Origin of the sequence: Mesorhizobium sp. B2-3-11, from assembly GCF_006442215.1 — a bacterium.
Classification (GTDB): Bacteria; Pseudomonadota; Alphaproteobacteria; order Rhizobiales; family Rhizobiaceae; genus Mesorhizobium; species Mesorhizobium salmacidum.
The window spans coordinates 54,186-109,460 of sequence record NZ_VFVS01000010.1; the positions used below are offsets into that span (position 1 = coordinate 54,186).

The following is a 55,275-nucleotide window of genomic DNA, read 5'->3' on the forward strand; positions in this document are numbered from 1 at the left end:
CGGCTCAACATGCGCGAGCAGCTGATCAAGGAAGTCGAGATCATCCCGCTCGAAGTGGTGGTGCGCAATGTCGCCGCCGGTTCGCTGTCCAAGCGCCTCGGCATCGAGGAAGGCACCGTTTTGCCGCGCTCGATCATCGAATTCTACTACAAGGCCGACGCGCTCGACGATCCGATGGTTTCGGAAGAGCACATCACGGCGTTCGGCTGGGCAAGCCCACAGGAGATCGACGACGTCATGGCGCTCGCCATCCGCGTCAACGATTTCCTCTCCGGCCTGTTCATGGGCGTCGGCATCCAGCTGGTCGACTTCAAGATCGAGTGCGGCCGCCTGTTCGAGGGCGACATGATGCGCATCGTCGTGGCCGACGAGATTTCGCCGGACTCCTGCCGCCTGTGGGACGTGGCAACGCAGGACAAGCTCGACAAGGACCGTTTCCGCCGCGACATGGGCGGCCTCGTGGAGGCTTATCAGGAAGTCGCCCGCCGCCTCGGCATCATGAACGAGAACGAGCCGCCGCGTCCGACCGGCCCGGTGCTTGTAGCCTCGACCGACGGCCTCAAAGGCAAGCCGCACTGATAGCGGCTTGCGCCCCAACATTCAGAACAGGAGCATGTCCAGCGTGATCAAGGCCCGCATTACCGTCACCCTCAAGAACGGCGTTCTGGACCCGCAAGGCAAGGCAATCGAACACGCACTGTCAGGGCTGGGCTTCGATGGCGTCGGCGCGGTGCGGCAAGGCAAGGTGTTCGACGTCGAACTGGCGGAAAGCGACAAGGCCAAGGCCGAAGCCGACCTCAAGGCCATGTGCGACAAGCTGCTGGCGAATACGGTGATCGAGAATTATAGTGTGACGCTTACCTGAGGTTGTGTCGGAGGCAATTTGCCGGAAGTGAATGAGTTGATGTTCGAGCTGCTGAAATGCGTGCATCACGAAATTGGTGAACTTCGTCAGGATGTTCCGAGACGAAACGGGAATTGAGTGTTATGCGGGGTCATGTGGTGGCAACGCAAAGTGACATCTATGGCATTCTCGCCCGCCAGGATGATCGATTTGAACGCATAGAACGCCGTCTCGACCCGCGCGAACTTGCCGAAGCTCAGAGGCCTTACGAACCAAAATGAAATCAGCTGTCGTCCTCCTGCCTGGCCTCAATCGCGACCGCGACATGATTGCGGCGCTGACCAAGATTTCCGGACAGGCGCCGGCAACCGTCTGGCAGACCGACACAGAAATCCCCGATGTCGACCTGATCGCCATCCCCGGCGGCTTCTCCTTCGGCGACTATCTGCGCTGCGGCGCCATCGCCGCGCGCATGCCGGTGATGCGGGCGGTCGCCGAAAAGGCCGCCAAGGGCGTCATGGTCATCGGCGTCTGCAACGGTTTCCAGATCCTGGTCGAGGCGGGACTGCTGCCCGGTGCGCTGATGCGCAACACCTCGCTGAAATTCGTCTGCCGGCAAGTCAAGCTCGAGATCGCCAACGCCAACACCATGTTCACCCGCCGCTACCAGCCGGGCCAGATCATCCGCTCGCCGGTTGCGCATCATGACGGCAATTACTTTGCCGACGCCGACACGCTTGCCCGTCTCGAAGGCGAAGGCCAGGTGGTGTTCCGCTATGCCGAAGGCACCAATCCGAACGGCTCGATCAACGACATTGCCGGCATCGTCAATGAACAAGGCAATGTGCTTGGCCTGATGCCGCATCCCGAGAACCTGATAGAAGCAGCGCATGGCGGCAATGACGGAAGGGCGCTGTTCGAAGGCGCCCTGGGCATTGCCGCTTGAAGTTTGCAACCGCAACCTTAAGAATTGCGGTAATTCAAAATCATAGCGTGAGGGAGAGACGGTCATGAAACTCTATTCGCGGCCGTTGTCGCCCTACTCTTCGATTGTGCGGGCACTGGCCTATATCAAGGACGTGCCGCTCAAGATCATCGCGCCGCCCCCGGGTTTTCCGATCCCCGAAGAGTTTCGCGCCATCTCGCCGATGAACCGGATTCCGGTTCTGATCACCGGCTCGGGCGAAACGATCGTCGAATCGGTGGTCATCGCCGAATATCTTGAGGAGCGGTTTCCCGAACCGGCGCTGTTACCGCCCGATTCGAAGGACCGCGCGCTGGTGCGCATGTTCGCCCGCATCACCGATCTCGATGTGCTGACGCCGACGATGAAGCTTTTCGAGCTGCATTTCGTGCCGAAGCGCAACACTGCCGAGATCGACGCCCAATTCGCCCGTCTCCACCATGGGCTGGCGGCCATCGAGGCACGCATGGCGCAAGGCCCCTTCGCGCTCGGTAGCGACATCAGTTTCGCCGATGCTTGGCTGACGCCGACGCGGTTCATCCTCAACAATTTCCGCGCCATGACAGGCCACCACGACTTGCTCGACGCCTATCCCAAATTCGATGCCTATGAGCAGATCGCCTCGCAGCACCCCGCATTGTCCAGGGTGTGGGGCGAGATGATCGACGGCCTCAAGACGTCTCTATCCGAACTTGAAATGGGTGCCGCTTGATCAAGACGAGGACGATTGCCATCGTCGCCGCGGCGGGGTTTGCGTTGGCATCGTGCCAGTCGAGCCCCAAGAGCACGCCTTTGCCGTCGGGCAAAAGTGCCGCGCTGCTGGCGATGGAACAAGTGGCGATATCGGCCCACAAATGCTGGATCGCCAGCAAGGACCCTGCTTTCAAGCAGTATCAGATGGCCAATGAGTTGAACTCGTTCAGCGGCCAGCCGCGCTTCCTTCTGGTGCCGGCCAAGCACTATGGCGGCAAACCGCTGCTGGTCGTGCAGGCGCAGGGGAATTCAAGCCATGTCGACGTCTTCGGACCGTTGATGAACGACCCGCTTGGCGCGCGCATCAGCTCGGATGTCGCGCGCTGGCAGGCGGGCAATCCGGCCTGCGCAGCCACCGCCTGAGCCAGCCATGGGCCGGTTCCTGCAGACCGCAGGGTTGGTAGTTGGCCTGATAGCGCTTGCCCTGCAGTTCTCGATCACCATTCCAGCGTCGATGGAAGCGGGCCGCGGCCTGTTTGGCTCGATCGTGTTCTATTTCAGCTTCTTCACCATCCTGACCAACATTGGCGCCGTGCTGGTTCACACCTCGCTGTTGTCATCCAACGGCCATGCGTGGCTGCCGGCCTTTGCCGGACCACGGATGCGCGCGGGCGTCGCGGTTTCGATCACCCTGGTCTTCATTGTCTATGCCACCCTGCTGGCGCGGCTCTGGCAGCCACAGGGCCTGTTCCTGCTCTGCGACGTCCTGCTGCACTACGTGACGCCGGTGCTGTTCGTGCTTTGGTGGCTGACGTCAGGCGCCGACGGCAAAACGAGATGGAGCGATATTTCCTGGTGGGTTGTCTATCCCATCGCCTATCTGGCCTATGCGCTGGCGCGGGCGCCGCTAGCGGGCGAGGTGCCCTACCCCTTCCTCGATATCGCCAGGAATGGCGTTGAGAGCGTCACTATAGCGGCGCTCGCCATCACCGCGCTGTTCGTGGCGATATGCGTCGTCGCCATTTTCGTCGATCACGGCGTCGGACGCCTCAGGAGCAAAGGCATCCGATAGACCGGTCCCTATTCCCAGAGCGGCTTGATGCCTTCGCGGTGAGCGTCGCAGCGCGAGATGCCGATATCCTTGAGTTGATCGTCGGTCATCTCCAGCAGTGCCAGCCGGCCGCGCCGGCGCTCCAGCAGATGGTCGATCCATTTCGCCAGCGACCTGATCACTTGCACCAGTCGGCCGGCGAAGCGGCGCTGCCCGGACGGGCGTGCAGGCTGGCCGAGCAATTCGGTTCTGGAGTGGCGGAATGTTCCGATTGTATCCATTTTCTTTCTGCCAAATATCAATTGCACCCTTTTTAGCGCGCTATTGATATGTATTGACTCCCGAAACGGTGCAATATAGAAAATTGTCACCATGACAAATTGGGTTCCAGATCTCACGGGTTCAGGTCCGCTGTATCAGCGCCTCGCAGACGCCATTGAAGCGGATATCGACCGGGGTGTGATCGGGGCCGGGGCAAAGCTGCCGCCACAGCGCGATCTCGCCTACGACATCGGCGCCACGGTCGGCACGGTCGGCCGGGCCTACCAATTGCTGCGTGAGCGCGGTCTTGTCAGTGGCGAGGTCGGACGGGGGACCTATGTGCTGGGAGAGAACGTTGGCGTTACAGAGCCAGAGGAGCCCGACACCAGTGTCGAAGGCACGCGTTATGCCGATGCCCCCAAGGGCAAGCTGCGTTTCGACAGCACGGCGGCCCCTGACATGGGCCAGGGCGCCATTGTTGCCGACGTCCTCTCGCGCGCCGCGCAGGACCATCCGCATGAGATTTCGAGCTACACGCGCGATTTCCCGGATCGCTGGTACGAAGCCGGCGCCCGGTGGCTGTCACGGAACGCCTTCCGGCCAGCGGTCGACACAATCGTCCCCACTCTCGGCACTCATGCCGCGGTGATGGCCGCGATCGCGGCCCTCACCACGCCCGGCGACTATGTCGCCTTCGAGCACCTCACCTACTCGCAGATTTCCCGCAGCGCCGGCCTGATAGGCCGGCGCACCGCGCTGGTGGCATCGGATGATGAAGGCCTTGATCCAGCGGATTTCGAACGCGTCTGCGCGCAAAAGCATCCCAAGATGATATTTCTGATGCCAACGGCGCAGAATCCGACCTTGGTGACCTTGTCGTCGGCGCGCCGTGAGGCGATCGCGCGTGTCGCCCGTGAATACAATGTCATCCTGATCGAGGATGACCTCTACGGCCATCTGACCGACGACCCGACACCACTGCTTGCCGAATTTGCGCCTGAACGCACCATCATTGCCGGTGGCTTGTCGAAATCGGTCGCGGCCGGCCTGCGTGGCGGCTGGCTCTCCTGCCCGCCTGCCTATCGCCACCGCATCCGGGTCGCCCACAAGATGATGACCGGCGGCATGCCATTCCTGTTGGCGGAGGTGAATTCCCGGCTGGTGCTTTCCGGTCAGGCCAGCGAAATCCGCAGACGCAGCATCGCGGAGATCAGCGCCCGCATGGCCATAGTGCGCGAACGCTTGACAGGCTTCTCATTCAAATCGCACGACAAAGTGCCGTTCGTCTGGCTCACCCTGCCCGATCCCTGGCTTTCCGGCACGTTCAAGAATGCCTGCCTGGAGCATGGCGTGCTGATCGACGATGAGGATGAGTTCAAGGCGGGGCGCTCGGAGCGGGTTTTTCATGGGGTGCGGTTCGGCGTCTCGCAGCCGAAGCGGCGCGAGGATATTGCCGGCGGCGTCACGGTGATCAGGCGGCTGCTGGACGAGGGCCGCGCAGGCTACGACAGTTTTTCCTAGCCATTCGCGGCCACCCGCCCTGCTAGCCTCGAGACGCCGCCTTCGCGAAACCGAGACTTGTCAGAACCGGATCGGATCAGCCTTCGGCCTTGAAGTTCTTGGCTTCCTTCTCGGCCTTGTCCTTGCCGTGCTTTTCAGCCAATTCCTTGGCTTGCCGGGGTGAAACATCGGTGGTCTCCGCGATATGGAGAGCCTCCTTGTCCGAGAGGCGATTGTCGTTCTTGCCTTGCTTGGTAGCCATCGTGCTGTCTCCTGAGTGATAGGAATCTAACGGCTGGGACACCATGGCGTTCCCCATTTGGCTATGTGGGAGCTTCAATCGCTGGCCTGGCGCCTCTCATTGCTCACGAGAGAGCCTGCCGCGATCCATCGTGGTCATCACCCTGTTCCTTTCTGCCTTTTTCCTCAGCCGACGGGTGTATCGACCGCAAAGCTTGCGATAAGAGGAGACTCAAAATCCCTGCTCCATGGACATAAATCGCCGCCCATGACCATTTCCAATTCCATGCCGATCACATCAGAGCTCATCGCCGCGCATGGGCTGAAGCCCGATGAGTATCAGCGCATCCTCGACCTCGTCGGACGCGAACCGAGCTTTACCGAACTCGGGATCTTCTCGGCAATGTGGAACGAGCACTGCTCCTACAAATCCTCGAAGAAATGGCTGCGCACCTTGCCGACCACCGGTCCGCAGGTCATCCAGGGCCCGGGCGAGAATGCCGGCGTGGTCGACATCGGTGATGGCGACTGCGTCGTCTTCAAGATGGAAAGCCACAACCACCCCTCCTTCATCGAGCCTTATCAGGGTGCGGCGACCGGCGTCGGCGGCATCTTGCGCGACGTCTTCACCATGGGCGCGCGGCCGATCGCGGCCATGAACGCGCTGCGCTTCGGTGCTCCCGACCATCCCAAGACCAGGCATCTCGTCGCCGGAGTGGTTTCCGGTGTCGGCGGCTACGGCAATGCCTTCGGCGTGCCGACGGTCGGCGGCGAGGTCAATTTCGACGCTCGCTACAACGGCAACATCCTGGTCAATGCCTTTGCCGCGGGCCTTGCCAAGACGGACGCCATCTTCCTGTCAGAGGCAAAGGGGGTCGGCCTGCCGGTCGTCTATCTCGGTGCCAAGACCGGCCGCGACGGTGTCGGCGGCGCCACCATGGCCTCGGCCGAGTTCGACGACAAGATCGACGAGAAGCGCCCGACCGTGCAGGTCGGCGATCCCTTCACCGAAAAATGCCTGCTCGAGGCCTCTCTCGAACTGATGGCCTCGGGCGCGGTCATCGCCATCCAAGACATGGGTGCGGCCGGCCTTACCTGTTCGGCGGTCGAGATGGGCGCCAAGGGCGACCTCGGGATCGAGCTCGACCTCGACAAGGTGCCGGTGCGCGAAGAGCGCATGAGCGCCTACGAGATGATGCTGTCGGAAAGCCAGGAGCGCATGCTGATGGTGCTGCGCCCCGAAAAGGAAAAGGAAGCCGAGGCGATCTTCCACAAATGGGGCCTCGACTTTGCCATCGTCGGCAAGACCACGGACGATCTGCGCTTCCGCGTGCGGCACCAGGGCGACGAGGTCGCCAACCTGCCGATCAAGGACCTTGGCGACAAGGCACCGGAATACGATCGCCCGTGGGTCGAGCCGAAGAAGCCTGCGCCGCTTGCCGCCAACGATATCCCGCAAGCCGACCTCGCCGATGCGCTGCTGAAGCTGCTTGGCGGACCGGACCTGTCTTCGCGTCGCTGGGTGTGGGAACAATACGACACGCTCATCCAGGGCAATTCGCTGCAGCTTCCGGGCGGCGATGCCGGCGTGGTGCGCGTCGAGGGACATCCGACCAAGGCGCTGGCCTTCTCCTCCGACGTGACGCCGCGCTACTGCGAAGCCGATCCCTATGAGGGCGGCAAGCAGGCCGTCGCCGAATGCTGGCGCAACCTGACCGCCACGGGCGCGCTGCCGCTCGCCGCCACCGACAATCTCAATTTCGGCAATCCCGAACGGCCAGAAATCATGGGCCAGCTGGTCGGCGCGGTGAAAGGCATTGGCGATGCCTGCCGGGCGCTGGGTTTCCCGATCGTATCGGGCAACGTCTCGCTCTACAACGAGACCAACGGCCAGGGCATCCTGCCGACACCGACCATCGGCGGCGTCGGCCTGATATCGGACTGGTCGAAGATGGCGCGGATCGGTTTCGCCGCGGAAGGCCAGATGATCCTGCTGGTGGGCGCGCCGGCTTCCTGGGGAACGCATCTTGGCCAGTCGGCGTATATGCGCGATATCCACGGCCGCAGCGATGGCCCGCCTCCGCCGGTCGATCTCGAGCACGAGAAGCGCGTCGGCGACCATGTGCGCTCGTTGATCGCGTCCGGCGTCGTCACGGCGGCGCATGACGTCTCCGACGGCGGCATCGTGGTGGCGCTGGCCGAAATGGCGATGGCATCCGGCATTGGCGCGACCGTTCCCGGACTGGTCGGTACCGATCCGATCCCGGTCTGGTTTGGCGAAGACCAGGGCCGCTATCTCCTGACGCTGTCGATCGATCCCCACGGCGATGAATGGGACGCTATTCGCAAGCAGCAGGGCGAACTCGGCATCTTCGCGCCGTGGATCGGCTCGACGGGCGGCAACGCGCTGAAGCTCGGCGATGCCAGGGCAATCCCGGTCAGCGATCTGACCGCCGCCCATGAAGGCTGGTTCCCGCGCTTCATGGACCAGACCAGCTGACGAGAGCATGATCCCGAAAAGTGAAAACCGGTTTTCTCGGACAAACGGAAAGCCGTTTTGTCCAGAGATCCTGCTCAATCATAAGAAACTGGCCCTACGGGCGCTGCTTGCGGTCGTCTTCTGGCCGTCGCTGTTCTTTTTCTGGTGCCTCGGGCCGTTCGTCTTCTTCCTGCTGTCGACGACCTCGAGCGAGGTTTGCCCCAGGCTGGAAACACGCGCCGAGTTTCTCGCCGCGGCCAACGATACGCTTCCGATGCTGGTCCTGCAGAACCTCATCTATGCGGTTCCGGTTGTCTGCCTGGTGCTTTGGAACTGGCTCATGCCGGACCAGGCGCGGACAAGACACGTCGTCACCTGCATCAAGCTTTTCGCCGTCTCGGCCGTTTTGGGGGCCTTGTGGGAGTATGGCTCTTCGCTTGTCTGCGATGGCTACGGCCAGCCGTTCTTCTCGCCCGCCTGGCGGGTGACCAGCTATCTGCCGATCGCCAACCTGGCGGTCAACACTCCGCTCTACGTGCTGGTTTTCAGTCTGGGCCGCGCCTTCTCGATGCGCGAGGACGAGCCGGCGCAGGGGCCGGGTGAAACCATCTCCTGAACACCAACAGAACGAACTCCGGACGGAACCGCTTCAATCCGGATTGGAAAGGCTTTAGGCTCGCCCGACTCTCATCGCATGGGCCGCCGCGCCGCCGCCCTCCCGGAACAGGAATTTCTGCAATGGCAATGGACGCCCACGATATCGAAAAACTGATCAAGGACGGCATACCGGACGCCCGCGTGACGATCCGCGATCTCGCCGGCGATGGCGACCACTACGCGGCCGAAGTCGTGGCCGAGAGCTTTCGGGGAAAGAGCCGCGTTCAGCAGCACCAGATGGTCTATGACGCGCTGAAGGGCAATATGGGCGGCGTGCTGCACGCGCTGGCGCTGCAGACCAGCGTTCCCGACTGAGGCATTTCCACCCGACAAGCTTGGCCCAAAACAGCCCATTCTTTGCGCCATTCGGGTGATGGCATGGCTAAAGTCTTGTTTCGGGCAACCTATGGGTTTATTTGAAAGACATGCTTCGAGCCTGACTCCCACAGGCGTGAAAGGATATTCCATGAGCGGTATCAACGACTACATCGACAACGAAGTGAAGGGCAACGACGTCGTCCTTTTCATGAAGGGCACGCCCGGCTTTCCGCAATGCGGGTTTTCCGGCCAGGTCGTCCAGATCCTCGACTATATCGGCGCCGACTACAAAGGCGTGAACGTCCTGGACTCCGCCGAACTGCGCCAGGGCATCAAGGATTATTCCAACTGGCCGACGATCCCGCAGCTCTATGTCAAGGGCGAATTCGTCGGCGGCTGCGATATCATTCGCGAAATGTTCCAGGCCGGCGAGTTGCAGACCTTCCTGGTCGAGAAGGGCGTCAGCGTCAAAGGCGCCGCCTAATTCAGCCAAGGCATGTCGACACCGACATGCCTTGGGCACCGGGGCAGCCCACCTCGGTAATTTTACATCCCGGCTCCCGGGACTAGGACGAGGCAATGCGCCGGCCCGCCGGCGCGTTTTCGTTTGAGAGATCGGACTTGCCGTGGACCAGCAGAAATCAGCGCCGCAGGGGGCAAGCGCCTTGCCCGGAGTGAGCAAATTGCCCATTCCGCGCTGGGAGTTCATCGCGCTCTGCGCGGCGCTGATGGCGCTCAATTCGCTGGCCATCGACATCATGCTGCCCGCGCTGCAGCAGATTGGCGCCTCGCTCGGCGTCGAGAATGAAAACCACCGGCAATATGTGATCACCGCCTACATACTGGGTTTCGGCGGTGGCCAACTGTTCTTCGGGCCGATCTCGGACCGGTTCGGACGCCGTTCGCCGCTCGTCGCCGGCCTGATCATCTATGTGGCCGCGGCCGCCGCGGCCGCCATCGCGCCCAGCTTTGAAACACTTTTGCTATGTCGTGTCGTGCAAGGCATCGGCGCGGCCGCCACGCGCGTCATCGCGGTCTCGATCGTGCGCGATACATTCGATGGCCGGCGTATGGCCGAAGTCATGTCGCTGATCTTCATGGTGTTCATGGCCATTCCGGTCGTGGCGCCGGGCATCGGGCAGTTCGTCATGCTGTTCGCGACCTGGCATTGGATATTCGTCACCATGGCCGTCGGCGCCTTGATCGTGTCGGCATGGTCGCTGCTGCGCCTGCCCGAGACGCTGCATCCCGAATATCGCCGGGCACTGACGGTCTCCTCCATTGTCGGCGGCTTCCGCATCGTGCTCACCAACCGCATCGCGCTCTGCTATGCCTTCGCCAGCACGTTCATCTTCGGTGCCATGTTCGGCTTCATCGCCTCGGCGCAGCAGATCTATGTCAACGTCTTCAACGTCGGCGAGATGTTTCCCGTCATCTTCGCCGGTGTCGCGGGCGTGCTCGCCTTCTCCAATTATCTCAACTCGCGCCTCGTCGGCCGCGTCGGCATGCGCCGCCTGTCGCAAAGCGCGCTGCTGCTGTTTCTGGTGATCAGCCTGGCCTGGCTGGTGGTTTCGTTGGAAACGAAGATGCCGCTCTGGCTGTTCATCACCTTCTTTGCCAGCGCCATGCTGCCGTTTGGCTGCCTCGGCGCCAATTTCAACGCGTTGGCCATGGAGCCGCTTGGCCAACTGGCCGGCACGGCGTCATCCATCCTGGGTTTCATGCAGACGTTTCTCGGCGGCATTCTCGGCACGCTGATCGGCCAGGCTTTCAACGGCACGGTGACGCCACTGGCCGCCGGGTTCTGCAGCGTCTCGGTTGCCGCGCTGCTGATGATCCTGATTGCCGAGCGCGGCAAGATGTTCCAGCCGCAGAACGCACCCGTCTCAGGGCACGTCACCGACCTGCACTAGATCTGCCGCAGACGCCGCGTGGAACTTAACCTATTGCGCCCACAGCTCGCGGCGCAGCTCCTGCCAGCTGTCCTGGTCCGGCGCGACAAGCAGGCCGCCGTCGACATGCGAGGGCAGATAGGCGCTGCCGTCGATGCGCGCGGCATGGCCGCCGGCTTCCTGATGGATCAGCACGCCGGGCAGGTGATCCCAGGGCATCAGCTTGTTGTAGACGACAAAATGCGCGTGCCCGCTCGCCAGCAGGCGATATTCGTGCGCAGCGCAGCGATAGGCGAACTGCGACAGTGCCTTGGTCTGGTTGCGTGCAAGGCGTGAGCGCTCCGGTTCGTCGAGATATTGCCAGGAGACCGCGCCGGTCATCTGCGAGATCGGCACGGGTGCCGCCACATGCACTTTCTCCAGGCTGCCGTGGGCATGCCTGATATGGCTGCCGGCGCCCCTGGCGGCGATGAGCCAGTCCTTGCCCACCGGATCATGGATGATGCCCGCGACCGTCTCGCCCCTGACCACGACCGCCAGCATGACGCCGAACAGCGGTACGCCGGATGCGAAATTGAAGGTGCCGTCCACCGGATCGATGGCGAATGCCAGTTCGGCATCGCCCAAGCCATCGAGCAGCGCCGGATTTTCGGAACAGGCCTCCTCGCCCACCATCATGGCCGAGGGATAGCGCTCGCGCAGCCTGGCGGTGATCAGCCGCTCGGCGTTGACATCCGCCTCCGTCACCAGGTCAGCCGCGGAAGTCTTCTGGCGGATATCGCCATCGCCCAATCGGCGAAAGCGCGGCATGATTTCGGCTTGGGCTGCCTCGGCCAGAATGCCGGCCAGCCAGTCGATCGCGGTATCGTCAAATGTCATCGGAAATGTCTTGCCTGGTCGCGAGGGTTTCATTGAGGGCGGCGAAATCGAACAGTTTTCGGTCGAGCAAATGCGACGGCCTGGTGTTGGACAGAGCGCGGATCATCGTGTCCTTGCGGCCAGGCATGCGCTTTTCGATGTCTTCGAGCATCGCCTTCATGGCGTTGCGTTGCAGCCCTTCCTGGCTGCCGCAGAGATCGCAAGGGATGATCGGGAACCGCATCGCGGCAGCGAATTTCTCCAGGTCGACCTCGGCGCAGTAGCTCAGCGGCCGCAACACCATGACGTCGCCGTCGTCGTTGAGCAGTTTTGGCGGCATGGCGGCAAGCCGGCCGCCATGGAACAGGTTCATGAAGAAGGTCTCGAGGATATCCTCGCGATGATGGCCGAGGACCAGGGCCGAGCAGCCCTCCTCGCGGGCGATCCTGTAGAGATGGCCGCGCCGCAGCCGCGAGCACAGCGAGCAATAGGTGCTGCCCTCCGGGAGCTTGTCGGTGACGACCGAGTAGGTGTCCCGGTATTCGATCCGGTGGGCTATGCCGTTGGCGTCGAGATAGTCGGGCAGGATGTGCTTGGGGAAATTCGGCTGACCCTGGTCGAGGTTGCAGGCCAGCAACTCGACCGGCAGCATCCCGCGCCATTTGAGATCAAGCAGCATCGCAAGCAGACCGTAGGAATCCTTGCCGCCCGACAGCGCGACCAGCCAGCGCTCGCCGGGCTTCATCATCGAAAAATCCTCGATCGCCTGGCGGGTCAGCCGCAGCAGCCGCTTGCGCAATTTGTTGAACTCGACCGAGGACGGCACATCAGCGAACAGTGGATGGAAACCACCGTCGGCGACCGGTTCAAGGGTTTCGATGTCTGGCAGCATGTTCATGGCGCGACGGCCCCGGAAATGTGACTTCCGCCCGGATTAACGCATCGGCCGGAAAATCGAAACGGCAAAGCGGATGCCCGAAAACAAAAAGGCCGCCTCGAAGGCGGCCTTTCCGATATCGCAGAAAAGCGTTCGCTTAGCGCGAGTAGAATTCGACGACCAGGTTCGGTTCCATCTGCACGGCGAATGGAACGTCGACGAGGCCCGGGATGCGCGAGAAGGTCGCGACCATCTTGTTGTGATCGGCTTCGATGTAGTCCGGCACGTCGCGCTCGGCGAGCCCGACCGACTCCAGAACGATGACCAGCTGCTTCGACTTTTCGCGCACTTCGATGACATCGCCCGGCTTGCAGCGGTACGAGCCAATGTTGACGCGCTTGCCGTTGACGTTGACGTGGCCGTGGTTGACGAACTGACGGGCGGCGAAGATGGTCGGTACGAACTTGGAGCGGTAGACGACCGCGTCGAGACGCGATTCGAGCAGGCCGATCAGGTTCTCCGAGGTGTCGCCCTTGCGGCGGTCGGCCTCTTCATAGACCTTGCGGAACTGCTTTTCCGAAACATCGCCATAGTGACCCTTCAGCTTCTGCTTGGCGCGCAGCTGCAGGCCGAAATCGGAAAGCTTGCCCTTGCGGCGCTGGCCATGCTGGCCGGGGCCGTATTCACGCTTGTTGACCGGGGACTTCGGGCGGCCCCAGATATTTTCGCCGAGACGGCGGTCGATCTTGTACTTCGCGGATTCGCGCTTGCTCATCGCATTCCCTTTTCAAAACAACACACCCGGCACCTCATGGTCCGGGTGAAGGAAACGCGCCCTCCTCTGGCCTCCGTTTTCGAGACCTGACAGGGTTTTCCCACGCAACGCGGCGGAAAACCCACGGGACACGTCAGTTCAAACAAGGCCAGAAACAGAGAGGGTGACTGACTTTGCGTATATAAAAGAAACACCGGACATCGCTGCCCGGCATTGGCGGCTGGTTAAACCGAGATTTAACCGATGTCAAGCTTGTGAGTAGCGTGGCCAACCACAACCATGTAGCGTTTGCGACGTAGATGCGATGCCGGATTTGGCGGGAGGTTTTGCGCCAGCGGCACAGGAAGAAGGGACTGGAGCTAGAGGAGCCCAACTACATGAAGAAGTTCTTCCTTACCCTGGCAGGCGCGGCGGTGCTTGTAGGCTCGATGGCGGTGGCGCCGGATCCGGCCATGGCGCGCCATTGGCACGGCCACAAACAGGTCTGCCGGGTCATCGTCAAAAAGAGAGTGGTGTGGCGGCATGGTCATCGCAGGGTGATCGTCGAGAGGGTACGGCGCTGCCACCGCTGGTAGGCTGTTCAAGCAACAATCCCAAAGGGCCAGCAAACGCCGCTGGCCCTTTTTTATTTCCAAGACAGTCTGGCTCGAAGCGCTCAATCCTAGGACTTTTTCTCCGGTAGTCCCTTGCGCTTCGTCTCGGCGAATTCCTCGAGCTGCTTTTCATTCATCGATTCATACATGCCCTTGGAAGCGCCTTTGAGCTCGCTTTTCTTGGTCTCGCCACGTTTGGCGGAGAGTGCGGCGCCGGCGGCCTTCTGCTGGGCTTTCGAGGTGGCTGGCATGGCGGTTCTCCTTTGCTGTCAGGAGAAACGCCGCGCTTCGGCGGCGGTTCCAGCGCCAGTGGCCCATTCCGGTCCGCTCGGTGCCAGCCGGTGGCCGGCCTTGGCGATTTTCGTTGGTACCTTCCCGTGTCCGGAACCCCAGTGTAGGACGACTGAATGAAATCCCTGACCGATCCCTCACAGGCTCTCTCCACCGGCCTGGCGAAAATCCGCACCGAATTACACGTGCCGGATGGATTTCCAGCTGATGTAGTTGCCGCGGCGGAGGCGGCGGCCAAACGCGTGCCCGACCAGCATGCCGATCGAAAGGCGATGCCCTTCGTCACGCTCGATCCGGCTGCCTCCACCGATCTCGATCAGGCGTTCTCGATCGAGGCGAGCGGTGGTGATCTTCTGCTGCATTATGCCATTGCCGACGTGGCCTGGTTCGTCGAGGACGGCGACGCGGTGGATCTCGAAGCCTGGACGCGGGGCGAGACACTTTACTTGCCGGACGGCAAGGCCGGACTCTACCCGCCGGTGATTGCCGAGGGTGCGGCAAGCCTGTTGCCGGATGGACCCCGTCCAGCTGTTATCTTCACGGTCCGGATTGCGCAGGACGGTGCAACGAAGTTGGACGGTGCGGAGCGGGCAATCATTCAAAGCCGCGCCAAGCTCGCCTACGACAGCGTGAAGGCTTCCGACGTTCCGGCCGGCTTTGCCGAAATGGCGTTGCGCATGGCAAAGAACGAACAGCGTCGCGGGGCTTCCCGCGTCGACCCACCCGAGCAGGAGGTGGAAAGGCTTGCCGATGGCACATACCGGCTTTCGTTCAGACCGCTGCTGCAATCCGAGCAGGACAACGCAGCACTTTCGCTGGCCGCCAACATGGCGATTGCCGATGCCATGCTTGCGCACCACACCGGCTTGTTCCGGGTGATGTCGGGGCCGGATGCTTTCAAGGTTCAAAGATTGCGCAACGCGGCACAGGCTCTCGGACTGTCCTGGCCGGCCTCCACCGGTTTGCGAGACTATCAGCGAACCCTCGATCCGACCGATCCGCGACAAGCAGCACTGATGCTGGAAATCCGCCATGCAAGCCCCGGCGCGTCTTATCAAGCCTATCATGACGGCGTTATCCCATGGCATGAGGCCATGGCTGCGACCTATGCCCATGCAACGGCACCACTCCGACGGCTTGCCGATCGCCATGTCGTGCGCTGCGCGCTAGCCATCGCCAACGGCCAGCCCGTGCCCCAGGCTGTCACCGACGCGTTCGCCAGATTGCCGAAGGCTATGGGACGTGCGGATAGCCGCGCTTCGCAGATCAACCATGCAGCCATCGACCTTGCCGAGGCAATAATGCTCAGGGGACGCGAGGGGGAGATTTTCAAAGCCGTCGTCACCGACTTCGTCGACCATGGCGTGCGTGTTCAGCTTGCCGACATGCCTGTCGTCGCCACCGTAAAGGCCTCCGGCCTCAGACAGGGCGACGGTCTGACGCTAAGGCTGGTCCTGGCCGATCCGGATCAACGCAGCATCGTCTTCGAACCTGTTTGAATGGCGGGCAGTTCCGCCACTGTCTAAGTGCACGGTCAGCCCAAAGCCCTGCATAAGGCGGCTGACGGCGAAATCCGCCTTGCCCGAGGTGAAGACCGCGATATCGGGCTCGCCTTGCGGCAGCGCCCCATCGATGGGCGGCATTAGCGAAAGGACGCGCCGTGCGATCGCCTCGGCCGGATCGATCCAGTCGACCGGCCAGGGCGCCGTCTTGCGCATGCGGTTGACCAGAAAGGGATAGTGCGTGCAGGCCAGCACAACGATATCGGTGCGCATGCCGTCGCGCTCGATAAAGCACGGCGCGATCTCGGCGCGCACGGCCTCCTCGTCGACGAAGCCCTCGCGCATGTAGGCTTCGGACAGACCCGCCAGCCGGTCGCTGCCGACCAGGCGGACATGGCATTTCTGCGCCCATTTGGCGATCAGGTCGCGCGTGTACTGGCGCTTTACCGTGCCCGGGGTCGCCAACACCGAGACCAGGCCCGAGCGCGTGCGCTCGGCCGCCGGCTTGACCGCCGGCACCGTGCCGACGAAGGGATGGCCGGGAAAGGTATCGCGCAGCGCATCGATCACCAGCGTCGAGGCGGTGTTGCAGGCAATGACCGAAAGGGCCGGCGCAAACCGGTCGAGCAGTCTGGCGAACAGCTCCAGTATATGGGCCCGCAGCGCCGGCTCTTCCCAGGCGCCAAAGGGAAAGGCGGCATCGTCGGCGACATAGATGAAGCGACGGTCGGGCATCAGCACGCGCGCCTCGCGCAACACGGTGAGCCCGCCGACGCCGGAATCGAACATCAGGATCGGCTGGTCAGTCATTGTCGGTTCCCTTGCCGCCGAGCGGCGGCGTGTCCGCGTCGTCGCCACTAGCGTCCGGCACCACCCGGCCAGCAGCCTCCGCCTTGCGGGCGCGCGCGGCGGCCGCGGGCAAACGCCTCGGATCATCGCCCGGCGACCCATCGCCGCGCGGCATCGCCGGTGAGAACCGGTCTAGTGACGAGATGATGCCGCGCAACACCTTGAGCTCCGGTTCGGCAAAGCCGGCGCGCGTCAGCACGGCGCGCAGATTGTCGACCATTTTCGGCTTCTTCGGCGCCGGTCGGAAATAGCCGCGCGCCTCCAATGCGCCTTCCAGATAGGCGAACAGGCCGTGCAATTCTTCCTTGCTTGCAGGCTTCATCTCCGGCCCCGTAAAGTTTGTCCTGGTCTCGTCCTCCAGGCCCGACTTCATCCACTCATAGGACATCAGCAAGGCCGCCTGGGCGATGTTGAGCGAGGAGAAGTCGGGATCGACCGGGAAAGTGACGATCTCGTCGGCGAGGCCAACCTCGTCATTGTAGAGACCGAAGCGTTCGCGTCCGAACAGGATGCCGGTGCGTTGTCCCAATTCGTATCGGGCACGCAGCATCCTGCCTGCTTCCACCGGGCCGCGCACGGATTTGAAGCCGTCGCGCTGCCTGGCGGTAGTGGCGAAGACGAAGTTCAGGTCGGCGAGCGCCGTGGCCAGGTCGTCAAAAACCTTGACGGCATCAATGACATGGTCGGCACGGCTGGCGGCGGCGCGCGCCTTCTCGCTCGGCCAGCCGTCGCGCGGGTTGACTAGGCGCAGCTCCGAAAGTCCGAAATTGGCCATGGCGCGGGCGACCATGCCGATGTTCTCGCCAAGCTGCGGCTCGACCAGAATGATCGCCGGGCCGGCGGCTGCGGGGTTAGCGGAATCTTTGGTAATGGGCATGATTGTCAATGAACTGCTGTTTGCGGCATTTCAGCGTCCCCTGCCATATTCGACCGGGAAAATGAAGCATTCGCAAATGGCAGCGGTCACGGCCTCGCATTCGTGACCGATCGCCGTTTGCGTGGCCAAAAGCGCTTTGATATACGGGCGGCATCCCCGGCCAACGCCACGCGGGCAAGGCCGTCCCATTCCCAGCAACGAGGCATTCTTTCCATGGCGAAGATCAAGGTGGCGAACCCGGTCGTCGAACTCGACGGCGACGAGATGACCCGCATCATCTGGCAGTTCATCAAGGACAAGCTGATCCACCCTTATCTCGACCTCAAGCTTGAATATTACGACCTCGGCATCGAGCACCGCGACGCCACCAACGACCAGGTGACGATCGATTCGGCCAACGCCATCAAGAAATACGGCGTCGGCGTGAAATGCGCGACCATCACCCCCGATGAGCAGCGCGTCGAGGAATTCAAGCTGAAGAAGATGTGGAAATCGCCCAATGGCACCATCCGCAACATTTTGGGCGGCACCATCTTCCGCGAGCCGATCATCATGAAGAACGTGCCGCGCCTGGTGCCCGGCTGGACCAAGCCGATCATCGTCGGCCGTCACGCCTTCGGCGACCAGTATCGCGCCACCGATTTCCGCTTCCCCGGCAAGGGCAAGCTGACGATCAAATTCGTCGGCGAGGATGGCCAGGTGATCGAGCATGACGTGTACGATGCGCCCGGCGCCGGTGTCGCCATGGCCATGTACAATCTAGACGAGTCGATCCGCGAATTTGCCCGGGCGTCGCTGAACTACGGCCTGCTGCGCAATTATCCGGTCTACCTGTCGACCAAGAACACCATCCTCAAGGCCTATGACGGCCGCTTCAAGGACATATTCCAGGAGGTCTACGAGGCTGAATTCGAGGCCGAGTTCAAGTCAAAGAAACTTTGGTACGAGCACCGCCTGATCGACGACATGGTGGCGTCGAGCCTGAAATGGTCGGGCGGCTATGTCTGGGCCTGCAAGAACTATGACGGCGACGTTCAGTCCGACACCGTTGCGCAGGGTTTTGGGTCGCTCGGCCTGATGACCTCGGTGCTGATGACGCCGGATGGCAAGACCGTCGAAGCCGAAGCCGCGCACGGCACTGTCACCCGCCACTATCGCCAGCATCAGAAGGGCGAGGAAACCTCGACCAATTCGATCGCCTCGATCTTCGCCTGGACACGGGGCCTGGCGCACCGCGCCAAGCTCGACGACAACGCCGAACTGAAGCGTTTTTCCGAGACCCTGGAAAAGGTCTGCATCCAGACCGTCGAGAGCGGTTTTATGACCAAGGACCTGTCGCTTTTGATTGGCCCCGACCAGCCTTGGTTGTCGACCACCGGCTTCCTCGACAAGATCGACGAGAATTTGCAGAAGGCGATGGCGTAGGCACCCGCAGTTCCAAATGCCGAAGGCTCCGAAAGGAGCCTTCGGTTTTTTGGGGCCGGCGAAAGCAAAGGGCTGACAGCGTGACCAAGCCAATCCTCTATGGCGCGGACTACAGTGTGTATGTGCGCATCGCGCGGATGGCGCTGGCGGAGAAAGGCATCGACTGCGAGCTGGTGCCGCTCGACATCTTCGCCTCCGAGGGGGTCCCGGCTTGGTATCTCGAACACCATCCGTTCGGCCGCATTCCGGCCCTCGAGCACGACGGGTTCCGCCTCTTCGAGACCAGCGCGATCGCTCGCTATGTCGACGAGGCCTTCGATGGGCCGGCGCTGCAGCCTGCCGATGTGCGCGGCCGCGCCAGGATGGGCCAGATCATCGGCATGCTCGATGCCTATGCTTATCGGGCGATGGTCTGGGACGTCGCTGTCGAGCGGCTGGAAAAAGAAGCTCCCGACGAGGCGCTGATCGCCGGCGGGCAGCGGCAAGCCGAAATAGTGCTCAGGGTGCTGACCTCGCTGAAGACACAAGGGCCATGGCTGCTTGGCGACCAGCTGACGTTGGCCGACCTGCATGCGGCGCCGATGATCGGCTATTTCGTCAGGGTTGCCGAAGGACGCGACTTGCTGGGGCGGTTTGCGGGTATCCGGGACTGGTATGCGCGTGTCTCGGTGCGTGCAAGCTTTGCGCGCACCGACAAGGTTAGTTGACAAGGATTGAGATGGCTTCGGGGCGGCGCCCCTCCCAACCGTCGTAATAAGTCCAATCCGACGCTTACGCTGCCTCGAGCGCCGCCCTTACCGCCGCGATCGCATCGTTGGCTTTCGACGCGTCCGGTCCGCCGGCCTGGGCCATGTCGGGACGGCCGCCGCCGCCCTGCCCGCCCAATGCGGCGGAGGCGACGCGCACCAAGTCGACGGCGCTGAAGCGGTTGACGAGATCATCGGTGACGGCGACCACGACGCTCGCCTTGTTGTCCTCGCCAGCGCCAACGAACACGACGACGCCAGAGCCCAACGAAGTCTTGCCGGCGTCGGCCAGCGGCTTCAAATCCTTCGGCGAGACGCCGGAAACCGCCTTGCCGAGGAAGCCGACGCCAGCGACGATCTCGTTGGCGGCCGGGGCATCGGCAGGCGACCCGCCGCCCAGCGCCAGCTTCTTGCGCGCTTCGGCCAGGTCCTTCTCGAGCTTCTTGCGCTCTTCGAGCAGCGCTTCGACGCGCGCTGGCACATCCGCCGGCGAGATCTTCAGCGTGGCAGCGGCCGCCTTCAGCCGCCTGTCCTGCTCGTCGAGATGTTTTCGCGCGGCTTCGCCTGTCAGCGCCTCGATGCGGCGCACGCCTGCGGCGACCGCGCCGTCCGAAACGATGCGCACCAAGCCGATATCGCCGGTCGCCCTGACATGCGTGCCGCCACAAAGCTCGACCGAATAAGGCCGGTTGGCCTTAGCGCCATGAACGCCCGTGCCCATCGAGACGACGCGCACCTCGTCACCATACTTCTCGCCGAACAGCGCCATCGCGCCCTCAGCAATGGCGTCGTCGACCGACATCAGGCGCGTGGTCACCGGGCTGTTCTGGACGACGATCTCGTTGGCCATGCGCTCGACCTCTTCGAGCTCCTGCGGAGAGATCGGCTTGTTGTGGGAGATATCGAAACGCAGGCGCTCGGGCGCGACCAGCGAGCCTTTTTGAGCGACATGGGTGCCCAGCACCTCGCGCAGCGCCTCATGGATCAGATGCGTGGCGGAATGGTTGGCGCGTAGCCTGGAACGCCTGGCATGATCAACCTTCAGTTCGACCGCGGCACCCGTCTTGACCGTGCCTGCGATCACCTTGCCGAGATGCACAAACAGACCATCGGCCTTCTTCTGCGTATCGGAAATCTCGATCGAGAACCCCTCACCCGAGATTACGCCGGTGTCGCCCATCTGGCCGCCGGATTCGCCATAGAACGGCGTCTGGTTGATGACCACGGCGACCGCATCGCCCTTGGCGGCGCTGTCAACGGTCTTGCCGTCCTTGACCAGCGCCTGGATGAGGCCCTCAGCCTGCTCGGTTTCGTAGCCGAGGAATTCGGTGGCGCCGGTTTTTTCGCGCACGGAGAACCAAACCGTTTCGGTGGCGGCCTCGCCGGACCCGGCCCAGTGCTTACGCGCCTCCGCCTTCTGCTGCTCCATCGCATTGGTGAATCCGGCAAGATCGACCGAAATGCTGCGCTGGCGCAGCGCGTCCTGTGTCAGGTCGAGCGGAAAGCCATAGGTGTCGTAGAGCTTGAATGCCGTCTCGCCATCCAGCATGTCGCCGGCGCCGAGCTTCTCCGTCGCCTCGGAGAGCAGCCCGAGGCCGCGCACCAGCGTCTTGCGGAACCGTGTCTCCTCGAGTTTCAAGGTCTCGGTAATCATCGTTTCGCCGCGCACCAGTTCCGGATAGGCCTGGCCCATCTCGCGCACCAGCGCCGGCACCAGCTTCCACATCAATGGATCGCGGGCGCCGAGCAGCTGCGCATGGCGCATGGCGCGGCGCATGATGCGACGCAGCACATAGCCGCGGCCTTCATTCGACGGCAGCACGCCGTCGGCGACCAAGAAGGAGGACGAGCGCAGGTGATCGGCAATGACGCGGTAGGAGGAAACCGTTTCCGCATCGGGTGCGCGCCCAAGCGCGGAGGACGCAGCATCGATCAAATGACGGAACAGGTCGGTCTCGAAGATGCTCTCCACCCCCTGCAGGATGGATGCCATGCGCTCCAGGCCCATGCCGGTGTCGATCGACGGGCGCGGCAGGTCAACGCGCTCCTCCTTCGTCACCTGCTCATACTGCATGAACACCAGATTCCAGAATTCAAGGAACCGGTCGCCATCCTCCTCCGGACTGCCGGGAGGGCCGCCCCAGATGTGCTCACCACGGTCGATGAAGATTTCCGAGCACGGGCCGCAGGGTCCGGTATCGCCCATCGCCCAGAAATTGTCCGAGGTCGGGATGCGGATGATGCGATCGTCGGAGAAACCGGCGATCTTTTTCCAGAAATCGGCCGCCTCATCGTCGGTGTGGTAGACGGTGACCAGCAGCTTATCCTTCTTCAGCCCGAATTCCTTGGTGATGAGGTTCCAGGCAAGCTCGATGGCGCGCTCCTTGAAATAATCGCCGAAGGAGAAATTGCCGAGCATCTCGAAAAAGGTCAGGTGGCGCGCGGTATAGCCGACGTTGTCGAGATCGTTGTGCTTGCCGCCGGCGCGAACGCTTTTCTGGGCGGTGGTGGCACGCGAATAGGGCCGCTTCTCCAAACCGGTGAAGACGTTCTTGAACTGCACCATGCCGGCATTGGTGAACATCAATGTCGGATCGTTGCGCGGCACGAGCGGGCTCGAGGCCACGACCTCGTGGCCCTCCTTGCGGAAATAGTCGAGAAATGTCGACCGGATCTCGTTCACGCCACTCATGGATACTGCCTTTTCAAGAGAGCCGCCGGCCGGACCGGCGGGAGATGGCTCTGTGTTTTCTAGAAGATGGAGTTGGCCTTTTAGCCGTAGCTCTTGACCCTGTCCAGAAACACGGAATTGGGCCAATTCGCGCTTTGCACCGGCACTTACGCAGGCACGCAAACGAAAACCGCCGGCGCGAAGGCCGGCGGTTTGGAACGCGGTACTACAGAACTCTGTTACTTAAGCATCAGATAATAGGCTGGATTTATGGCCAAACTCTGGCGTTGCCCTACATCGCGCCGGCTTCGTCCTCAAAACCATCATCGCCATTGCCCTCTGAGCCACCGTTTTCGAGGAACTTTTCGGCGATCAACCCGGCATTCTGCCTAAGCGCCAGTTCGATCTCGCGCGCGGTGTCGGGATTGTCGCGCAGGAACAGTTTGGCGTTCTCGCGGCCCTGGCCGAGACGCTGCGAATTATAGGAGAACCAGGCGCCCGACTTCTCGACCACACCGGCCTTGACGCCGAGATCGACCAGTTCGCCGGTCTTGGAGACACCCTCGCCATACATGATGTCGAACTCGACCACCTTGAAGGGCGGCGCCAGCTTGTTCTTGACCACCTTGACGCGGGTCTGGTTGCCCACCACCTCGTCGCGATCCTTGACCGAGCCAATGCGGCGGATGTCGAGACGCACCGAGGCGTAGAATTTCAGCGCGTTGCCGCCGGTCGTCGTCTCGGGCGAACCGAACATGACGCCGATCTTCATGCGGATCTGGTTGATGAAGATGACCATGGTGTTGGAGCGCGAGATCGAGGCGGTCAGCTTGCGCAGCGCCTGGCTCATCAGGCGGGCTTGCAGGCCCGGCAAGGAATCGCCCATCTCGCCCTCGATTTCGGCGCGCGGCGTCAGCGCCGCCACCGAATCGACCACCAGCACGTCGATGGCGCCGGAACGCACCAGCGTATCGCAAATCTCCAGCGCCTGCTCGCCGGTGTCGGGCTGCGAGATCAGCAGGTTTTCAAGATCGACGCCGAGTTTGCGGGCGTAAACCGGATCGAGCGCGTGCTCGGCATCGACGAAGGCGCAGATGCCGCCCTTCTTCTGGGCTTCGGCCACGGTATGCAGGGCCAGCGTCGTCTTGCCCGAGCTTTCCGGCCCGTAGATCTCGATGATACGGCCGCGCGGCAGACCGCCGACGCCGAGCGCGATGTCGAGGCCGAGCGACCCGGTCGGCACCGTTTCGATCTCGACGACCTGCTCGTTGGCGCCGAGCCGCATGATCGAGCCCTTGCCGAAAGCCCGCTCGATTTGCGACAGCGCCGCATCCAGAGCCTTTGATTTGTCCACTGCCTTATCCTCTACCAGCCGCAAAGAATTCTGAGCCATGATACATCACCCCTTGGTCGTCAATGAAGGCCGGACAATCCGTAATCCTTGTCAATTTGTACCTTTTTTGTTCTCATTTGGCAAGGGGGTGACAACCAATTGAAAAACAAGCGATATCCTGATTTGTTCTTTTTTTGTCTCGCAAACCCGGGCAGGAACAGGCTCCGCCCGGGCAGGAACAGGCCGCGCATTGGGCCAGACGGCTCGATCGTATCGCCCGGCCGAATCGCCGTCCTGCATGCGAAGCTCTGTCGCGCACTCTAGCGCTTGTGCGGTCCCAACAACAAAGGTCATATCGCCGCCATGGTGGATTCGTTGAAGGTACTGGCCGTGGGCGGTGCCCATATCGACCGGCGTGGCCAGGTGTCCGGCCCCTATGTGCCGGCCGCCTCCAATCCCGGCACGATGCGCGAGGATGTCGGCGGTGGCGTCTTCAATGCGTTGCGCAGCATGGTGCGGCGCGGCCTCTGCGCATCGCTGCTTTCGGTGCGCGGTGGCGATGCGTCAGCCGATACGGTTTCACGGGCCATCGCCGAGGCAGGCATCGCCGATCTTTCGGCGGTGTTCCTCGATCGTGCCACGCCGAGCTACACAGCGCTGATCGATCGCGAGGGCGAATTGATCGTCGGCTTTGCCGACATGGCGCTGTACGACCTGGCTTTTCCCAAGCAGATCAGACGTTCCAAGATACGCCAGGAAGTGGCCGCCGCCGATGCCATCCTGTGCGACGCCAACCTGCCGTCGGCCGCACTGGAGGGGTTGCTGTCGCTCGCCGCCGGCAAACCGGTTTTCGCCATCGCGATTTCGCCAGCCAAGGTGACGCGGCTGATACCGGTGCTCGGCGGGCTGGCCCAACTCTTCATGAACCGACGGGAGGCCGCTGTGCTGGCCGGCGTCAATGCAGGTGTCGGCGAGCAGGAAATGATCGACGGATTGCGGTTCAGCGGCCTTGCCAGCGGCGTGGTCACGGCAGGCAGTGGCCCTGTGCTGGGTTTCGACGGCACGGGCGCCTTTTCGATCCTGCCGCCTGCTCCGAGAAAAGTTGCCGATGTCACCGGCGCCGGCGACGCACTGGCGGGCGCGACGGTCGCGGCACTGCTGCGCGGCCTGCCATTGCGCCAGGCCCTGCGCGAAGGCGTCGCGGCGGCAACGTTGACCATCGAAAGCGCCAATGCGGTGCCCGAATTCACCGCGGCGAGTTTCGCGGAGGCGCTGGCCCTTGTGCCGGATGCCAGGGAAGTGGCATGAGACCGGCAAATCCATAGAGCGCAGTGGATGCGCCGCACTCCGGATTGGAGATCAGAGATGACGCCAGAAACCGCCCGCCCTTTCATCGATATCCACGCACCGGTAGGGCAAGCCCTGGCCGCCGGGCGTCCGGTGGTGGCGCTCGAAAGCACCATCATCACCCATGGCATGCCCTATCCCGACAATGGCGCCATGGCGGCCAATGTCGAGAAGATCATCAGTGACGGCGGCGCGGTGCCGGCGACGATCGCCGTGATTGGCGGCCGCATCAAGATCGGCCTCTCCGACGGCGAGCGCGAATCGCTGGCGATGACGGGTGACGCCATGAAGCTGTCGCGCGCCGATCTCGGCTTCGCCGTCGCGCAAGGCCGCACCGGGGGCACCACGGTCGCAGCGACCATGATCGCGGCTGACATGGTCGGGATAAAAGTATTCGCCACCGGCGGCATCGGCGGCGTGCACAAGGGCGCGGAAAAGAGTTTCGACATCTCGGCCGACCTCGATGAACTGGCGCGCACGCCGGTCATCGTCGTCTCGGCCGGCGCCAAAGCGATCCTCGACATCGAAAAGACGCTGGAAGTGCTGGAGACGCGCGGCGTGCCTGTGGTTGGCCATGGCTGCGAGACGATGCCCGCCTTCTGGTCGCGGCAGTCGCCGTTCCGGGCGCCATTGACCCTGCACAAGCCGGAAGACATCGCGCATTTCTATCAGACGCGCCTGGCTCTGGGTTTGGGCGGCGGCTTGCTGGTTGCCAATCCGGTGCCGGAAAACCACGAAATCCCCGCTGAAGAAATGGCGGGCTACATCGAAGCCGCGCAGAAGGCGGCCGAGGCCCTCAACGTCACCGGCAAGGCGGTAACGCCGTTCCTGCTGGGAAAAATCCTCGAACTCACCGGCGGCCGCAGCCTGAAGACCAATATCGCGCTGGTCGAGAACAATGCAAGGCTGGCGGCTGAGATCGCCAAGGCCTTGTAGGTCACTTGCCGGCGCGCCGCCCCGCCTCATAGGCGCGGCGTGCCCAGACCGTCATTTCGTCCGGATCGTCAAAAGCGCTGTCGGGAATGCTCCAGTAGGGCATCGCTACCAGCTTGCCGTGGCGCGTGCCGATATAGGTCCACTGCCGGCAGCCCGCGGCTTCGAAATCCGGTGCGCTTTGCTCGTCCGCCTTCAGCAGCAATTCGCCACGCAGGACAATGGCGACGATGACGCCGTCGAAATAGATGCCCTTGCCGCCGAACAGTTTTCGGATGCTGACCTGACCGAGGCCCTCGAACAGTTCAGCGATGCGTTCATTGTCCATGCCGCGATCATGTCACCGGCATTTGGCCTTGTCATCGCCGCAACCAAAATCATGCTGACAGGTTGTGGCTATCCTGTCGGAGTTTTTGCCATGCCTGTGCTGCTCAAGGGGTCCTGTCGCTGCAACGCCGTGCGTTTCGAGGTGGAAAGCCACACGCCCGTGCCATTCATGCTGTGCTACTGCTCGATCTGCCGCAAGCAGCAGGGCGGCGGCGGTTTCGCCATCAATCTAGGCGCCGACTACGAAACGCTGAACATCAGGGGCAAGAGAAACCTTGGCGTCTATCGCGCCGAGATCGAGGACGACGAGCATCCCAATTGCGAGGTCTCGACCGGCGAGCGCAATTTTTGCCGCAAATGCGGGTCAGCGCTGTGGCTCTACGACCCGACCTGGCCGGAACTGGTGCATCCCTTCGCCTCGGCGATCGACAGTGACCTGCCGAAGCCGCCCGAAAAAGTGCATCTGATGCTGAAATACAAGGCGAACTGGGTCGAGCCCGATATCGGGCCGAAGGACAAGGTGTTCGACGTCTATCCCGAGGAATCGATCGCCGACTGGCACAAGCGGACAGGCATGTGGGTGGATTAGCTTTCTTCACCCCGTAAACGGGGCGAAGGAAATGCTCAGGCCGAAGCGCGCGCCTCGGCCAAGACTTTCAGATCGGCCGGTTTCAATTCGACCGATTCGCCGCAGCCGCAGGCCGAGCTCTGGTTCGGGTTGCGGAAGGTGAAGCCGGTGCGCAGCGTCGTCTGCTCGAAATCCATCTCGGTGCCGAACAGGAAAAGTGCTGCTTCCGGCGCGACATAGACATGGGCGCCGTCGCGTTCGATGTGGTCGTCCTTGGCGTTGGGCTCGGTCACCAGGTCGACCGTGTATTCCATGCCGGCGCAGCCGCCCTTCTTGATGCCGAGACGAATCCCATGCGCGTTATCGCGCGTGGCGACGATCTCGCGCACCCGGTCGGCGGCCTTTTCGGTCATCGTGATGACGGCAAATCGTCCCATGTTTTTCCTTCTCCATTCCATGCAGGTTCAAGGCCTGCCGAATGAGTCCTCACCTAAAATGGTGAAGTTTTACCATTGGCGCAAGTGTACCGGGCTCGCTGCTAGTACCAGCCCACCGCCACCTGCGCCTCTTCCGACATGCGATCGGGCGTCCAGGGCGGATCGAAAGTCATGTTGACTTCGACGCCAGACACGCCTTCGACGGCGCCGACAGCATTTTCCACCCAGCCGGGCATTTCGCCGGCCACCGGGCAGCCGGGCGCGGTCAGCGTCATGTCGATCTTGACCGAGCGGTCGTCCTCGACGTCGATCTTGTAGACGAGGCCGAGCTCGTAGATGTCGGCCGGGATTTCCGGGTCGTAGACCGTCTTCAGCGCCGAGACGATGTCATCGGTCAGCCGCGCCAGTTCATCGGCCGGGATGCCCGAGGCGGAAACGACGCTGTTGCCGGCGTTTTCCGGCGTAGCCTCGGTGGTGGTGCTCACATCATCCATGGTCGTCACCCGAAAAACTTGCGCGCTTTTTCAAGCGCCTCGGCCAAAGCGTCGACTTCGGCCCTGGTATTATACATGCCGAACGATGCCCTGCATGTGGAGGTTACGCCAAAGCGTTTCAACAGCGGCTGGGCGCAATGGGTGCCCGCGCGGACAGCCACGCCTTGCCTGTCTATCACCATCGAGACGTCATGGGCATGAATACCTCTTAGTTCGAAGGAGATGATGGCGCCCTTGCCAGGCGCATCACCGAAGATGCGCAGCGAATTGATGGCGCGCAGGCGCTCATGGGCATAATTCTTGAGGTCTTCCTCGTGTGCCGCGATGCGCTCACGGCCGACAGTGTCCATGTAGTCGAGCGCGGCACCCAGTCCGATCGCCTGGACGATCGGCGGCGTGCCGGCTTCGAAGCGGTGCGGCGGGTCGTTGTAGGTGACGATATCTTCCGTCACCTCCTCGATCATCTCGCCGCCGCCCATGAAGGGCCGCATGCCGGCGAGACTATCCTTCTTGCCGTAGAGCACGCCGATGCCCGAGGGGCCGTAGACCTTGTGGCCGGTAAAGACGAAGAAATCGCAATCGAGATCCTGCACGTCGATGGGCATGTGCACGGCGCTCTGGCTGCCGTCGACAAGCACCGGAATGCCGCGGGCGTGAGCGATCCGGACGATCTCCTTGATTGGCGTCACCGTACCCAGTGCATTCGACATCTGCGTGATGGCGACTAGCTTGGTGCGGTCGGTCAGGCGTTTTTCGAATTCCTCGATGTGGAAGACACCGAGGTCGTCGACAGGGACCCAGACCAGCTTGGCGCCCTGGCGTTCGCGGATGAAATGCCACGGCACGATGTTGGAATGGTGCTCCATGATCGACAGCACGATCTCGTCGCCCTCGCCGATATTAGGCATGCCATAGCCATAGGCGACGGTGTTGATGGCCGAGGTCGTGTTCGAGGTGAAGACGATGTTGTCGGTGCTTGGCGCGTTGAGGAAACGGCGCACCGTTTCTCGCGCCTTTTCATAGGCGTCGGTGGCGGCATTGGAAAGGAAATGCAGGCCGCGATGGACGTTGGCATACTCCTGGCTGTAAGCGTGCTCGATGGTATCCAGCACCACCTGCGGCTTCTGCGCCGAGGCGCCGTTGTCGAGATAGACGAGCGGCTTGCCATAGACTTCGCGCGACAGAATCGGAAAGTCACGGCGGATCGCCTCGACGTCGTAGGGGCTGGTTTCGATCTTCTGGTCCATCACAACTTCATCGCCTCATTCTGCCGCGCACCCCTCATCCGACCGCTTCGCGGCCACCGCCCAGGGCGAGTCACTGGCCTCGCCCGCCCTTCAGGCCCCACAAGGGGAGAAGGAAGAGCGCTTTACCTTCTCCCCTTGTGGGAGAAGGTGGATTGGCGCGTAGCGCCAAGACGGATGAGGGGTGGCTTAGCCAGGCCCCATCCAATTTAGCCGTGCGTCACGAACCACTCATCGAGCCGCGCTTCCAGCGCCTCGACGATCGCTGCGTCATCCAGTTCCTCGATAACCTCGGCGACGAACGCCTTGACGAGCAAGCCCCGCGCGCTCTTTTCGTCGACACCGCGCGCCATCAGGTAGAACAAATGGTCGTGGTCGATCTCGGTGACCGTCGCGCCATGGCCGCAGACGACGTCGTCGGCAAAGATCTCGAGCTCCGGCTTGGTCGAGAACTCCCCATCGTCCGACAAAAGCAGCGTGTTGCAAGCCATCTTGGCGTTGGTCTTCTGCGCATATTGATGGACGTTGATGCGGCCCTGGAACACGCCCCGCGCCTTGCCGGTCACCACATTGCGGATGACCTCGGTCGATGTCGTATGCGGTACGGTATGGTCGAGCACCATGGTGACGTCGGTATGGGTGTCGCCGGCCAGAAGATTGATGCCGCGCAGCTTGAAGTCGGCGCCTTCGCCCGTCGTCTTGACCATGATTTCCTGGCGCACCAGCCTGCCGCCGGCGTTCATGACGAACAGCGTCAGTTTGGCATCCTTGCCGATATGGGCCTTGAACTGCCCCAGATGTGTCGCCGTATCCGGCTGCTCCTGGACGACCAGCCAGGTCACCTCGGCGCCCGCGCCAAGCACGAGCTGGCTGACCGAGCTCGTCAGCGCCGCGCCCTCGCCGGCTTGACGCTCGACGATGACCGCCTTGGCGCCGGTGCCAACCCGCACCGGCAGGCGCACATGGGTCTGGCCACCGGCCTGCAGGTTCTGCAGCTCGATCGGCTTTTCCAGTTCAATACCGTCGGCGATATCGACAAAATAGCCGTCGGCAACGAAGGCCGTGTTCAGCGCGCCGATGGCATCGTCGCTGCCATAGGGATCGAGCCCCGGCGCGATGCTGCCATCGGTCAGTTTTTCGGACAGACGCTGGACGCTGACGCCGTCGACGACCGGCGCCTTGGCGCTTGATACCCCGTTCAACAGGGTCAGAACCGTCGAACCGTCGACGATTGGCGCGATGGCTTTGGCGGCGGCGGCCGGATCGAAGTCCGGCACCGCACCCAACAGCCGGCGCAGGTCGGTATAGTGCCAGGATTCGATGCGCCGCGTCGGCAGGCCGTGCTTGACCGCTTCGATGGCGTCGTCGCGCTTCAGCATCACCGCGCCGTCTCCCGGCAAAAGCGACAGCCGTTCGCCGAAGGCGTCGATCAACGCTGTCTCGGCCGGTGTCCGCTGCGGTTGTGTGTGCATATTCATCAGTCTCGCCTGTCTTCTGGAACAAAATGACTTGGCACGTTACGCGGCTTGCCCGATGACGCCGGCATAGCCGTTCGCTTCAAGATCGAGCGCCAGCGACTTGTCGCCCGACTTGATGACCTGGCCCCTGTAGAGCACATGCACGCTATCAGGCACGATGTGTTCGAGCAGGCGCTGGTAGTGGGTGATAACCAGGAACGCCCTGTCCGGCGAGCGCAGTGCGTTGACGCCATCCGAGACAATCTTCAGCGCATCGATGTCGAGGCCGGAATCGGTCTCGTCGAGCACGCATAGTTTCGGCTCCAGGAGCTTCATCTGCAGGATCTCGGCGCGCTTCTTCTCGCCGCCGGAGAAGCCGACATTGAGCGGCCGCTTCAGCATCGCCATATCCATGCTGAGCGAGGCGGCGGCTTCCTTCACCCGCTTCAGGAATTCCGGGATCTTCAGCGGTTCCTCGCCGCGCGCCTTGCGCTGCTCGTTCATCGCCACCTTGAGGAATTCCATGGTCGCCACGCCCGGTATCTCCATCGGATATTGGAAGGCGAGGAAGATGCCGGAGGTGGCGCGTTCGGCCGGATCCATTTCGAGGATCGACTGGCCGTTGTAGAGGATGTCGCCCTCGGTCACCTCATAGTCCTCGCGGCCGGCGAGGATGTAGGAGAGCGTCGATTTGCCCGACCCGTTCGGTCCCATGATCGCGGCGACCTCGCCGGCTTTCACCGTCAGGTTCAAGCCGCGAATGATCTCGGTGCCGTCATCGACGATGCGGGCGTGCAGGTTCTTGATCTCAAGCATTTTTGTTTCCTGAATATTTGTCCGGGCCGGTCAGCCCACCGAGCCTTCCAGCGAGATGCCGATCAGCTTCTGCGCCTCTACGGCAAACTCCATCGGCAGCTGCTGGATGACATCCTTGACGAAGCCGTTCACGATCAGCGCGATGGCTTCCTCTTCCGGGATGCCGCGCTGCATGACGTAGAACTTCTGGTCCTCTGATATTTTCGACGTCGTCGCCTCATGCTCGAACTGCGCCGTCGAGTTCTTGGCTTCCATGTAAGGCACAGTGTGCGCGCCGCACTGGTCGCCGATCAGCAGTGAGTCGCAATTGGTAAAGTTGCGGGCATTGGTCGCCTTGCGGTGCGCCGAAACCTGGCCGCGATAGGTGTTCTGCGAGAAGCCGGCGGCGATGCCCTTGGAGATGATGCGGCTCGACGTGTTCTTGCCGAGATGGATCATCTTGGTGCCGCTATCGACCTGCTGGTAGCCGTTCGACACGGCGATCGAATAGAACTCGCCCGAGGAATCGTCGCCGCGCAGGATGCAGCTCGGATATTTCCAGGTGATCGCCGAACCGGTCTCGACCTGCGTCCACGATATCTTCGAACGATGGCCACGGCAGTCACCGCGCTTGGTGACGAAGTTGTAGATGCCGCCCTTGCCCTCGGCGTCGCCGGGGTACCAGTTCTGCACCGTTGAATATTTGATCTCGGCGTCGTCGAGCGCGACCAGTTCGACCACAGCGGCATGCAACTGGTTCTCGTCGCGCTGCGGCGCCGTGCAGCCCTCGAGATAGGAGACGTAGGCCCCCTCCTCGGCGATGATCAGCGTGCGCTCGAACTGGCCGGTGTTCTTCTCGTTCATACGGAAATAGGTCGACAGCTCCATGGGGCAGCGCACGCCCTTGGGCACGAAGACGAACGAGCCGTCGGTGAACACGGCCGAATTCAGCGTGGCGTAAAAATTGTCGGAGGTCGGCACGACCGAGCCGAGATATTTCTTGACCAGTTCCGGATGCTCGCGGATCGCTTCGGAGATCGAGCAGAAGATGACGCCGGCCTGCGCCAGCTCCTTCTTGAAGGTGGTGACGACGGACACGGAATCGAACACGGCGTCGACGGCGACGCGGCCCGATTTGTAGACATTGTCGCTGACTTCCTCGAGCTCCGAGGCGTCGGTCTTCTGCACGCCGGCGAGGATTTCCTGCTCCTTCAACGGAATGCCGAGCTTCTCGTAGACTTTCAAGATCTCGGGATCGACGTCGCTGAGCGAAGTCGGTCCGGGCGTGCTCTTGGGCGCCGCGTAATAGTAGATGTCCTGGAAATCGATCTTGGGATAGTTGACGCGCGCCCAGGTCGGCTCTTCCAGCGTCAGCCAGCGGCGATAGGCTTCGAGCCGCCATTCCAGCATCCAGGACGGCTCGTCCTTCTTGGCCGAAATGAAGCGGATGATGTCTTCGCTCAGGCCCTTGGGAGCCTTGTCGACAGCGATCTCGGTCTGGAATCCGTATTTGTATTGGTCGACGTCGATCTTTCGGACCCGATCGATCGTGTCCTGCACAGCAGGCATATGCGTTCTCCATCCACGCCGGGGTCAAGGCCCGACAGTTTTCAAACTATGGCACCGCCGAATGGACGCCCGAGCAGCGTCCGCGGCAGCGTAAGTTTCATATAGTGCGCCTCGACCGGAAATTCACCCGGCCAGCATAAAACGCACGGCTCTACCAGGCCGAAGCCTGATCCTTTTTCTCAAGCATCGGATTTCCCGGTCCGATGCTCCAACCGCTACGCGGCCTTCTCTCTACCCGCCCGACGCGCGGCGATGCTTGCCAGCGCGGTGCGGAACAGTTCGATATCCACGTCGGCGGTCGCGGCACCGACCGATACGCGCAAGGCACCAAGGCTGTCGCCGTGTCCCATGGCCTTCAGCACATGGCTCGGCCCGACCTTGCCCGACGAGCACGCGGAACCGGCGGAAAGCGCCACGCCCCCCAGATCAAAGGCGATCTGGGCGGTTTCGGCTTTGACGCCGGGAATGGCGAAGAATGTCGTGTTGGCAAGCCTTGGCGCGCCGGCTCCGAAGATTTCCACGTCCGGCACCAGCGTCTTGATTGACGTTTCGAGCTCATCGCGACGCCGACGCACGGCACCGATGGCCTTCAGCCCGGCCAGCGCTTCGCGCGCGGCGGCGCCAAAACCGGCGATGCCAGGCAAGTTCTCGGTGCCGCCACGGTGGCCCTTTTCCTGGCCGCCGCCATTGATCAGCGGCTTCGGCATCATCAGGTCGGCAGCGGCAACGATGGCGCCGGCGCCCTTGGGGCCGCCGATCTTGTGCGAGGACAGAATCACATAGTCGGCGTATCCAGCCGACATATCGATGGAAACGCGGCCCGCGGCCTGAACGGCATCGACGACAAGAATGCCGCCCGCCGCCCCGACGATCTCCGCGATGCGGTCGATCGGCTGGATGACGCCGGTTTCGTTGTTGGCGGCGTGGATCGCGACCAACGGCAAGCCATCGGCCTTATCGTGACCGCCGAGCGCAGCCGTCAAGGCGTCGAGACTGACGATGCCATCAGCGCCGACACCGATCCGCGTCACCAGGTTTGCCGGAAAGCGTCCGCCATTCAGCAGGCACGGATGGTCGGCCTCGCACACGTAGAGCCGGCTCATGCGAATGGCGCCGCGCCCCATCTGCCAGTCCGGCGTCAGCAGCGTCGAGGCGGCCTCGGTCGCACCCGAGGTGAAGACGACATGTTCGGCCTTGCTGTTGACCAGTGCCGCCACGTCGCGCCTGGCATTGTCGACCAGCCTGCGCGCGGCGCGCCCCTCGGCATGGACCGACGAGGGGTTGGCTGCGTCAAACGCCGCGACCATGGCCTCGCGCGCGGCTGAAAGCAGCGGCGCGCTGGCATTATAGTCCAGATAGGCGCGTATCGCGGCCATTTTCGTCCAGTTCTTCCCGTCAAAAGCCATTCCGCCGACGTATGGCGTTATTTCCTTGAAATTCCAAGGCAAGCCGTCCTATTTACGCGGCTTGCGGCGAGTGCGACCGGGCGATTGCGTTTCGGCCACCCAGTTTTGAACAATTCTAAACTAGCTTCTAGGAAGACGCTCGCCCTGCGTCAAGGTCTGTGGAAGCGGGGCCAGAGCAAGAGTTCCGGGCGCCGCGCATTTGTATATGTCACGTGGAGTATTTCATGCCTGAGGTCATTTTTACCGGTCCGGCCGGCCGCCTGGAGGGACGCTACCAGCCCTCGAAGGAAAAGAGCGCGCCGATTGCCATCGTGTTGCATCCGCACCCGCAGTTCGGCGGTACGATGAACAACAAGATCGTCTATGACCTCTTCTACATGTTCCAGAAGCGCGATTTCACCACGCTGCGCTTCAATTTCCGCGGCATCGGCCGCAGCCAGGGCGAGTTCGACCACGGCACCGGCGAGTTGTCGGACGCGGCGGCCGCACTCGACTGGGTGCAGTCGCTGCATCCGGATTCCAAGAGCTGCTGGGTGGCCGGCTATTCCTTCGGTTCGTGGATCGGCATGCAGCTCCTGATGCGCCGGCCCGAGATCGAGGGCTTCATCTCGATCGCGCCGCAGCCCAACACCTATGATTTCTCCTTCCTGGCGCCCTGCCCGTCCTCGGGTCTGATCATCCATGGCGATGCCGACAAGGTGGCGCCGCCGAAGGATGTGCAAGGCCTGGTCGACAAGCTTCACACGCAAAAGGGCATCACCATCACGCAGAAGACCCTGCCCGGCGCCAACCATTTCTTCGCCAACGACGCCGATGTGCTGATCGAAGAATGCGCCGACTATCTCGATCGCCGGCTGGCGGGAGAATTGTCCGATCCGAGGCCGAAGCGGCTGCGCTAAAACATCAGGCCATCCGTATCCCCGGGCTATGAGCGGGCGGGCAAGGCTCGCCTCCTCGACATGAGGCCGCCGCGGTGCGGACGGTCCGGTAGCGACCTATTTTTCCGGGGCAATAAGCCGGAACGATGGCTTGCGGACCGGCAATCCTGAAGGTGCCGGCCTGAAGATGAAACCGAGCCTGGCAAAGACCAGTCCGCACACCAGCGCGAAGGCACAGCCGAGGCCGAAGCCGGCGACGGTGTCGCTTGGATAGTGCGCACCGACGAAGATCCTGGTCGAGGCGATGCAGGCCGTGACCACAAGGGCGATATACCAACGCCGCGGAAACAAAAGCAGCAGGATGCCGAACACGGCGCCCATCGTCGTGGCGTGGCCGGACGGAAAGCCAGCAAAGCGCGCATCGAAGGCAAAGGGGTGCAGTGCAAGGACGCCAAAATCCTGGAAGTAGAGCGGGCGAGCCCTGCCAATGGCATATTTGAGGACATTGACGGTCAGGCCGGACAGGCCAACGGCGCTCAGCACCAGGAAAGCCAGGCAGGTCCAACTGTAGACCAGCATCAGCGCGCGCCGCGAAAGGCTTCGCCAATCCGTTAGATTGGCCGCGACAAGCGGCAGCGCGGACGGGATGAGATACCAGCCGCCCAGTCCGAACTGCGTGAAGAACTCGGCAAGCCTGGCGGCGCCCGCCGACCACTGGCCATATGCTACTCCTGCCGGCGTATCGAGACGGACAAAGGCCGCGGCCGTCAGAAAGACCCAGACAAGGCCCCACGCCCACCATGAGATGTTGGGATAGCGAGCGGGGCGAACGGCAAGGCGCCGTCTTGCGATCTGCAGGGTGTCGCGAAAATTGCCGAGGGACCGGCGCCCTATCCCGAGAAGCGATCTGGAAACTGGAGGCTGCGATTTCACGAGCATTGGGAACTCGACCCCATCATCGAAGTCATTGCGCTATACGGTAGAGACCGAGCGACAGTTTGTCTCCCGACGAATAGTTGAGGCCGTCGACTTCGGCGAGGCGGTTCGCCGACTTGCGTTGCACGGACAGCATGCCATTCAATTTCTGCTCGTCGCCGATCGGCACCAGGCCCAAGCAGCAAGCGGGATCGGCGAGCAGATGTTCCGCCACGCCCCCGACATCGGTCAGCACCGTTTTGGTGCCGACCAGGAACACCAGGCTCGGCTCCTGATAACGCGCCGAGGCCAGCACGGTCGTGTCGCAAGGTTTGTTGGCGCGCACCGCGTCCCTGATTGCCGGGCTCAGCCAGATCGGCTTCAGGGACGGGGCGATGACGCCGAACAGCAAGGCGTAGGCGATGCCCGCACAGGCGGCGGTGGCGCCGATGCGGGGCAGCGGCACCTGTAACTGCCGCGAAAACGCGAAATAGCCCGCGCCAAGTGCGGCCGCGGCCGCTGGAATGCTCCACCAGGAGAAAGTGTGGGTGAGGTAGATTGGCGCTCCGATGCAGACCGCCGCCAGGCCCAGGCTGACCACGACAAGACCGAATGCGGTCGACCACCACAACCATTGCTGCCAGCGACTGAGCGGCGCATTGGCGTCCTGCGGCTGCAATGTCAGCAGCCAGCCGATCAGCAGCGCCATGCCGGGATAGGCGGGCAGGACATAATGCGGCAGCTTGGTGGGAATGAGTTCGAAAACGAGCCAGAACGGAATGTACCAGGCGAGGCAGAAGCGCAGCCTCACATCATCGCGCATGCGGTTGAGGGCCTGCAGGCCAGCGCCTACCGCGATCAGGCCGAACGGCCACATGAACAGCGAATAGGTCAGCATGTAGAAGCCGGGCGGCAGGCCGTGCGATTCCGCGCCCGACGCGACCTTGCCGAGCATGTCCTTGCCGACGGCCTGCTGCAGGAAAGCACCGTGGCTCTTCCAGGTGATCGCGGCGAGCCAGGGCAGAGAAATCACCAAGACGAGTAGCAGGCCGCGCCCAACCCTAAGCTTCGACAGCCAACGCCCGTCGCGCTCGAAGGCGAACAGGACGGCAATGGTCAACGCGGACAGCAGCGGCGCAATCGGCCCCTTGATGAGGATCGCCGCCCCTTGCGCGATCCAGAAGATCCACCAGAGATGGCCGGCGACCGCTTCATTGCGGCGCGATGCCAGGTAAATCTGCGCCAGCGCGCCTTGCGCCGCCACGCAGCAGGCCAGCAGCATCGCATCGGTCTTGGCGTCGCGGCCCTCGAACGCCGTGGCGAAGATCGCAGCAATCACCAGGCCGGCCGCGAGGCCGGCATTGGCACCGAAAAGATTGGTCCCAGTCCAGGCGATCGCCAGCACGGCAAGGGCAATGCCGAGTGCCGAAACCGTGCGATAGACCCAGATCGGTGCCTCGGCACCCTGCCCGCTCAGCGCCACGGCCGCCGATTGCAGCCAGTAGATGCCGATCGGCTTCTGGTAGCGCGAGGTCTCCTGGAAGCGGATGTCGACATAGTCGCCGCTCTCGACCATCTGCTTGGATGCCTGGACGAAGCGGGGCTCGTCGCGGTCGACTGGCGGCATGGATGCCAAGCCTGAAGCCGTCATCACCAGGCTGAACAGGAAGAGGAAGATGTAGTTCCTGTTCAACGCCATTTTTGCGTCTCTCCGATCATTTCTTTTTTGGCGGTTGCTCAATCGACCTTGGTCATCGCCGCCTTGCGCTCATTGGCGATCAGCCAGAGATTTCTGATGTAGATGAACATGCCCATGGCCTGCCCGGCGATGAACACCGGATCCTGGCGCTGGATGGCATAAATCAGAAGCAGGCCGCCGCCGAACAGGGAGAAGAACCAGAAAGCCACCGGCACGACGCTGCGCTTGGCCTTTTCCGAGGCCAGCCACTGCACGACGAAGCGCATGGTGAAGAAGAACTGGGCGACGAAGCCGAGCAGGATCCACGCATCGAACTGCTTGATGAAAACCTGATGAAGCCAGGCTCCCAGTTCCTGAAGCACATTAAACACGCTTGATTTCCTCTATTTTTGGCATTCTGCGGCGCCGGCGGCGCAACCACCAGACACCGCAGAGATCGAGCACACCCTGCAGGCCGCGATCGAAAATGCCGTAATTCGATTTGCCGTGCCGGCGCGAGCGGTCGACGACGTCGCAATGCACGACGCGATACCCCTCCTGGATGACCAGGGCCGGAACGAAGCGATGGGTGCCGTCGAAGAACGGCAGTTTGCGCAGGATATCGGTATGAACCGCCTTCAGGCCACAGCCGGTGTCGCGCGTCTCGTCATGCAGGATGGCGTTTCGCAGCCAGTTGGCGAAACGCGACGCCAATTGTTTGACCTTGCTGTCGCGGCGCTTGAGGCGCTGCCCTTGCGCGGCGCCGAAATCGGGCCCGGCTTGGCGCAGCGCATCGACCAGCACCGGAATGTACTGCGGATCGTTCTGGCCGTCGCCGTCGATGGTCGCGACGATGCCGCCGCGCGCCGCCCAGGCGCCAGAACGCACCGAAAGGCTCTGGCCGGCGGACTTCCGATGCCGCAATTCGCGTAGCGGAAACGGGCGTCGCGCCGCCTGTTCGGCGAGCACGGCAGCCGTCTCGTCGGTCGAGCCGTCATTGACGATGATCAACTCGAAGTCGCGGCCGGCCATCGCCGCCTCGATCTCGTCGATCAGCAGTGGCAGGTTTGCCGCCTCGTTCCTGCAAGGAATGACAATGGATATCAATGCGTCCGGCATGTCGCGTCGGGGCTCTGTCGTCGGATATGGCATTTTATGGATGCCGTGCGGTGCCGCTTGAGGTCGTGGACTGTTAGAACCTTGTGGCGCGGCGCCTCATTACGCCAGCCGAAACGATGAAGCAAGCATTGCGGCCGGACCGCCGCTGGCACCATCCGCGCGGCCGCAAAACCGGAATCCGCTTTTGCTGATCGCCAACTCTTGGTTGGCGCGCGATCCGGCGCAAAACCGGAATCCACTTTTGCTGATCGCGCTTGGGTGCTAAACGCGCGCGTTCACATATGCCCGCCACGGACCGTGGCGTACGCTTCGGGAAAGAAAACATGCCTGCCTTCAAATCCGATTTCCTGCGCACGATGAGCGAGCGCGGTTTCATCCACCAGACCTCGGATGATGCCGGTCTCGACACTATTTTCGCCAAGGAAACGGTGACGGCCTATATCGGCTTCGACGCCACGGCCAAGAGCCTGCATGCCGGCTCGCTGATCCAGATCATGATGCTGCATTGGCTGCAGCAGACCGGCCACCGGCCGATCGCGCTGATGGGCGGCGGCACGTCGATGATCGGCGACCCCTCCTTCAAGGACGAGGCGCGCAAGCTTTTGACGCCTGCGGATATCGACGCCAATCTCGCCGGTATCCGCCGCAACTTCATGCCCTACCTCAAATTCGGCGGCGGTCCGAACGACGCGGTCATGATCAACAATGCCGACTGGCTGATGGAGATCAACTACGTCAATTTCCTACGCGATGTCGGGCGGCACTTTTCCGTCAACCGCATGCTTGCTTTCGATTCCGTCAAATTGCGGCTTGATCGCGAGCAATCGCTGTCGTTCCTCGAATTCAACTACATGATCCTGCAGGCCTATGATTTCGTCGAACTCTACAAGCGCCTCGGCTGCCGCCTGCAGATGGGCGGCTCCGACCAATGGGGCAACATCATCAACGGCATTGATCTCGGCCGCCGGATGGAGGATACGCAACTCTACGCACTGACGACGCCGCTGCTCACCACCTCGTCCGGCGCCAAGATGGGCAAGTCGGCATCGGGCGCGGTCTGGCTCGATCCGGAGATGCTGAGCCCCTACGAGTTCTGGCAGTACTGGCGCAATACCGAGGATGCCGACGTTGCCCGGTTCCTGAAACTCTACACCACGCTGCCTTTGGAAGAGGTCGCACAGCTCGAGCGGCTGGGCGGTTCCGAGATCAACGAGGCAAAGAAGATCCTCGCTACCGAGATCACCGCTCATCTGCATGGCCGCGCGGCCGCCGAACAGGCCAGCGAGACGGCGCGCAAGACCTTCGAGGAAGGCGCGCTCGCCGACACGTTGCCGACCGTCGAGACGGACAAGGCCGCGCTCGAAACCGGCGTCGGCATCCTGTCGCTATTGGTCAGCGCGGGGTTGGCTTCATCCAATGGCGAGGCACGGCGGCACATCCAGGGTGGCGCCGTGCGCCTGAACGACCAGCCGGTAAGCGACGACCGTCGACTGGTCACGCTTCAGGATTTGAGTCCGGAAAATGTCGTAAAGCTTTCATTGGGCAGGAAAAAACACATCCTGGTGAGACCGGCCTGAGTACCCCTCACCGGTATTCGAAGATCGACCTGAATATCCCCGGCGCGATTACCGACAGCGGGTTGACGTCGAGCACCGGCTTGTTGGCATTGCCCCTGAGCCGGAACGTGACGCCGATCAGGCCGCGGTCGCGGCCATTGCCCAGAAGCGCGCCGACGATGGGCAGTTCGCCGAAAATGCGGTTGAGGCCGTAGGCCGGCATGAAGGTGCCGGTCATGTCCATATTGTTGTTCTGGTCGTAGAGGATGCCCTGGAACGTCGTGCCGATGCGCGGGCCACGCAGCACGCCATTGGTCAGCCTCAGATAGCCGCTGCCCTTGTCGATCTCGGCGTAACCACGTTCGAATTTCACCCTCGACGTGTCGAGCTTGCCCTTCACCGCCTGGTTGAGGCTGCGGCTGTCGCCGGCCGGCGTGGTCGAGACGATGGAGGCGAGCTTGGGTTCGTTGACGATGAAGAAGTTGCTGGTGTCGACCTTGCCCTTCATCGGTCCGTCGCTGGCCCCCGTCAGCGCCAGCGTGATCGACCCGCCTTCCATGTGCTCATAGATGTTGAGGAACCGAAGGATGGCGCCGGCGTCCGCCGACTGCACGTTGAGCGAGCGCCTGCCGTCGCCGGTGGTGTTGCTGATGGCGATGGCTGCGCCGGAACTCGCCGTCGCGCTGACCTTCAGTCCGTTGACCCTTGAACCAGCCGCACTGTAGTCGAGCTTCAGGTTGGACAGTTGCTCATCGTGGAAACCGGTCAGCTGATCGACATCGGCGCTGACGGAAATGTTGTCTGTTCCCGTCGTCTTGGTTGCGGTGTCCACGTCGGACGTGAACTGCTTGATGAGCGAACGAGCATCAAGCGCGTTGCCAGTGATGTCGACCGCATAGCTCTTGCCCGATCGCTTCACCGAAACCGCCACGTCGTCGCCCCTGTTCAAGGTGACCTTGCTGAACTTGGCCGAAGACAAGGCGCCGTTGACCAGCACGATGCTGCCGTCGACGGAGAACGTCTTGCCGTCGAGTTCGAAGTCGGACAGGGTCGTGGTGTCGCCGGACTTGGTCATGACGAATGTGGCCCTGGCGGGAACCCCCGTCCCCTTGCTCCAGCCGGCCCAGGGAATGTCCAGCCTGGCATTGGTCAGGTCGGCCGAGACATTCTGGTTGCCGCTGCCGCTCTTGTCGATCGCGACCTTCACCGTTCCGCCAAGCAGCGGCGTCAAGCCGGGCATGGCGGCGGCGCGGATCTTGTCGTCGAGCACCAGGGCTACCTTGCGGCTGCGCGCCGGCCCGTCATCCGCCAGCGGCTCGACGAGATCGAGTTCGGCCGGAATGCCATTCAGCGATGCCTTGGCCGAAATGACAGCCTTTTGCGGGTCGACGGTGATCGAGCCATCGGCATCGGTCACGGCCTGTCCCTCGAACGGCTTGGCCAAGGACAGGCCGGTGTAGTCGAGAGACACCAGCCAATCGAGCTTCGCGGTGTCGACGCCCGACTGCAGCGGAATGTCCGCCTTGACATGGCCGGTGACGCCGCCGGAAAGGTCCTCGGGCAGAATGCCGACATGGCGCATGGCATTGATCGGCTCGTAGGATGCAAGTTCGGCGACGGCTGACGCATCGCCGGCAACGTCGATATCGAGAGCGCCGATGACCGGCGGGCGGTTGGCTGCCTTCACGGCCAGTGTCCCGTTGCTGGCCGCCACCACGCGGCCACTGGGCATGAAGACGGTGCCCGACGACAACGAAATATCGACGTCGTTGCCGTGGAATCCGACGACGCCCACCGCGTCGCGTATCGGCGGAATGCGGCCGGCCGTGTCGAAACGCGCCCCCTCGATCTGGAAGCGGCCAAAGACCTCGTCGGCTGAAAGCGGCACGCCATTGCCGAGGCGGTCCGGCACCACCTGGAACTGGAGATTGGCGTCGACCACACGGCCGCCGAACAGGTTGTCCAGACACCAGAGCCGCGCATTGCGCGCCGAAAACCACGGCCACAGCTGTTTGACATGCGAGACCGGCATGTCATGGATGTTGAGCGCCAGATTGATCCCAGGAGCCTTGCCGTCGACGAATTGCATCGCCGCGGTGCCAAGCACCTCGCCGGAACCGGCGGACCGAACCGCGATCTGCTCGGCCACCAGTTTACGGCTTTGCGGCTGGTAGACGCCGGCGATCCGCGCCAGGAAGATCAACGCGGGCTCAGGCGATTCCGACGGCGCCAAGGTCGAACCGTCGCTGGTCAGGTCGTAACGGTAGGAGGGTTCCTCGCCCGCCACCCCGGTTGCCGGTTTTGGCCCGATCGAGCCGCCGAAATCGAATGAAGACCGGCCAGTTTTCAGCAGCAACCTGTCCACCTGGATCTTGTTGGAGCCGTGGACCAGCGTCGCATTGACATCGGCATCCGCCGGCAGCAGCCCGCGCGTGCCAAGATCCAGCACCGACCCGGTGGACGAAAGGGCGGCCATCAAGCGTGATGCGGTGGCACCTGAGCCTTCCGATCCTGTCAGCTTCAATGCGACGGCACCAAGCCTGCCGGAGCCGCCAGCAGTATCACCGGCATCCGCCAGATTGATGCTGGCATCCAGGCTTATCACCCGATGCGCGGCGATATCGCGGGTGGCGGAGGCGGCAACGGTGACTGTCCTGCCGTCGACATCCGCCTCGGAGGTAAACTCCATGCCGCCCGGCCCCGACTGAACGACGGTGGCGTCGGCGATCTTGACCAGTCTGATCGATCCGGCGTCGGGCAGCACGAACTCGACATTGCTGAGATCGATGCGGCGCATCGAATCCTCCCGCACGGCGTCGAGCGCGCGATGGATGTTGCCGAACACCGCGTCCGACAGTTTTTCCGGATCGACGAGGCCGTTCTCGTTGCGCAGCGCCGCGGTCCAGTCGCCGCCGGACGGCATCGCCGCCATGACGATGCGGGCATCGGAGATCCTGGCGCTGGTCAACCGCACCTCACCCCATAGCAGCGGCACGAGACGCACGCCAAAGCGTACACGACCGGCATCCGCCATCGGTTTGCCGTCTGATGTCTTCAGGCTGACATCGCTCACCTGGAGGGCGACGAAACTCGAACTGTCGAGAGTGATGCGGGCTGGCCCGACCGCGACATTGACGTCGACGCCCGCCAGCCTCTCTATGGCGCTCTCCGCCTCGACGCGCAGCCTGTCCGACCCGATGCCGGAAAGGCCGATGAGATAGACGGCGACCGCGGCCAGCAGCATGAATGCGACCACGCCGGCAAACACGCGCGAAAGGATGCGAAAGCCGCGGCCGATCGCCGCCTGGCCGAGAGGCGGGACGCGGCACGCGGACGGCAAGGCTCCCAGGTCGGTGATTTCGTCCCGCCTGAACCGGATCTTCTCGTGCTGCGGTTGGTCCTGATCCACGCAATCTTCCGTTGTACAAACTCGCTCGTGGACGAATCCCCGCTCGACACTATATCGGTGTGGCTTCGCGCGTAACCTTAAACAAGGGCATCGATATGGCTGACCTGGAAGTAGGCGATCCCGCGCCGCAATTCGCTCTGCCGCGGGACGGCGGCGGATCGCTCAGCCTGGCCGCATCCGCCGGCAAGCCGGTCGTGCTCTATTTCTATCCGCAGGACGACACGACAAGCTGCACGCAAGAGGCGATTAGCTTCTCACAGCTGAAGCCGGAATTCGAGAAGGCCGGCGCCGTCGTCATTGGCCTGTCGCCCGACAGCGCCAAGAAACACGACAAGTTCAAGTCGAAATACGATCTCACCATCGATCTTGCCGCCGACGAGGAGCGCAAGGTGATCGAGGCCTACCATCTATGGGTCGAGAAATCGATGTATGGCCGCAAATACATGGGTGTCGAGCGCGCGACGTTCCTGATCGGCCGTGACGGGCGGATCGCCAGGATTTGGCGCAAGGTCCGGGTCAAGGGCCATGCCGAGGCAGTGCTGGAAGCTGTTCGCGAGCTTTGAGCGTCGCCGAAGCCCACCAAAGCAATCGACAATTATGGTCGCTACTCGTCAGGTGCCTCGGCCTTCGGCTGCCGCCCAGTCCTCCAGGATTTCGAAACATGGCTCACATGATCGGCCAGCGCGGCGAGATGACCACGCAGGCCGCGCGCGCCCATCATTGATGACAGCGTGACTGATTGCGTGGCGAAGCGCCGCTTGAAATCCTCGCCGCCGCAGAGAAAATCAATTGTGCCAAGGCCGCGGTCGAACGACCACTGGATATAGTCCATCATCAGTACCATACCCGGCGAGCCGCGCTCATATTCGGGATCGTAGGTGGTGACGAAAGCCATCATCGTGCCGTGCTGCTCGAAATTGATCGAGACGGCGACGATCGTGTCGTCAAGCTCCAGCACGAAGATGCGCAACAGCCCGAGGTCGGCAAGCACCGAAATAAGCGCGGAGAGAACTGGCGAGCCCTTATCGAATAGATCCGAGGCGCGACCATGCCGGGCGAGCCAGAGGCGCTTCAACGTCGCGACCCGCTCGAGCACCGGCTCGCGCGGGTCCTCCGCATCCAGGAGCCGGAAACGCAATGCACCGCTCTCTTCCATGGACTTGCGGCCACGACGATAGTTCTGCCGGCCCTTCTTGGACAACGTCTCGAACCATTCCGCCCCACGTTGCCAGGGACCCGCAACACGATAGCTGATTTCAGTGCGGTGGTTGCGCCGAAGCGCCTTGCCATGGGCCGGTCCCAACAGGGCATGAACACCGGCATCCGGCAGCAGACGGTTGAGATAGATCAGGTCGAAGCCGCCCTGGTCAAAAACATACTGCCAAAGGCCGGAGATCGCTCGCGGGTCGCTGTCGGGTGCAACCAGCGCGTCGCCATAGTCACTGTGATCCTTCGCCGCCCATTCGAGCATGCGGATGCCGGAGCGCCTGAAGGTCGCGAGCGCTATCACGCCATCGAGCCGGTCACCGTTCCAGGCAAGCCCGATCCTGAGCGCGCGCCGCTCCTGATGCGGGGTGGTGCGCCACCAGGCCGCAACCCAGTTCGGATGCTGGAAGACAAGCCCGCCAGCCCGCTGCCAGAGCGCACTCCAGGCCGGTGCGATCTCGGCCAGGCGCACCGCCGATGTCACGACTTCGAAGGTGCGTGTCCGCGGGATCGCGAGCACAACGGGAGCGTTCATGGCCGTGTTCCTTCCGATGACCGCGCGGTTCTTGGCCGCGGCTTTCCTGGCCGCATGCGCCTGGCGATATGCCCCCACATCCGCTTCAACGGCATGACGTAGAGCCCGGCGAGCGACTGGTAGTCACGCACATCGCGGTCGACCAGCCCGAACTTGAAGTCCTCGTCGGGCCTTGGCACACACAATGTTCCGAAGAGCCGATCCCAGAACGAGAAGAGCAGCCCGAAATTCTTGTCGTAGTGGCGCGGATCGACGCTGTGATGCAACTGGTGCCAATGCGGACACAGGATCAAATTGTTGAGCGGGCCGAACGAGATCTTGAAATGCGTGTGCCTGACGAAATCCATCATCAGTATGTTACGCATGACATAGACGTTGACGCCAAAGACGGTCAGTTCGACAAGGTTCAGCGAAATGAGCGACCAGATGCCGAAGCACAGCCCCACGATGAGGCCGTCCCAGGCTCGGTTCATCAACTCGTCCAGCGGATGGACCCTGTCTTTGGTGATCCCGACCATCACCTCGGCCGAGTGATGCACCTTGTGCAGTTCCCAAAGCAGCGGGTAGCGATGCTGGGCGACGTGATAGAGATAATAGGAGATGTCGTAGGCGAGCAGCATGCTGACGGTGAAGATCAGCACCGTCACCGGCCCTGCCGGCCCCTCGATCAGAGGCGGCTGAAACTGGAACAGTGTCGAAAACAGCCAGTTGGTCCCGTAGCCCACCGCCGTGACGAAAACGATTCCGGCGGGGAGCATCAGGAAAGGCATCAGGGCCTTCTTCGTCACCCAGAACAGCAGGTCGGCCTTCGCCGAGGGATGGGTGATGACCTCATGCGGGATGACGAACTCGAAGAACTCCTTCCAGCTCTTCTCCTCGACCGTGCGCCAATAGGCCACGAGTGCGCTGACAAGGGCAGTCAGCAGCAAAAGCCCGGTCGCCAGCAGACTGGTGGCCGAAATCTTGTCGAGGATCTTGCCAATCAGATCGTTCAGCATCCCTACCGCCACGGTGAATCCGAAGTACCAGCACGCCTTTACTCGAAAAACGTCAATTAATCGCAATCGAAGACAGTTAAGAAACCCAAGTCTTGCTCTGCGGGCGACAGGCCACTGCTGGCGGAGCATTGGTGCTCATCACCAACGATTTCGCGACATGGCGGCCGTACCCCGGCGGTTTTCATGCAACCTCTTGCGCGCGCTGCCTGCATTCGGCGCGACGCAGCGGATAAGGCAAGCCTTTGTTAACCCTAATAATGTGTAGTCAGGCTGTCGTGGTGTCGTAAACGAAAGCTTGGTCCCGTGAACGTAACCGGTCAGTCCGCAGTCTTCGGCAGGCGCAAGGAACTCCATACGGTCATCATCGCACGGGGTAACGAGATCAGGCACTTCACGATACGGCCCTGGCTCGCGGCATTCATCGGTTCGGGACTCGCCGCCATTGCCATCGGCTATCTCCTGGCCACATCCTATCTTGTGCTGCGTGACGACCTGATCGGCGCCACCACCGCGCGCCAGGCGCGGATGCAGCAGGCTTACGAGGACCGCATTTCGGCGCTTCGCGCCCAGGTAGACCGCATCACCAGCAGGCAGTTGCTCGACCAGCAATTGATGGAAACCAAGGTCAGCGAACTGCTTCAGCGCCAGACACAGCTCAGCCAGCGGCATGGCCGTCTCGGCCCGCTGTTCGAACGTGCCGAGAACGACGTCGGAACGGTGCCCGCGGAAGATCCGGCCGCGACCGCCAAGCCGGACAAGCGCGCCGAGGTGACCGGCAGCATCAACCAGCCCGCGCAGACCTACGCGGTCGCCGGCCTGGGCGCCGACCTCGGCAGCGCCGACACGAGGCCCTTCTCCTTGTGGTCGACCCGCGCCGATCCGCTGCCCAGCGATTCATCCGCCGATCGTGCCGACAAGCTGTTCGTCTCGATCAACCAGTCGCTGAAATCCATCGAGAATGATCAGCTCAGCCGCATCAGCACGCTCGCGGACAACGCCTACAAAAGCGCAGATGCCATCCAGCAGGCGCTGCAGGCGGCCGGACTGCCGGTCGACAGCGATTTCGGCAAGAACGAAAGCGATGTCGGCGGACCGTTGATCCCGCTCGACTCCTCGATGATCTTCGACAGCAAGGTCAAGGAACTGGACGAGGCGCTGGACACGCTCGATCAGCTGAAAAAGGAAGCGCGCCGGCTGCCGCTCGCCAATCCCGCCCCTGGCCATTCCGTCACCAGCCCGTTCGGCGTGCGTACCGATCCCCTTCTCGGCACCGCCGCGCTGCATTCGGGAATGGACTTCAGGGCGCCCATCGGCATGCCCGCCAAGGTCACCGCGCCCGGCATCGTGACCAAGGCCGGCTGGAACGGCGGCTATGGCCGCATGGTGGAAGTCGATCACGGCAACGGCTTTGCCACCCGTTACGGGCATCTGAGCGAAATCGACGTGACAGTCGGCGAGAAACTGGATGCCGGCGCCGTCATCGGCAAGACCGGCAGCAGCGGACGCTCGACCGGCCCGCATCTGCATTATGAAGTGCGGCACAATGGCGAGGCGATCGATCCGCTGCGCTTCCTGACCCTCGGCAGGAAAGTCGCGCAATATCTTTAGCAAGTGCAACCGCCCGCCGGGGGGTGAATCGGGACCACCGGCCAGCCACGCCTCTCCCTCGCCAAGCAGTCTCCGCACGTCGTCAAACTGCTGACGGCCATCCGCCAACGGCAGGACCGCAAACCGTCGCTTCTTAGTCTCATCCCTAATCCACATCAAAGGTGAGAAGCCGTGGAGTCGGCAGCTTCGGTCCGCGTGCCGGGTCATTTTTGAATTCCATTTGACTGAATAAATATTTGATGCGAACCTCACGTCAAGCAGGGGCGCAAGGCATGGCATTGCGAGGGACCAATCAGGAGTTCGGGCGGCCGTACAATCGGCGCATCGTACTTGAGTCCATCCGCCGTCATGGCCCGATCGCCCGTGGCGACATCGCCAGGCATGTCGGGCTCACCGTCCAGACCGTATCGACCATCGTTCGCGAACTGGAGGAACAGGGCTATATCCTGTCCGTGCGCGAAGAGCCGAAGGGCCGTGGCCTGCCACCGGCGACGCTGCGCATCAACCCGGAAGGCGGCTATGCCGTCGGCATCCACCTGACGCCGCTTGGAATAGACGCCGCACTGATCAATCTCAGCGGCGACGTCATCGAGAGTTCACGTCGCGAAGCGCCCAACCCGGCGCCCGATCATGCGTTCGAACAGATTGGCGCCATGGTCCGCGGCCTGACGGGCAAGCGGCCTGGCGGCCGCGTCATCGGCATCGGCATGGCCCTTCCCGGCCCGTTCGACGTGGACTCCATGAGCTTTGTCGGCCCGACCACGATGACCGGCTGGAAGCACGTGGCGCTGCGTGAGCGGCTGACGGCCGCGACGGGATTGCCGGCGTTCTTCGAGAGCGACATGGCCGCCGCCGCGATGGGCGAGCGGCTCTATGGCATCGGCGCCCGCCATTCCGACTATTATTATCTCTATTTCGGCGTTGGGCTTGGTGGCGCCATGATGCATGACGGCAGCGTTCTGCGCGGCGCCTGGGGCAATGCGGGCGAGATCGGCCATATTCCCGTGGTCCCCGAAGGCGAGCTTTGCCCCTGCGGCAACCGAGGCTGCCTCGAGCGCTACCTCTCGCTCGAAGCGCGGGGCCGCCGGGCCGGCAATGACGCCGATTGGGTGGCGCAGGTCGGCCCGATCTTCCGCAACACCATCGCCATCATCGAAAACCTCTTCGACCCAGAGACGGTCGTGCTCGGCGGCCTGGCGGCATCGGAGTTGCTCGAACGCCTGGCAGACGCGGCCGAACCGCTGCACAATTCGGTTTCGGCCCGCGCGGACCGCAAGACGCCGCGCGTCGTCGTCGCCAGCGGCGGCCAGCATGCGGTGCTGCGCGGCGCGGCGGCACTCGCCGTTTCCGGGGTGTTGTCGCCACGCTTCGGCCAGATGTTCGCCGCCGAACGCGAGCGCGGCCGCGACATCCTTTCGACCGGGGAGATTGCAGCATGAGCGAACCCCTGCTGGTGCTCGACAACGTGACCAAGAACTATGGCGCGATCGAAGCGCTGAAGGGGATCAGCTTTTCCATCGGCAAGGGCGAGGTGGTAGCGTTGCTCGGCGACAATGGCGCCGGCAAGTCGACGCTGGTCAACATCATTGCGGGCGGTCTCGAACCGACCTCCGGCCGCATGCTGTTCGAGGGCAAGGAGTTCCTGGCCCGGTCGCCGGCGGAAGCCAAGGCGGCGGGTATCGAGACCGTCTACCAGGACCTGTCGCTCTGCACCAATGTCGACGTGGTGGCCAATTTCTTCATGGGCCGCGAGATCACCAGGAAGGTGCTTGGCGTTCCCGTGCTCGATGAGCGTGCCATGGAAGCCGTCGTCGGGAAAGCGCTGGCCAGCGCCGGTACCCGCATTCCTTCACTGCGCACCAATGTCGAGCATCTCTCGGGCGGCCAGCGGCAGGCCATCGAACTCAACCGCTTCGTGCACTGGGGCGGCAAGCTGGTGCTGCTCGACGAACCGTTCGCCGCACTTGGCGTCGAGCAGACGCGGCGCGGCCTCGACATGATCCGCCAGGTGGCGAGCCAGGGCATCGGCGTCGTCATCATCACCCATATCATGCAGCAGGCTTTTCAGGTCGCCGACCGGATCGTGGTGATCCGGCAAGGCGTCGTGGCGGGCGATGTCGCACGCAACAAGACAAGTCCCGACGCGGTGATCAACATGATCACCGGGGAGACGCTTGCCGGTGCCGGACCGGCGGGCTGAGGGACAAAGAGGGGTCCGGCTTAACAGGGAGCCAACGACATGAAGCGAATACTTCTTGCTGTCTTCGGTATCCTGGCACTGGCTTTTGCCACACTCACGCCGGCATTCGCGCAGTCCAAGGGTATTGTCTACTACATGGTGCCGACACTGCTCGACGAGTTCCAGACTGGCTCGGTGAGCGCGCTGGAGCTGTTCCTGAAACAGACCGGCTACGACATGAAGACGCTGAACGCCGACAACAAGACCGACGCCCAGCAGTCACAGATGAACGACGTCATCGCGCTGAAGCCGGCGGCTATCATCCTGGCCGCCGTCGATTTCAATGCGCTGAAACCGTCGATCGAGGCAGCGCGCGCCGCCGGCATTCCGGTGGTCGAGTTCGACCGCCAGATCACGTCGACGCCGTCCGACTTCACGTCGGTCGCGGGTACCGTCGAGATCGGCTACGTCGCCGCCGACCAGGCCGAAAAACTTCTGAAAGCCAAGAACGGCTCGGTGAAGGGCAAGGTCCTGCAGGTGCTTGGCGATCCCGGCGATCCCTATACGCTCGACATCCAGAAGGGTTTTGAAGAGAAGATGAAGGCGTTCCCGGACGTCAAGATCATCTCGCTGCCTGCCATGCAATGGGAGGCCAGCAATGCCGGCACCATCGTTGCCGACCAGATGCTGGCCAACCCCGACATCGACCTGATCTTCAGCCATGCCGCACACCTGTCGGTCGCCGCCGTCGCCTCGCTCGAGGCCGCCGGCAAGAAGCCTGGTGACGTCATGCTGATGAGTTCGAACGGCGCGCCGGTCGGTCTCGACCTGATCCGCAAGGGCTGGCTCAACGTCGAGGTCGAGCAGCCACTTTACGCACAGGCCGCGGCCGTCGCCATGTTCATGGACAAGGTCGTCAAGAAGGAAGAGATCAAGCCCGGCGAATACGATGTGCTTGGCCTGAAGTCGACCGTCACCAAGGAAGCCTGGGGCCCGAACATCAAGATCCCGGGCGCCGCAATCACCAAGGAGAATGTCGACAATCCGGCCTTCTGGGGCAACCAGAAGCCGCCGACCGATACGGTCAAGCCGGTCGAATAGACAGATGGCCCAACCGCTCCGGGCCATACCCGGCCCGGAGCCCTTCCCTGTCCGTATCGAATGAGACGCAGGCAATGTTCTACGGCCTTGATTGCGCACGCCAACCGGATCGACTTATGAATCCTCGCACACGCAAAGCCCTGGAGTTCGTCCTCGACAACCTCGTCTGGTTCATGCTGCTCCTTGTCCTGGTCGTCTTCTCGCTGTTCATCCCGAATTATTTCCAGCTCGGCATCTTCGCCAACATCATCGAGGCGTCGAGCGTACTCGGCGTCATGTCGATCGGCCTGGCGCTGGTCATCATTGCCGGTCACATGGACCTGTCGGTCGAATCCGTCGCCGCGCTCAGCGCCATGGCGGTGGGCATCCTGTTTTGTTCCTCGGGCATCGGCCTCGGCGTCCAATTGCACCCGGAATGGCTGATGGTTCCGGTGTCGCTGCTGCTGGCGCTGGCCGTCGGCGGCCTCATCGGCGCTTTCAACGGCTATCTTGTGGTCAAGGTCAAGATGAGCGCCTTCATCATCACGCTCGCTTCCTACATCTGGGTGCGCGGTCTGGTGCTGGTCATTTCGGGCGGTCGCTCGGCCCAGGATCTGGCACCTGCCATCCGCTGGTTCGGCATCCAACGCCTGATCGGCCTGCCGCTTACCGCCTGGATCGCGGTGGCCTGTTTCGTGGTCTTCTCGCTGATCATGGCCAAGACGCCGTTCGGCAGGCACCTCGTGATGATCGGGGGCAATGAAACCGCGACCTTCCGCGCCGGCATCCGGGTGAACCGCAACCTGATCATCGCCTTCGTGCTCGCCGGCGCCATAGCAGGGCTCGCCGGCTGGCTGCTGGCGATCCGCACCTCGGGTGCCACGGCCAATCTGGGCGTTGGCCTTCTGTTCAACGCCTTTGCCGCGGTCGTCATCGGCGGCGTCAGCCTGAAGGGTGGTGTCGGCACCTTGCCGGGCGTCTATGCCGGCGTGCTCCTGCTCTCTGCCATCAACACGGCGATCAACCTGATGGGCCTGCCCGCCAACTTCACCCAGGTCATCCACGGCCTGCTGGTTCTGGCAGCGGTGTTGCTCGACGCATTCAAGCAAACCATTCGCCAAAGACTGGCGTGAGGGGGATTGGCGTGAGGTGGGGATTTGGCATGACAGGACGGCTCGCATGACAGGACGACTGGAAGACAAGGTGGCGTTGATCGTCGGCGGCGCGCGCGGCATCGGCAAGGGCATCGCACTGCGCTTCGCCGAAGAAGGCGCAAGGCTGGTGCTGGCCGATACAGAGGAGGAGGCCGGGCAAGCAAGTGCGGATGAACTCGGTGTCCCCTTCATCCGCACCGACATCTCGCAAATGAGAGACGCTGAGGCCGCGGTGGCACTGGCGCTGAGACATCACGGCCGCCTCGATATCATCGTGCAGAATGCCGGCATCTATCCCTGGCAGTTGATCGAAAACACCAGTGCCGACGACTGGGACCGCGTCATGGCCGTCAACCTGCGCGGTACTTTCAATGCCAGCCGCGCGGCCCTGGTACCAATGAAGGCGCAGCGCTTTGGCCGCATGCTCTACACCTCCTCCATCACCGGCCCGCATGTCACCAGCCCTGGCCATGGCCATTATTCGGCGACGAAAGCGGGCATCAACGGCTTCATTCGCGCTGCGGCGCTGGAGTTCTCCGGCTACGGCATCACGGTCAACGGCGTCGAGCCCGGCAATATCCTTACCAAAGCCATCCAGCAGCATCGCGGCGCCGCCTATATCAAGAACATGGAAGATTCGATCCCGCTCGGCCGGCTCGGCAGCCCGCGCGACGTGGCCAACGCCTTCCTGTTTCTCGCCTCGGACGACGCCAGTTACATCACCGGCACCACCATTGTCGTCGATGGCGGGCAATTGCTGCCCGAGGGCAAGGATTTCCGGATGGTGCCGCCGTGAGCAGGGGGCAGCCATACGCCACGAACCGTGTGCCTGCTGAATTGCCGATTTGGCTCGAGCGCTTCGGCGAATTCCTCCAGGCGTCCGGCCGGCTTCAGCCCTTACGGATGGCTGAGGGCAGGCAAGGCTTTCGTCTTGCCGGACAATCTGGCTCCTAAGGTCAGGCTATTCGGGAACCACCCCACAAACGCCTTCATCGCCGTATTGGATCTGGGGAGGACGGCAATGCGCGCCAACAGTGCGGCCCCATGAATGCGAGTGGCAAATTGCCGGCTCCACGCTCTTGAATAGCGGTTGCCGACGGCGAGGCGTGCCGTCCGGTCCCATTGTTCGAACCTTGCCAATTCGCCAGCGAGAAGCCAGCTGGACTGCAGGGCCATGGAGATGCCTTCGGCGATGATGGGATGGGACTCGCCGGCGATGTTGCCGACCCGAAATATGTCGTCGGCAAATCGTGGGCGCATCCCCGGACGTATGGGACCGGCGGCAAGCCATTCACCTTCGAGGCTGGCGTCGCCGATCGTGGAAACCACCGCCGGGCACGATGCCAGTATGTGCGCGTGAACGGCTTGGGCTGCTGACGTGGCACCGCCCTTTTTGCGCAGCCTGGCCAACACGTCGCGGCGTATGCAGCACGACAGCGATATCCTGTCCTGATCCGCCCACACCATGCCACCATAGCCGCCCGGAAACACCAGGAGCGGCATGAGGTCTCGAGCGAGCGAAGCTCCCCTGAAATGGGCCTTGAAGCCAAACAGATCGGAGGCCGCGCTGCTCTTTGGGAGATTGGTCGGCAACCTGCCCCGGCCCCAGGAGCCATGCGCCGCAATCACCACCTGCCCCCTAAGACTTGTCTGACCGTCCTTGTTGGCGATCCGGACGATGGCACGATCGCCATTGCTGGCGATCTCCACCGCGCGCCACGGCTGAAAAACGTCGGCTCCGGCGTTGCGCGCCGCGTCCAAGAGGATGCCATCCAGAACGTCCCGTCCAAGCGCCCGCCCGTAAGCATCCCCGGCGGCGCGCGGCATGCCTGCTTGTATGCCAGGGCCCGACGCGAACAACGCAACCCGCTTGACTTCCGGTCCTGCCTTGGTGCGAACCGCCACGCCCGCCTCCAGACGGTCCAACAGCTCCAGATTGACCGCCGACATGAATTCGCCGCAGACCTTGCGGCGTGGAAACTCGCTTGCTTCGATGATGGCCACGGAACGACCCTGGCCGCGCAAGGCCAAGGCTGCCGATGAGCCGCTTGGACCGGCACCTATGACGATGGCATCGTACATCGCGCAAATCCTTCCTTGGGGAAAACGCGGAAGGCGTGGGTAAACGGGCCAATCCTGCGTTCTTCACACTGCTGCGCGGAACCGAGAGGCCACAAGCCGGAAAGTTCCTTGCCAGCGAAACCTGCGCGGACGCTTGCCGCCGCATCGTGCATGGTGACCTGGTTTACACCGACAAGGCGCAGGAGCGAGCATGCTTTCAAGGCGACAATGTTTCGGCTTGGCTCGGCGGCGAGGAACACCGGTGCCAAACGGCGCAGGGCTTCGAAGAGTGTCTTTAAGGCGGCGTCGGAAAAGTGGTGCAGGAACAGATTGGCCGAGACAACGTCGTACGCGTCACCCCCGGGTTTTGCGATCCAGTCGAAGACATTGTCGGTGACGGTTTCAACGCGCCAGCCCAGTGCCGCGAAATCGGCGCGCCGCCGGTCGGTGATGAGGTCAACCTGGTCGAGCATGACCAGCTCCACGTCGATCCACTTCCTGGCGAGGCGCCTTGCAACCGAGAGCATGAACGCACCGTCGCCGGACCCGACTTCCAAGATTCTGATCGAACCCTCGCGCACGCTTGCCTTCAGGAGGCTGGACATGATCGCGTGTTGAAACATCAG

At 62.6% G+C, this 55,275-nt stretch carries 55 protein-coding genes (2 of these 55 running past the window's edge); 28 read left to right on the forward strand and 27 right to left on the reverse strand.

Going from position 1 to position 55,275, the window contains the following annotated elements; all coding sequences use genetic code 11:
- The 6 genes from purC to FJ960_RS15475 all read left to right on the forward strand — a co-directional run.
- Positions 1–579, forward strand: the 3' portion of a protein-coding gene (purC, locus tag FJ960_RS15445; protein ID WP_013532127.1) for a phosphoribosylaminoimidazolesuccinocarboxamide synthase. Its footprint begins 216 nt before the window's first position; the window shows 579 of its 795 coding nt (coding positions 217–795); its start codon lies off the left edge, out of view; the stop codon is at positions 577–579.
- 43 nt (positions 580–622) lie between these two features.
- Positions 623–865 (forward strand): phosphoribosylformylglycinamidine synthase subunit PurS, encoded by a 243-nt coding sequence (gene purS, locus FJ960_RS15450; protein ID WP_013895864.1) that lies wholly within the window; start codon positions 623–625, stop codon positions 863–865.
- A gap of 256 nt (positions 866–1,121) precedes the next feature.
- The gene (gene purQ / locus FJ960_RS15460; protein ID WP_015318137.1) at positions 1,122–1,790 is read left to right on the forward strand and encodes a phosphoribosylformylglycinamidine synthase subunit PurQ; all 669 of its coding nucleotides are present in this window, start codon (positions 1,122–1,124) and stop codon (positions 1,788–1,790) included.
- Between the two features lie 64 nt (positions 1,791–1,854).
- Positions 1,855–2,520 carry a glutathione S-transferase family protein gene (locus FJ960_RS15465; protein WP_140715073.1) on the forward strand — a complete coding sequence of 222 codons (666 nt, stop codon included), beginning with the start codon at positions 1,855–1,857 and terminating at the stop codon, positions 2,518–2,520.
- Positions 2,517–2,924: a hypothetical protein gene (locus FJ960_RS15470; protein WP_140715075.1), complete on the forward strand. Its 408-nt coding sequence runs from the start codon at positions 2,517–2,519 to the stop codon at positions 2,922–2,924. Before FJ960_RS15465 ends, FJ960_RS15470 begins: the two co-directional genes overlap by 4 nt.
- 7 nt (positions 2,925–2,931) lie before the next feature.
- Entirely contained in the window at positions 2,932–3,573 is a 642-nt protein-coding gene (locus FJ960_RS15475; protein WP_140715077.1) for a Pr6Pr family membrane protein, read from the forward strand.
- 8 nt (positions 3,574–3,581) lie between these two features.
- Here the strand turns inward: FJ960_RS15475 and FJ960_RS15480 are convergent, their stop codons facing one another.
- Positions 3,582–3,833: a DUF1127 domain-containing protein gene (locus FJ960_RS15480; RefSeq protein WP_140715079.1), complete on the reverse strand. Its 252-nt coding sequence runs from the start codon at positions 3,831–3,833 to the stop codon at positions 3,582–3,584.
- Between the two features lie 91 nt (positions 3,834–3,924).
- On the opposite strand from FJ960_RS15480, the gene FJ960_RS15485 reads away from it, so the two are divergent.
- Entirely contained in the window at positions 3,925–5,334 is a 1,410-nt protein-coding gene (locus FJ960_RS15485) for a PLP-dependent aminotransferase family protein (RefSeq protein WP_140715081.1), read from the forward strand.
- Between the two features lie 76 nt (positions 5,335–5,410).
- On the opposite strand, the gene FJ960_RS29515 is transcribed toward FJ960_RS15485, so the two are convergent.
- Positions 5,411–5,575, reverse strand: a complete 165-nt coding sequence (locus FJ960_RS29515) for a hypothetical protein (RefSeq protein WP_167531216.1) — start codon at positions 5,573–5,575, stop codon at positions 5,411–5,413.
- 246 nt (positions 5,576–5,821) lie between these two features.
- Between FJ960_RS29515 and purL the strand changes: the two genes are divergently transcribed.
- The 5 genes from purL (at position 5,822) to FJ960_RS15510 (ending at position 10,920) form a co-directional block, all read left to right on the forward strand.
- Positions 5,822–8,053, forward strand: a complete 2,232-nt coding sequence (gene purL, locus FJ960_RS15490) for a phosphoribosylformylglycinamidine synthase subunit PurL (RefSeq protein WP_140715083.1) — start codon at positions 5,822–5,824, stop codon at positions 8,051–8,053.
- 7 nt (positions 8,054–8,060) lie between these two features.
- Entirely contained in the window at positions 8,061–8,648 is a 588-nt protein-coding gene (locus FJ960_RS15495; protein WP_246672841.1) for a hypothetical protein, read from the forward strand.
- Between the two features lie 122 nt (positions 8,649–8,770).
- Positions 8,771–9,004, forward strand: a complete 234-nt coding sequence (locus tag FJ960_RS15500) for a BolA family transcriptional regulator (protein WP_015318146.1) — start codon at positions 8,771–8,773, stop codon at positions 9,002–9,004.
- Positions 9,005–9,155: 151 nt separating this feature from the next.
- Positions 9,156–9,491: a Grx4 family monothiol glutaredoxin gene (grxD, locus tag FJ960_RS15505; RefSeq protein ID WP_013895877.1), complete on the forward strand. Its 336-nt coding sequence runs from the start codon at positions 9,156–9,158 to the stop codon at positions 9,489–9,491.
- Between the two features lie 205 nt (positions 9,492–9,696).
- Positions 9,697–10,920 carry a multidrug effflux MFS transporter gene (locus tag FJ960_RS15510; protein ID WP_181174253.1) on the forward strand — a complete coding sequence of 408 codons (1,224 nt, stop codon included), beginning with the start codon at positions 9,697–9,699 and terminating at the stop codon, positions 10,918–10,920.
- A gap of 30 nt (positions 10,921–10,950) precedes the next feature.
- Here the strand turns inward: FJ960_RS15510 and FJ960_RS15515 are convergent, their stop codons facing one another.
- The 3 genes from FJ960_RS15515 to rpsD all read right to left on the reverse strand — a co-directional run bounded on the left by FJ960_RS15515 (position 10,951) and on the right by rpsD (position 13,409).
- On the reverse strand, positions 10,951–11,778 hold the full coding sequence (locus FJ960_RS15515) for an inositol monophosphatase family protein (protein WP_140715085.1): 828 nt from the start codon (positions 11,776–11,778) through the stop codon (positions 10,951–10,953).
- The gene (gene ttcA / locus FJ960_RS15520; protein ID WP_140715087.1) at positions 11,768–12,655 is read right to left on the reverse strand and encodes a tRNA 2-thiocytidine(32) synthetase TtcA; all 888 of its coding nucleotides are present in this window, start codon (positions 12,653–12,655) and stop codon (positions 11,768–11,770) included. The genes FJ960_RS15515 and ttcA overlap by 11 nt, the downstream gene beginning before the upstream one ends.
- A 136-nt stretch (positions 12,656–12,791) precedes the next feature.
- On the reverse strand, positions 12,792–13,409 hold the full coding sequence (gene rpsD, locus FJ960_RS15525; RefSeq protein WP_140715089.1) for a 30S ribosomal protein S4: 618 nt from the start codon (positions 13,407–13,409) through the stop codon (positions 12,792–12,794).
- A gap of 377 nt (positions 13,410–13,786) precedes the next feature.
- On the opposite strand from rpsD, the gene FJ960_RS15530 reads away from it, so the two are divergent.
- The gene (locus FJ960_RS15530) at positions 13,787–13,984 is read left to right on the forward strand and encodes a hypothetical protein (protein ID WP_140715091.1); all 198 of its coding nucleotides are present in this window, start codon (positions 13,787–13,789) and stop codon (positions 13,982–13,984) included.
- A gap of 86 nt (positions 13,985–14,070) precedes the next feature.
- On the opposite strand, the gene FJ960_RS15535 is transcribed toward FJ960_RS15530, so the two are convergent.
- Positions 14,071–14,253 carry a DUF3008 family protein gene (locus FJ960_RS15535; RefSeq protein ID WP_015318153.1) on the reverse strand — a complete coding sequence of 61 codons (183 nt, stop codon included), beginning with the start codon at positions 14,251–14,253 and terminating at the stop codon, positions 14,071–14,073.
- 156 nt (positions 14,254–14,409) lie between these two features.
- Here FJ960_RS15535 and FJ960_RS15540 point away from each other — a divergent pair, with 156 nt between their 5' ends.
- Positions 14,410–15,792 carry an RNB domain-containing ribonuclease gene (locus FJ960_RS15540; protein ID WP_140715093.1) on the forward strand — a complete coding sequence of 461 codons (1,383 nt, stop codon included), beginning with the start codon at positions 14,410–14,412 and terminating at the stop codon, positions 15,790–15,792.
- Here FJ960_RS15540 and murI read toward each other — a convergent pair.
- A complete protein-coding gene (gene murI / locus FJ960_RS15545) occupies positions 15,736–16,605 on the reverse strand; it encodes a glutamate racemase (RefSeq protein WP_140715095.1) in 870 nt (289 codons plus the stop codon). The genes FJ960_RS15540 and murI overlap by 57 nt on opposite strands.
- Positions 16,598–17,521: an RNA methyltransferase gene (locus FJ960_RS15550; protein ID WP_140715097.1), complete on the reverse strand. Its 924-nt coding sequence runs from the start codon at positions 17,519–17,521 to the stop codon at positions 16,598–16,600. The genes murI and FJ960_RS15550 overlap by 8 nt, the downstream gene beginning before the upstream one ends.
- 213 nt (positions 17,522–17,734) lie before the next feature.
- On the opposite strand from FJ960_RS15550, the gene FJ960_RS15555 reads away from it, so the two are divergent.
- Together FJ960_RS15555 and FJ960_RS15560 are read left to right on the forward strand one after the other, a co-directional pair.
- A complete protein-coding gene (locus FJ960_RS15555; protein ID WP_027143667.1) occupies positions 17,735–18,946 on the forward strand; it encodes an NADP-dependent isocitrate dehydrogenase in 1,212 nt (403 codons plus the stop codon).
- Between the two features lie 80 nt (positions 18,947–19,026).
- Complete coding sequence (locus FJ960_RS15560; RefSeq protein WP_140715099.1) at positions 19,027–19,653, forward strand: glutathione S-transferase family protein; 627 nt, start codon at positions 19,027–19,029, stop codon at positions 19,651–19,653.
- Positions 19,654–19,717: 64 nt separating this feature from the next.
- Here FJ960_RS15560 and alaS read toward each other — a convergent pair whose 3' ends face one another.
- Together alaS and recA are read right to left on the reverse strand one after the other, a co-directional pair.
- Entirely contained in the window at positions 19,718–22,384 is a 2,667-nt protein-coding gene (alaS, locus tag FJ960_RS15565) for an alanine--tRNA ligase (protein WP_140506385.1), read from the reverse strand.
- 271 nt (positions 22,385–22,655) lie between these two features.
- A complete protein-coding gene (recA, locus tag FJ960_RS15570; RefSeq protein WP_013895892.1) occupies positions 22,656–23,756 on the reverse strand; it encodes a recombinase RecA in 1,101 nt (366 codons plus the stop codon).
- 303 nt (positions 23,757–24,059) lie between these two features.
- Here recA and FJ960_RS15575 point away from each other — a divergent pair, with 303 nt between their 5' ends.
- Both FJ960_RS15575 and FJ960_RS15580 read left to right on the forward strand, forming a co-directional pair.
- Complete coding sequence (locus tag FJ960_RS15575) at positions 24,060–25,004, forward strand: carbohydrate kinase family protein (protein ID WP_140715101.1); 945 nt, start codon at positions 24,060–24,062, stop codon at positions 25,002–25,004.
- A 57-nt stretch (positions 25,005–25,061) separates the two neighbouring features.
- Positions 25,062–25,979: a pseudouridine-5'-phosphate glycosidase gene (locus FJ960_RS15580; protein ID WP_140715103.1), complete on the forward strand. Its 918-nt coding sequence runs from the start codon at positions 25,062–25,064 to the stop codon at positions 25,977–25,979.
- A 1-nt stretch (position 25,980) separates the two neighbouring features.
- Here the strand turns inward: FJ960_RS15580 and FJ960_RS15585 are convergent, their stop codons facing one another.
- Positions 25,981–26,304, reverse strand: a complete 324-nt coding sequence (locus FJ960_RS15585; protein WP_140715105.1) for a TfoX/Sxy family protein — start codon at positions 26,302–26,304, stop codon at positions 25,981–25,983.
- Positions 26,305–26,394: 90 nt separating this feature from the next.
- Here FJ960_RS15585 and FJ960_RS15590 point away from each other — a divergent pair, with 90 nt between their 5' ends.
- Complete coding sequence (locus FJ960_RS15590; RefSeq protein WP_140715107.1) at positions 26,395–26,892, forward strand: GFA family protein; 498 nt, start codon at positions 26,395–26,397, stop codon at positions 26,890–26,892.
- 35 nt (positions 26,893–26,927) lie between these two features.
- Here the strand turns inward: FJ960_RS15590 and sufA are convergent, their stop codons facing one another.
- From sufA to FJ960_RS15625, 7 genes are all read right to left on the reverse strand, one after another.
- The gene (gene sufA / locus FJ960_RS15595) at positions 26,928–27,308 is read right to left on the reverse strand and encodes a Fe-S cluster assembly scaffold SufA (RefSeq protein WP_140506400.1); all 381 of its coding nucleotides are present in this window, start codon (positions 27,306–27,308) and stop codon (positions 26,928–26,930) included.
- Positions 27,309–27,409: 101 nt separating this feature from the next.
- Positions 27,410–27,802, reverse strand: coding sequence for an SUF system Fe-S cluster assembly protein (locus tag FJ960_RS15600; protein ID WP_140715109.1), 393 nt, complete (start codon positions 27,800–27,802; stop codon positions 27,410–27,412).
- A gap of 5 nt (positions 27,803–27,807) precedes the next feature.
- Positions 27,808–29,049, reverse strand: a complete 1,242-nt coding sequence (locus FJ960_RS15605; protein WP_140715111.1) for a cysteine desulfurase — start codon at positions 29,047–29,049, stop codon at positions 27,808–27,810.
- A 206-nt stretch (positions 29,050–29,255) separates the two neighbouring features.
- Entirely contained in the window at positions 29,256–30,524 is a 1,269-nt protein-coding gene (gene sufD, locus FJ960_RS15610; RefSeq protein WP_140715113.1) for a Fe-S cluster assembly protein SufD, read from the reverse strand.
- Between the two features lie 39 nt (positions 30,525–30,563).
- Positions 30,564–31,319 (reverse strand): Fe-S cluster assembly ATPase SufC, encoded by a 756-nt coding sequence (sufC, locus tag FJ960_RS15615; protein ID WP_027143656.1) that lies wholly within the window; start codon positions 31,317–31,319, stop codon positions 30,564–30,566.
- 30 nt (positions 31,320–31,349) lie between these two features.
- Complete coding sequence (gene sufB, locus FJ960_RS15620) at positions 31,350–32,867, reverse strand: Fe-S cluster assembly protein SufB (protein WP_027143655.1); 1,518 nt, start codon at positions 32,865–32,867, stop codon at positions 31,350–31,352.
- Positions 32,868–33,082: 215 nt separating this feature from the next.
- Positions 33,083–34,243, reverse strand: coding sequence for a cysteine desulfurase family protein (locus tag FJ960_RS15625; RefSeq protein ID WP_140715115.1), 1,161 nt, complete (start codon positions 34,241–34,243; stop codon positions 33,083–33,085).
- A gap of 254 nt (positions 34,244–34,497) precedes the next feature.
- Here FJ960_RS15625 and FJ960_RS15630 point away from each other — a divergent pair, with 254 nt between their 5' ends.
- The gene (locus tag FJ960_RS15630) at positions 34,498–35,172 is read left to right on the forward strand and encodes an alpha/beta hydrolase (protein WP_027028091.1); all 675 of its coding nucleotides are present in this window, start codon (positions 34,498–34,500) and stop codon (positions 35,170–35,172) included.
- Positions 35,173–35,268: 96 nt separating this feature from the next.
- Here the strand turns inward: FJ960_RS15630 and FJ960_RS15635 are convergent, their stop codons facing one another.
- The 4 genes from FJ960_RS15635 to FJ960_RS15650 are packed head-to-tail and all read right to left on the reverse strand — an operon-like array spanning position 35,269 to position 38,863.
- A complete protein-coding gene (locus FJ960_RS15635) occupies positions 35,269–36,090 on the reverse strand; it encodes a phosphatase PAP2 family protein (RefSeq protein WP_140715117.1) in 822 nt (273 codons plus the stop codon).
- A 25-nt stretch (positions 36,091–36,115) separates the two neighbouring features.
- Positions 36,116–37,765 carry a glycosyltransferase family 39 protein gene (locus tag FJ960_RS15640; protein WP_181174251.1) on the reverse strand — a complete coding sequence of 550 codons (1,650 nt, stop codon included), beginning with the start codon at positions 37,763–37,765 and terminating at the stop codon, positions 36,116–36,118.
- A gap of 38 nt (positions 37,766–37,803) precedes the next feature.
- The gene (locus tag FJ960_RS15645) at positions 37,804–38,136 is read right to left on the reverse strand and encodes a lipid-A-disaccharide synthase N-terminal domain-containing protein (RefSeq protein WP_140506409.1); all 333 of its coding nucleotides are present in this window, start codon (positions 38,134–38,136) and stop codon (positions 37,804–37,806) included.
- The gene (locus tag FJ960_RS15650) at positions 38,129–38,863 is read right to left on the reverse strand and encodes a glycosyltransferase family 2 protein (protein ID WP_027143651.1); all 735 of its coding nucleotides are present in this window, start codon (positions 38,861–38,863) and stop codon (positions 38,129–38,131) included. Before FJ960_RS15650 ends, FJ960_RS15645 begins: the two co-directional genes overlap by 8 nt.
- 323 nt (positions 38,864–39,186) lie before the next feature.
- Between FJ960_RS15650 and tyrS the strand changes: the two genes are divergently transcribed.
- A complete protein-coding gene (tyrS, locus tag FJ960_RS15655) occupies positions 39,187–40,440 on the forward strand; it encodes a tyrosine--tRNA ligase (RefSeq protein WP_140715119.1) in 1,254 nt (417 codons plus the stop codon).
- Between the two features lie 7 nt (positions 40,441–40,447).
- Here the strand turns inward: tyrS and FJ960_RS15660 are convergent, their stop codons facing one another.
- Positions 40,448–43,828 (reverse strand): DUF3971 domain-containing protein, encoded by a 3,381-nt coding sequence (locus FJ960_RS15660; RefSeq protein ID WP_140715121.1) that lies wholly within the window; start codon positions 43,826–43,828, stop codon positions 40,448–40,450.
- Positions 43,829–43,923: 95 nt separating this feature from the next.
- Here FJ960_RS15660 and FJ960_RS15665 point away from each other — a divergent pair, with 95 nt between their 5' ends.
- Positions 43,924–44,391, forward strand: coding sequence for a peroxiredoxin (locus tag FJ960_RS15665; protein ID WP_140715123.1), 468 nt, complete (start codon positions 43,924–43,926; stop codon positions 44,389–44,391).
- A gap of 41 nt (positions 44,392–44,432) precedes the next feature.
- Here the strand turns inward: FJ960_RS15665 and FJ960_RS15670 are convergent, their stop codons facing one another.
- Complete coding sequence (locus tag FJ960_RS15670) at positions 44,433–45,569, reverse strand: GNAT family N-acetyltransferase (RefSeq protein WP_140715125.1); 1,137 nt, start codon at positions 45,567–45,569, stop codon at positions 44,433–44,435.
- Positions 45,566–46,567 carry a sterol desaturase family protein gene (locus FJ960_RS15675; RefSeq protein WP_027143647.1) on the reverse strand — a complete coding sequence of 334 codons (1,002 nt, stop codon included), beginning with the start codon at positions 46,565–46,567 and terminating at the stop codon, positions 45,566–45,568. Before FJ960_RS15675 ends, FJ960_RS15670 begins: the two co-directional genes overlap by 4 nt.
- Before the next feature lie 303 nt (positions 46,568–46,870).
- On the opposite strand from FJ960_RS15675, the gene FJ960_RS15680 reads away from it, so the two are divergent.
- The 6 genes from FJ960_RS15680 (at position 46,871) to FJ960_RS15705 (ending at position 53,384) form a co-directional block, all read left to right on the forward strand.
- Complete coding sequence (locus FJ960_RS15680; RefSeq protein ID WP_140715127.1) at positions 46,871–48,175, forward strand: M23 family metallopeptidase; 1,305 nt, start codon at positions 46,871–46,873, stop codon at positions 48,173–48,175.
- 272 nt (positions 48,176–48,447) lie between these two features.
- The gene (locus FJ960_RS15685; protein ID WP_140715129.1) at positions 48,448–49,614 is read left to right on the forward strand and encodes an ROK family transcriptional regulator; all 1,167 of its coding nucleotides are present in this window, start codon (positions 48,448–48,450) and stop codon (positions 49,612–49,614) included.
- A complete protein-coding gene (locus FJ960_RS15690; protein WP_140715131.1) occupies positions 49,611–50,375 on the forward strand; it encodes an ATP-binding cassette domain-containing protein in 765 nt (254 codons plus the stop codon). Before FJ960_RS15685 ends, FJ960_RS15690 begins: the two co-directional genes overlap by 4 nt.
- A 39-nt stretch (positions 50,376–50,414) precedes the next feature.
- Positions 50,415–51,455 (forward strand): sugar ABC transporter substrate-binding protein, encoded by a 1,041-nt coding sequence (locus FJ960_RS15695; protein ID WP_140506426.1) that lies wholly within the window; start codon positions 50,415–50,417, stop codon positions 51,453–51,455.
- A gap of 116 nt (positions 51,456–51,571) precedes the next feature.
- A complete protein-coding gene (locus FJ960_RS15700) occupies positions 51,572–52,567 on the forward strand; it encodes an ABC transporter permease (protein ID WP_140506428.1) in 996 nt (331 codons plus the stop codon).
- Between the two features lie 46 nt (positions 52,568–52,613).
- Complete coding sequence (locus FJ960_RS15705) at positions 52,614–53,384, forward strand: SDR family NAD(P)-dependent oxidoreductase (RefSeq protein ID WP_140715133.1); 771 nt, start codon at positions 52,614–52,616, stop codon at positions 53,382–53,384.
- A 101-nt stretch (positions 53,385–53,485) separates the two neighbouring features.
- Here FJ960_RS15705 and FJ960_RS15710 read toward each other — a convergent pair whose 3' ends face one another.
- Positions 53,486–54,670, reverse strand: a complete 1,185-nt coding sequence (locus FJ960_RS15710; RefSeq protein WP_140715135.1) for an FAD-dependent monooxygenase — start codon at positions 54,668–54,670, stop codon at positions 53,486–53,488.
- On the reverse strand, positions 54,649–55,275 hold the 3' portion of the coding sequence (locus FJ960_RS15715; RefSeq protein ID WP_140715137.1) for a methyltransferase domain-containing protein. 111 nt of this gene lie beyond the right edge of the window; only the last 627 of its 738 coding nucleotides appear in the window; its start codon lies beyond the right edge, outside the window; its stop codon occupies positions 54,649–54,651. The genes FJ960_RS15710 and FJ960_RS15715 overlap by 22 nt, the downstream gene beginning before the upstream one ends.

What these genes read in the sequence shown, in the direction of transcription:
- purQ (WP_015318137.1), top strand. Translation starts at nt 1,122, where the DNA reads ATGAAATCAGCTGTCGTCCTCCTGCCTGGCCTCAATCGCGACCGCGAC.
- FJ960_RS15465 (WP_140715073.1), top strand. Translation starts at nt 1,855, where the DNA reads ATGAAACTCTATTCGCGGCCGTTGTCGCCCTACTCTTCGATTGTGCGG.
- FJ960_RS15475 (WP_140715077.1), top strand. Translation starts at nt 2,932, where the DNA reads ATGGGCCGGTTCCTGCAGACCGCAGGGTTGGTAGTTGGCCTGATAGCG.
- FJ960_RS15480 (WP_140715079.1), bottom strand. Translation starts at nt 3,833, where the DNA reads ATGGATACAATCGGAACATTCCGCCACTCCAGAACCGAATTGCTCGGC.
- FJ960_RS15485 (WP_140715081.1), top strand. Translation starts at nt 3,925, where the DNA reads ATGACAAATTGGGTTCCAGATCTCACGGGTTCAGGTCCGCTGTATCAG.
- FJ960_RS29515 (WP_167531216.1), bottom strand. Translation starts at nt 5,575, where the DNA reads ATGGCTACCAAGCAAGGCAAGAACGACAATCGCCTCTCGGACAAGGAG.
- purL (WP_140715083.1), top strand. Translation starts at nt 5,822, where the DNA reads ATGACCATTTCCAATTCCATGCCGATCACATCAGAGCTCATCGCCGCG.
- FJ960_RS15495 (WP_246672841.1), top strand. Translation starts at nt 8,061, where the DNA reads ATGATCCCGAAAAGTGAAAACCGGTTTTCTCGGACAAACGGAAAGCCG.
- FJ960_RS15500 (WP_015318146.1), top strand. Translation starts at nt 8,771, where the DNA reads ATGGCAATGGACGCCCACGATATCGAAAAACTGATCAAGGACGGCATA.
- grxD (WP_013895877.1), top strand. Translation starts at nt 9,156, where the DNA reads ATGAGCGGTATCAACGACTACATCGACAACGAAGTGAAGGGCAACGAC.
- FJ960_RS15515 (WP_140715085.1), bottom strand. Translation starts at nt 11,778, where the DNA reads ATGACATTTGACGATACCGCGATCGACTGGCTGGCCGGCATTCTGGCC.
- ttcA (WP_140715087.1), bottom strand. Translation starts at nt 12,655, where the DNA reads ATGAACATGCTGCCAGACATCGAAACCCTTGAACCGGTCGCCGACGGT.
- rpsD (WP_140715089.1), bottom strand. Translation starts at nt 13,409, where the DNA reads ATGAGCAAGCGCGAATCCGCGAAGTACAAGATCGACCGCCGTCTCGGC.
- FJ960_RS15530 (WP_140715091.1), top strand. Translation starts at nt 13,787, where the DNA reads ATGAAGAAGTTCTTCCTTACCCTGGCAGGCGCGGCGGTGCTTGTAGGC.
- FJ960_RS15535 (WP_015318153.1), bottom strand. Translation starts at nt 14,253, where the DNA reads ATGCCAGCCACCTCGAAAGCCCAGCAGAAGGCCGCCGGCGCCGCACTC.
- FJ960_RS15540 (WP_140715093.1), top strand. Translation starts at nt 14,410, where the DNA reads ATGAAATCCCTGACCGATCCCTCACAGGCTCTCTCCACCGGCCTGGCG.
- murI (WP_140715095.1), bottom strand. Translation starts at nt 16,605, where the DNA reads ATGACTGACCAGCCGATCCTGATGTTCGATTCCGGCGTCGGCGGGCTC.
- FJ960_RS15550 (WP_140715097.1), bottom strand. Translation starts at nt 17,521, where the DNA reads ATGCCCATTACCAAAGATTCCGCTAACCCCGCAGCCGCCGGCCCGGCG.
- FJ960_RS15555 (WP_027143667.1), top strand. Translation starts at nt 17,735, where the DNA reads ATGGCGAAGATCAAGGTGGCGAACCCGGTCGTCGAACTCGACGGCGAC.
- alaS (WP_140506385.1), bottom strand. Translation starts at nt 22,384, where the DNA reads ATGAGTGGCGTGAACGAGATCCGGTCGACATTTCTCGACTATTTCCGC.
- recA (WP_013895892.1), bottom strand. Translation starts at nt 23,756, where the DNA reads ATGGCTCAGAATTCTTTGCGGCTGGTAGAGGATAAGGCAGTGGACAAA.
- FJ960_RS15575 (WP_140715101.1), top strand. Translation starts at nt 24,060, where the DNA reads ATGGTGGATTCGTTGAAGGTACTGGCCGTGGGCGGTGCCCATATCGAC.
- FJ960_RS15580 (WP_140715103.1), top strand. Translation starts at nt 25,062, where the DNA reads ATGACGCCAGAAACCGCCCGCCCTTTCATCGATATCCACGCACCGGTA.
- FJ960_RS15585 (WP_140715105.1), bottom strand. Translation starts at nt 26,304, where the DNA reads ATGGACAATGAACGCATCGCTGAACTGTTCGAGGGCCTCGGTCAGGTC.
- FJ960_RS15590 (WP_140715107.1), top strand. Translation starts at nt 26,395, where the DNA reads ATGCCTGTGCTGCTCAAGGGGTCCTGTCGCTGCAACGCCGTGCGTTTC.
- sufA (WP_140506400.1), bottom strand. Translation starts at nt 27,308, where the DNA reads ATGGGACGATTTGCCGTCATCACGATGACCGAAAAGGCCGCCGACCGG.
- FJ960_RS15600 (WP_140715109.1), bottom strand. Translation starts at nt 27,802, where the DNA reads ATGGATGATGTGAGCACCACCACCGAGGCTACGCCGGAAAACGCCGGC.
- FJ960_RS15605 (WP_140715111.1), bottom strand. Translation starts at nt 29,049, where the DNA reads ATGGACCAGAAGATCGAAACCAGCCCCTACGACGTCGAGGCGATCCGC.
- sufD (WP_140715113.1), bottom strand. Translation starts at nt 30,524, where the DNA reads ATGAATATGCACACACAACCGCAGCGGACACCGGCCGAGACAGCGTTG.
- sufC (WP_027143656.1), bottom strand. Translation starts at nt 31,319, where the DNA reads ATGCTTGAGATCAAGAACCTGCACGCCCGCATCGTCGATGACGGCACC.
- sufB (WP_027143655.1), bottom strand. Translation starts at nt 32,867, where the DNA reads ATGCCTGCTGTGCAGGACACGATCGATCGGGTCCGAAAGATCGACGTC.
- FJ960_RS15625 (WP_140715115.1), bottom strand. Translation starts at nt 34,243, where the DNA reads ATGGCCGCGATACGCGCCTATCTGGACTATAATGCCAGCGCGCCGCTG.
- FJ960_RS15630 (WP_027028091.1), top strand. Translation starts at nt 34,498, where the DNA reads ATGCCTGAGGTCATTTTTACCGGTCCGGCCGGCCGCCTGGAGGGACGC.
- FJ960_RS15635 (WP_140715117.1), bottom strand. Translation starts at nt 36,090, where the DNA reads ATGCTCGTGAAATCGCAGCCTCCAGTTTCCAGATCGCTTCTCGGGATA.
- FJ960_RS15640 (WP_181174251.1), bottom strand. Translation starts at nt 37,765, where the DNA reads ATGGCGTTGAACAGGAACTACATCTTCCTCTTCCTGTTCAGCCTGGTG.
- FJ960_RS15650 (WP_027143651.1), bottom strand. Translation starts at nt 38,863, where the DNA reads ATGCCGGACGCATTGATATCCATTGTCATTCCTTGCAGGAACGAGGCG.
- tyrS (WP_140715119.1), top strand. Translation starts at nt 39,187, where the DNA reads ATGCCTGCCTTCAAATCCGATTTCCTGCGCACGATGAGCGAGCGCGGT.
- FJ960_RS15665 (WP_140715123.1), top strand. Translation starts at nt 43,924, where the DNA reads ATGGCTGACCTGGAAGTAGGCGATCCCGCGCCGCAATTCGCTCTGCCG.
- FJ960_RS15670 (WP_140715125.1), bottom strand. Translation starts at nt 45,569, where the DNA reads ATGAACGCTCCCGTTGTGCTCGCGATCCCGCGGACACGCACCTTCGAA.
- FJ960_RS15675 (WP_027143647.1), bottom strand. Translation starts at nt 46,567, where the DNA reads ATGCTGAACGATCTGATTGGCAAGATCCTCGACAAGATTTCGGCCACC.
- FJ960_RS15685 (WP_140715129.1), top strand. Translation starts at nt 48,448, where the DNA reads ATGGCATTGCGAGGGACCAATCAGGAGTTCGGGCGGCCGTACAATCGG.
- FJ960_RS15690 (WP_140715131.1), top strand. Translation starts at nt 49,611, where the DNA reads ATGAGCGAACCCCTGCTGGTGCTCGACAACGTGACCAAGAACTATGGC.
- FJ960_RS15695 (WP_140506426.1), top strand. Translation starts at nt 50,415, where the DNA reads ATGAAGCGAATACTTCTTGCTGTCTTCGGTATCCTGGCACTGGCTTTT.
- FJ960_RS15700 (WP_140506428.1), top strand. Translation starts at nt 51,572, where the DNA reads ATGAATCCTCGCACACGCAAAGCCCTGGAGTTCGTCCTCGACAACCTC.
- FJ960_RS15705 (WP_140715133.1), top strand. Translation starts at nt 52,614, where the DNA reads ATGACAGGACGACTGGAAGACAAGGTGGCGTTGATCGTCGGCGGCGCG.
- FJ960_RS15710 (WP_140715135.1), bottom strand. Translation starts at nt 54,670, where the DNA reads ATGTACGATGCCATCGTCATAGGTGCCGGTCCAAGCGGCTCATCGGCA.